Genomic DNA, 57,671 nt, shown 5'->3' with positions numbered 1-57,671 from the left:
GAAACGGAACGTTTTCGCTACCTACATCTTCGAATTTCCGGAATAAGTTCAAAGCAATTTCTCTCTTGCTTCAAAGGTGAAATTGCTATGTGTCCATCTTTGTTGTCGAGCTTAATTTTAGCTGGGTATATGACAATCTGATTATTATCGCTTTCGATCTCAATTACTTGTCCTGAGAATTCAATGTTGAAGTCTTCCGGACTCCCTATTTCCGTGAGTCCATTGAAAATAAATAGTTTAAGCTGTTGGAAGCTTGCCAATCTTCTTGTAAACTCGACTTCTAATTGATTTCCAGAATTCGCTGTACTAAACTGAATTGCCTGGACTTTGGTTGTGTCGAAACACTTCAATGTGGAGTCTACAATTGCCTGAATCTTTAATTCGTCAAATGGCACATCTTGCGAGTGCGCCAAAAAGTTGATACACAAAAGGAGCGATGTGAGTAGCATTTTCATTTTATTCAGTTTTCAATCGGTTGTTTCATCGGCTAATAGATTCAGCCCGAATCCAGGTAGACACACCATTGTGTTGGTTCGACAAGATTAAACTATCATTCTTAAATTCAATTTTCATGCTATCTTTTTCGACCGAAACTCCATCCAAGATCACTTCTTTTCTCGTTATATAAATTGAGTCATTTTCTATGCGATATCTCATTATTCCGTTTTCGCGTTTAGTAAATCCATTTTCCGAGATAATCACTATTCCTTTGGTTTTGAACTCTAGAAAATGATTCAAGTCCGTTTTCTCACCATTCTCGAAATAACTCACTGCTTTCCATTTCCCTATTATTTTGTCTTCTGCTTTTTGGCAAGCCATAAGACTAAGAGTTGCTATGAGTATTAGAAACAGTCTCATTCTAATGTGATTATTGAAACGGTTTGGCTATGCGGATTATCACGGAGGCTTTACATAGGAGACGATGATGCCAAACGTTTTTTATTTTTTTCTTATGTCAATCCCAAACACGATTGCCAATAATGCAGCACATTCATGAGCAAGTCCATTTAAGTCAAACTCATGTCCGAGGTGAAGAATCTTACTTTCATTGTGAACGTATGACCTACAATACTTGATCTCTTTTACTCCGTCAGGTTTATTAAAAGAATTACGAATTGATGCCGCATAGTCAATGAACCAACCTATTCCTTCTTCTTCTGTCAAGATATCTGCAAGTCTTTCGTCAATGTGGGTTAGTGAGTTTCTTACTTCTCTGTCAGTCAATATTTCTGGTTTGAAATTCTGATCATCACATAGCTTCTTGACGTATTCAAATCTTTCAAGTCTTAGTTGAAATGCCGTTTGAGATTCAAGTCGAGATTTGTGACGGTTTCCATTAAATAAAATCTGAGACGCTATACCCGCTTGGGCACAAAGATCTTGAAGTACTGGAGCAATGTTTTGATCGGTAAATACTTTATTTCCTTCTTTAGGTCCACAAATCTGAAATAAAAATTTTATTCGTGCTAAAGTGGCTTGCAATGCTGACGAGCCTTGAGTCAAAATAACATTCTGCACAGTGCTAATGTCTCGGTCAAATATTACCGGTCGTAAACTATAAATTGAAGCAGGTTCGTTCATTTTTTAATGTTTGGCAACGGCTCGGCTAAGAAACGTAGGGATTTCGGAGCGATTACTTGTCCACCGAAACCGAAGTTTGCTAAAGGAACGAACCTTTCTGAAAGCCTTATCTGCTCTATGTTTTCTTAGCCATTGTTGTAGCTAGTTTTTTGTTTTTCAAAATCCTGTTATTTGTCCTGTGGCTATTAACATTGTCATGCATAAAGAGACAGATAATATCGGTCCAATTATCATCACTGCAGTCAGTCTTACCATGCTTAAATTGTCCGTTTTCAAAATATTTTCTTTCAACTTTTTAATAGTCAATATCGGTACAATAAGCCACATAGAACTGCTAAAAAGAAGAATATTTCCAATTGTCGAAATTTCGGTGTAAGTATCAGCAGTAACATATCCAAGTACAACTAAAGTCAATGTTATAACTGCGGCAGCTATCAGACTAATTTTATTTTCGCTTTTCCTGCCAATCAACCATACTGAAACAAACAGCAACGGGGGTAAAACAAATAATAGGATATCGGTCATTTTTTCAAATTAGCTACAACTGTCGATAAAGTCACATGTCACTTTATCCAAATGTATCGACAATCTTTTAAGTCCTTTTAATTCAGCAAGAAAACCTACCCGATAGCGCAGGTCGCAGTTTGAGAGTATTGCAAATTTCCTGGCAGCATCTGGTTAATGTTGTTTCTTCTGTGACCAATTTAAGGCTTTTGGAACTTTCTGAAAAATGGAGTGGGAGAGAAGGGCTTTTTAAGGAACCTCAATCCTATGATTGTTATAAAACAGTGTGTTGGTGGTTTCATCCAATCGGTAAACCTCCACGCCTTTGTCTTTGATCAGAAGTTCGTCTACATGCAAAGTGGCTTTGGAGTTCTCCTTTCCTTTGGTGACAATGTAAACGCGGCTTTGCGGGTTTTGCACACTAAAAGTGCCTTCCACCAACGACCAGTTGCCGTTGATCACTTCGGCATTCACGGGGAAAAATGTGGTGCTATGCCACTCGTCTTGCTGCTCATCGTACTCTTCGATGATCAGTCGAAACCACAGGTTGAGCGCATCTGGAACTCCGTTGTACATCCACACGCTCAGGTCGTAGTCGCGGCCTTTTTCAAACGTGTTTGGCGGAAACTCGGCCAGGGTGTTTTTGCCTTTTTTTACAGAGACAAAACTGCCGGTGCCCCGAAATGCGGTGTCCGATTTCGATTTCTCAAAACTGTCGTAGTACAATAACGAGCTGGAGTCGGAAACCAAAAATGAGTTTTGACGGCTTAGGTCCGGCAGCTCCTCGCGAAATGCTTCAAGGCGTTTTTGACGGTCGTCACTGAACAGCTTCTCGTATTCGATTTCAAGCAGTTCGAAATCGCCTCCTTCGTAAATCGATTTGCCTTTTTCGAGGATAATTTCTTCGTACTTCGAAAACTCTGAACCTGTTTTTAGAATCAAAAACGGGCGTGTGCTCTCAAAGTCATCCGCAATTTTTTTCTCGTAGTAATTCGGTGTCACGAGCTGAACGATTCTCTTGCTCTCCTCGATGGAAGTGCGCGTGAGATTAGCGCAGACGTTGGGAATGCCGGTGTGGTAAGACAACAGCATGGACTTGGTGACAGCTGCATCCTGCCTGGGGCGGGCGTAGCTTTCAGATCCCTGGTAGTAGAAGGGCATTGCAATGATCGCCTGATATTTTTTTGGATCAATCGTGCTAACAGCCTTTTGAAAATCATCTGGAAGTTGATCCTCGTCAAACAAGTTGGCACTGCTGGTGATGTCTTCCGAAACGGGCTTGTGGTAGTGATAACCTTCCATCAGGTAGGTCGCCACGAAAACAAGAATCGCCACCGCGGCCATGGCTTTTTTGTCTCTTCGCCACCAGCTCAAAATGATCTTTTGAAAAACTGTTGCCGCGAAAACGGTGAAGACAAAGTAGAACGGCCAGACAAATCGGCCTGTAGCTCGAAACTGCTTGAAAATCGGGAACGTTTCTACAAGGCTGGGAATTTGCCTGAATGGGATGGCGAGCGCAAAAAGCAAAACTACAAACGCGGCAATCAGCGAGATGTTGAGCGGCTTTTTGTCAAAAAACCTGCTGAGCAGTCGCCTGGCTTTTTTACTGAAGATGCTGACTAGAGAAGCAAGGACCAGAAATACGAAAAAGAGCGAATTAAAAATCCCGAGGTAGCCTCGAGCTTCCCACTCCAATTTGATGGCACCACCTGAGAGTTTGTCGAACAGCGGCCAAAGTGGTTCTTCGGGCGGTATCAGCACGTCATCGAGTTCGGCATTGTAGAGGAAAAACCCAGATGGATTGTCGGTCCTGCCGGTGTGTGTGTCAGTCAGCATCACGTGCAGATAAAACAAAATGACCGGCAGGGCAATCGCCAAAACCAGGAGAGCGAATTGCCGAATTTCTCCGCTCTTTCTTCGTTCCAGCAAAAACTGAACGACTGCAAACGAAATCAGAAATGCCGAGACGATAATTCCGAGGTAGGCGTGAATCAGCATCCAGAAGAGGTTATTGGCAAGGAGCAGAAGGTACCAGTGCCAGTTGGGTTTTTGTCGACATTTCAAAATCAGCAGCCACGACAAGGGAATCGCCACGCTGTAGGAAAGCGCAAAGTGTCCGCCAAGCCGAAAGAGCTGAGGAGCGAGAATCGCAATGCAAAAGCTGAAGACAACGCTCAGCCACCTGTTCGATTTGAGGTTCACCAAAACCAGGTAAATCACAGGGAAGGTGAGGAGGATGGAGAGGATCAACAGCAGGTTGAGAATCCCGACCGAATGACTTTCGAAAAACGGGCTGACGGACGACAACGACTTCACTGCGTTGGCCACAATTGGGTGGCAATCGGTGTAGAGGTAATTTTCTCCGTAGGGAAAGTTCATGCCCTCAAACTCAGTGTAAGAGCTGTCGTGCCGAATGTGGTAGGCGTAGGTGAAGTAATTTTTGATGCCATCGCCCGTGGTGCTAAAAATGTAGTCGTTGGGACTTTTGAGAACTTCGTCATAAAACGAAAAAACATACACGATGCCCAGCAGCAGAATGGTAAGAAAAGGCAGGTAGGTTTTGTTTGTTGACTTCACTAGAATGACGAGTTTCAGTTATCGGATTATTGAACTAGTTCCCAAATCAATTTGAGATCGGTTTTGGGTTTATTCACGAATTTTTCAAAATCATTTTGTTCCCCTCTCCTTTTGTCTCGACTCCGCTCGACAACCGTCAATCGCGCGTTGGCCGATTCTCGAGCGCGGTTCTTGAGCCGGGTCGATAGAGAGTCGAGAGATGTGTAAAGAAATAGTTGAAAATTAGCGTTCAATTTACAATCAGGATTAAATCAATAATCGATTTCACTTAATTTTTTAGAAGCTGCAATTTACAAGAGTAAGGATTTGATAGCGATTGATTATTCTTTCAACCCTGCTAAACTTTTGAACTGCTCTGATCAAAGTCAGACACATTGTTTCTCAAAATATCCAAAATTCGAGAGTAGATGATATTGGAAAGGTTCCAGTTGTAGCCTTTGATACTGGTAGGTCCGGAAAACTGAATGACCACTGCATCTATGTCTGGATGGTATCTGGCGATGCTCTGATAACCGGGAACCAATCCGGTGTGCCCGAATTTATAAATGGAGGAGTAAATCTCTTCCTCATTATTGTTGAACAGTTTCCCTTCGTTGAGGGCTCTGATAAACTTCGCCAGGTCTTCGGCAGTGCTAATCATGCCGACATTGTCGTACTTCAGGTCGTGAGGATAGCCTTCATGATAACCGCTCATGACAAGGTTGGTGTCGACATCATCTAAGTACTGGTAGGTGTTTTTCAGCTCCAGTGGATCGAGAATTTCAACTTTCACGAATTCAAAATAGTTGTAGCCCAAAGCCCTGTCCATGAGTTCGCGGAGCAACAAGTAGTTCGTGTTGCTGTACTCGTAGTTTTCACCAGGTTTGAAGTTTGCTGGAAGACCCAAAACCAGATTCAGTTTCCCCTGATAAGTTTCTTCAGGCGAGGCCCAATAATTTTCAGTGTCGGTATAATTCGGAATTCCGCTTCTGTGCTCAACCAGCATTTTTATGGTGATGCGATCTGCATACTCGATTTCCCCTTCGAGTTCAGGGAAATGTCGTGAAAGTTTGTCGTCAATAGAGATCGTACCACGAGCGGCCAGTTTTGCAATTGTCACGGCCACGTAAAGTTTACTGATGCTTGCTATTTTGAACAGAGCATCTGGCTTCGCAGGTATTTTATTCTCTCTATCGTGCCAGCCAGCGGCATACTGCTCGGTGCCATTTCCAGCTCGATCCACGTAAACGATCATTCCAGAAAACCCCAGCTCGATTCCCTGATTAAGTTGTTCCTGAACCGTATCGGGTAGTGGCAAAATCCACGCTTTCACTAAAAGCCAGGGGACGAAAAACAGGGAGACTACAGCTCCTAGCAATAAGGCTATTCTGATAATGGACCTGGTTGTTTTTTTCATCTTCATCAAAAAAATTGGGTCATCTAAAAGTACATTATCGGAACCGATACCCTACATTAAGTTGAAAGGCAAGGTTCAATCCGAGTTCATCGAAAAAATCGTTTGTGGCAAAGCTAGGGTAGGGGATTTCAGATTTTTTGCTGTACGTGAAGATTCCGAGACTGATATTGGTTCCGAGGTAAATGTCATTAAATGCATTGATTTGAAAGCCATAACCTCAGTTTAGGAAAAGATAGTGGTAAGCAATGAAATAGTAGGTTGGAAGTTTTTCATATCGTAAGTATTAATGCAGCACTTTTCTAATTCATGATCTCCTTCTCAATAAATCTATTCTGCGCCTCATTTTGAACGTGTTTAGAATTTTCAAATAATCTACTTTCCTTCAGTGACGGGAATATTTTAGTTGCTCGTTTAATCATTTTTTTGCCAGGGAAAAGAATGTCCTTTTTGGCTGCGAAAAGAGTTATCGGAGTTGAAATCTTTTCTGCCTTTTTCGAATCAATAACCGGCACTGGTGTGAAATCCATTTGAAACTCAGGAATCACTTTTTGAAGGAATGCCAATGCAAACTCATCCCTTTCGGTGAAAAGGTTGGATAAAAACTTTTCTACTTGTTGCGTCTTTCTCGATTTCATAAATCTTTTCATTGGAATAAAGACTTTGAACAATGCTTTTAAGGGGTTGCCATTCACAATGTAGGCTGGGGCTGACAAGTACACCTCCTTTATTTTGCTTTCATCATATTCCAGCGTTTTTAAAATTACCAGTCCACCGAAGGAAAAACCCGCCATGGTTACCGACTCAAGATTGAGCTTGTCAATTATTTCATTCATCCATTTTCCATAGGAATCGTCTTTCATGCTGGGTCTCGTTTCTGCGCTTTTATTGGGCTGCGCAATAACGTCTACAGCGTAAACCCTGAACTTCCGACTCAGATTAGGGTAGGTTTCCAGTGCTACGGGTGCGCAGCCATTGGAGCCGTGCACAATGATAATCGGTGGATTCAATGGATTTCCTGTAGCTATGATGTTTGTTTTGCCAAAGCTTGTCTCAACTTTCAGATATTCAAAGTCTATATTGAGTTCATCTAGTTTTTGGTTGTAGAGACATAAGATTTCGTTTTTGCCCTGTTGCGATTTGAATAGTGATTTCATGATAATTTGATTGAAGTGAAGGCTAAGAATGAGAAACGGTTATAATGACATTACCTCGCTTATGACCTAGCTCCACATAATTATGAGCTTCAGCCATTCTCTCCAGTGGAAACACTTTATCGATAACAGGTTTTAGTTTGCCACTTTCTACTAGTTCTCTGAGTTTTAAAAATGCTCTTTTGGGAGTTTTTGGAACCCCGTTGTCGATGGATAGATACTTGCCACCATCAGCAAGTGCACCTTTGCTCTTTTCCTTTAGGGTGGATGTCTTACTTTTCCCAACCGCGTCTATCACATATTTATATGTGCCCAATTTATCTTCTGCATTTGCAGCGGTATAGTCAATAACCTTGTCTGAGCCTAAAGAGCGGACCAGTTCAATGTTTCTCCCGCTGCAAATGCTGGTTACTTGAGCTCCAGCATTTTTGGCAAGTTGCAAAGCTGCGGTTCCAATGCTTCCAGATGCTCCATAAATAAGCACTTCATCTCCTTTTTTCATTTCAGTCTGATTTATCAGGTGAGAGGCTAATAACCCTCCATAAGGAATAGCAGCAGCTTCTTCAAAACTCACGTTCTTAGGCTTGGCAGAGATGTTCCAATCCTGCGGCAAGCAGATAAACTCTGCATATGATCCAAAGCGATGTTTCATAGATGAAACAGAACCGTAAGCAAAAACTTCATCTCCAAGATTAAATGAAGTAACCTTTGCACCTTTACCTAAAACCACACCCGATGACACCATTCCCAAAATTGGATTTCTTGGTTTGCCAAAACCAAAGATGAGTTGAAGTATTAATTTGGGAATTGGAGGCTCGTTTAGCTTCCGAATAAGTACATCACTTGTTGTAACTGAAGTGGCTTTTATTTTTATCAGCACCTCATTGGCTTTGGGTGATGGCTTTTCAAAACTATCCATCACAAGGTTTTCAGGACCTCCATATTTTAAGCATCTTATCGCTTTCATATTATATTTTTTAGTTTTCTGAAGGCTCCAGAAAATAGGGTTATCTCTGTCAAAAACAGGATCTTGAAGAGAGGGTGCCTTCTGTGCGAGCTTTGACAGATCATTCAACTTTAATAGCCTGACAGACCAGGAACTGTACGTCCTGACTTGTCAGGCTATTTTTTAAAAATTCACTCCTACGTAAATATTTGGCTCAAAAAGAAAGTAATCTCTCCACTTATTGTCCAACTGCTCGAATCCATCAGGAGCATTGTTGTCAAACATCCAGTGCTGACAGTGGACCTGAGGTTCTATGAAAATTCGTTTTTTCTTGCCAAATGCAATATGGTAGCCCAAATGATAGGAATTATAGACCTTAAAACCATTACCGATTTTATTTCCATCCAGATCCAAATAGGTTTGAAACTGCGGTAAAACTTCAACAGTTCCAAATAGACCTTTCCATAGCATACGTTGATACGTTATACCTACTCCTGTTTCTCGAACGTGTCCTGGGTAGAATTCACTTTCTGTTTCTAAAACATCCAAAAGACCGTCCCACCATGTGATTCCCATTGGTTGAAACAATCGCCATGTGGCAAATTTCACACCTATGATATTTTTATTATCCAGATTGCGTTTTACATGGAGTTCAATCATTTGTGTGTTTTGTCTATCATTCCAAGAATCCCCGATAGGATCTGTGACAATAAAATAAGGTAAACTCACCCTCCACTTATGGGCTACTTCAGGATCTTTATCATCCGATGAGCTAGTTTGGGCAAAAGCACTTAGGGTGCAAAAAATTAGAAGAGTTGTAATTAAATTTTTCATGATAATTAATTTTTACTTTTAAAATTCAGATTTTTAAAAAGCAGCTCTCCTTTTGTTATTTGTTTTGGTTAAGGAGATAGGAAGTATCAACTGATGATATTTTCCCTGCCATATCGTTTTGACAATGCAAAGATGAAGTGGAAAAGAAGTTGAATCGTCCTGAAATGAAATTCCGAACTTAAAAGTGAGATTTGGAACTTTTTGAGCAGGCCTAAATTTGATTAGACTTCAGCCAGGCTTTAGGTGTCATCCCTTCGTTTTTCTTAAAGAAAGAGTTGAATACTGTTTTAGAATTAAAACCGCTGTCGTAGGCTAGCGCTAAAAGAGTAAGGTGGCTATTGGCAGGATTTAAAGCATTTTCTTTGAAGTTCTCCAAACGAAAACTATTGACATATTCATTGAAGTTTTGGTCAATTCGTTCATTGATCAGCCAGGAAAGCTTGTTGCTACTAATATTCACGTTTCCTGCGACCTCGCGTAGAGATAAAGATGGATTTTGAAACCATCTATCTTCTTTCATTCCTTTGCCAACCATCTCTAAAACCATCTCTATTTCAGTATCTGACATCATGGCTTTAGGAGGAGCAATTCGTATTTGCTTTTCGGGAATGCGAGGTATTAATTCTTCCCGGAAAGCAACTTGTACTAAATCCTGGAACCTCTGATATTGGTGTAAAGGTTTAAGCAGCGGAATATTCATAAAGTTTATGATCTGACCGGTTCGCATCCTGATGTTTTCCTCCAAAAAATCCAACGCCATTTCGTGTTTTTCTAGATGGACCAACAAAAAAAGTTGCCAGGGAAAAAGCGCTGCCCCTATTTCTTCTTTTATCATCAAGCCCACCTTACTGATATCAATATCGACCTTGTCTTTCGGGTTGACCAACTTGTACAATATTCTACATTCTTCTGGTCTTTCTGCCAAAGGAGTTTTATCCAAGAAATCATTTAGCTTTTCGTAATCTCGTGTAAGAATTAAACAAAGTTGTTTTAACGCGATGGAATGTGTAAAATCTGGATTGATGCCCAATGAAGTCTCTATGCATTCGAGAGCTTTCGGGTAATCCTCGTTTAAATAATGAATGTTAGCTTTGGTAAAATAATGGTTGTGGGATAGGGGGTTTATTTTCAGTATGTTATTAGTGTGCCAGAGCGCTTTTTCAAAATACCCTACTGCTGTATACAATTCGATTAATCCTTCTTCTGCTTCAGTGTAAGATGGATTAAGAGCTAATGCTTTTTGAAAATATTTCTGCCCATTGATGAAATCCCAGTGTCCCCAAAAGGACAATGTAGCTTTACAAAAATCACCTACATAGGATCTCTTATCAAGATTAAAACCTTTATTGAGTTTCTCTGCTGACAGCTGCAACAAATCTTTATTATTACCCCACGATCCGGCCATGGCATAACAGTAGGCCAAACCAAAATAAGGCAATGCAAATGAGGGATCAATCGATACACATTGTTCATAGAGTCCTATGGCATTTTCGATTCCTGGTCCATCCCACATTAAATGCTGATAGCGACCTTTAAGATAAAGGTTGTATGCCTCCAGATTTTGAGTGGGCTTTTCAATTAAATGTTTCTGGATATTGAGGTGGCCAAAATTTTCCCGAATCTGGTCAGCAATGCGTAAACTTATTTCGTCTTGAACTGCGAATATGTCTTCCAACTCCCGATCGAAATTCTTTGACCAGAAGTGTGTGCCATCATCAGTACTGATTAGCTGTACTGTGATGCGAACTCTGTTCTCAGCTTTCCGGACGCTTCCTTCCAAAACAGTGCTTACCCCCAGTTGATCACCGATGGTTCGCACGTCTATGTTTTTGTTCTTAAAGGCAAAAGAGGACGTTCGGGCAATTACTTTCAAGCCTTTCACTGTGGTCAGGGCGTTGATTATTTCTTCCGTAATTCCATCGCTAAAGTATTCGTTATCAGGGTCAGAACTCATATTGACAAAAGGGAGAACTACAATGGACTTATTGGATGATGATATGGACACCTGGTTGCTCATCTTCTGAGATACTTTAACTGGCTTTTGCTTGCTGATACTGGTTTTTCAATGATTATCTCTTAGTTGGCTACAACGCCTCCTGGCCAGGGTAGGTCCGCCAGTCCAAAGTTTTATTTGACTACAATATCTTCAATAATAGCGTTCAGTCCGCAATTGCTCTATCAATTGTTTTTGCCAGTTATGGCAACAGACCCGAAAAACAGCAAGCCCAGGCCGGCAAGAATCAATGCGATCCCAAAAATTCGATTTGTCCTGCTACTCTGCGACATTATCTTCCAGTTCCAGTAAAAGGTGTTTGCAGGCATTGTCTGTACATCTGCTAATTTGGAGTTTACCGCCTGTTATTTTTTCTCTGATCTTGTGCATTGTTACTGCTTTTCCGCCAATCACAATGCAGGTCATTTCATTTACATGCTTCTCTGTGTAGTCTGCTAAACGCGCTGAAGCAGGTTCCGTCATGCTCAATAGCAGTTTTATTCTTTTGTCTTCCTGTTCGATGCTATCGGGCTTTTGCGAAAGAGTCAGAGGAACAAAGTCCGAAGTGTCGACTTCTATGAATCGCGGTTGGTCTGTTGTGTTTTCATCCAGAAAGTCGTGACTGTAACGAATCACCTTACCTTCAGTGGCATGAGCTGAGGCCGAATCTTGCCAGGTGTTCAAAATCAGATAGAATCCATCGGCTATTTTCTCCTTTTCCGAAGACGTGTTTTGAAAGCTGACAGATTGCACTTCCTTTTTTTCAGTTTCTTCACTCGTAGATTGATGATTGTTCTCACATCCAAATAAAATGGTAGTGAAGCAGAACAAGAGAGCGATTAGATATCTCATTTTGACTTGTTTCGATTTGTGTTTTGAAAGAAGCTCACAAATTAGCAAAAACCTGATTCCATTTCTTACAGAATGTTTGGCAGCAGACAGAGCCAGCAATTTATCGGATGGAACTTATGGCTTTACTGCTGAAAAAGTTCTCGCCTTCCAGTAGTCATCCGGTTCTGGAATTCCCTTCACATTGAAGTCGTGGAGCCAGTAGCCGCTCAGACTGTCACCTTCGACCGAAAGATACAAATCCAGAAACATGGGCGTGACGGCAATCAGGTGAATAGTGTCGCTGGGCGTATTCGCCAAGATCACCGGAAAAGACTTTTTCTTTCTGCTGCGCTTGAAAGTGAGTTGGCCGGTTAAGATGCCATCCTCGTCAGTCCTCAGGCTCAATTTTCCGCGACTTCTGCGATCTCTCAAAGAAGTGGTTTTAATTTTCCACTCGCCAGCAATCTCCTGCTGTGCCTGATTTTGTTTATCGGTTTTGTCCTTTTCGTGAAGAAAGATTTCCGGGATGTTTTGAGCTTCTCTTTCATTGAAAAAAATGTGATCGCCCGTGTTGCTCAAAAAGGCAAATACTAGTTTTTCATCGGGGTAGATCACAAGGTGTCCTCTGGCTGAACTCATGCTGCCTCCGTGATAAACGATCGGAGTGCCGAGTCGGCTTTCGCCCGTTTCCCAACCCAGTCCGTAGTGGGTTTCCGAGCCGTCTGCCAGTTGTTGAGATTCAAACAACTGATCGACTGTCTCTTCGCTGAGGTAGTCCTTAGTGAGCAAAGCATTTCCCAGCTTCACCAAATCTTCAGCTGTGGAGAGGTAGCCTCCACCGGCATACATGAAACTTCGATTGTCTTCCGGAGCTAAAACGCGTCCCTGTTTTTTGTCGTGGATGTAGAATTTGGTAACGTTTTCAGGTTGATTGTTCGGATAATCGAATGCCGTGTTTTCCATTCCGAGCTCGCTCCACGTCTTTTCCATGATTTCGAAGAAACTGTTGCCAGAAGCTTTTTCCATTACCGCGCTCAAAAGCACCCAGCCGAAGCTAGAGTAGAGGTAGTCGGTGCCAGGTTCAAAAAGCAGTTCGTCATCCTGAAAGCGTTCCAGGGAAGCGGATACAGTGGGGTAGTGAGTTGAATTAATTGTTGGGTCGTCTGCCGTGTAGTGCCTGATTCCCGAGGTGGAAGCTGCAAGCTGTCTCACCGTGATGGGAAATTCTTTCTCTGGAAAGTCGGGGAGGTAGTGGCGGACGTTTTTGTCGAGGTCGATTTCGTCACGCTCGACCATTTTTGCCAGCGCCACCGAAGTGAGCGACTTGGAAATGCTGGCGATGCGAAATTTGGTGGTAGGAGTAGCCGGTGTTTCGCGCTCGAGATCGCTTTGTCCAAAAGCTTCGGACCACACCAGCGAACCGTTTATCGAGACTGCAACCTGCACGCCAGGCGTTTGTGTTTGCTTTTTGTGCTGTTCGATTAAAAACCTGGCTTTGCTAATGGCTTCGGTGTAATCCTGAGCGAAATTGATTTGAAAGCTAAAAGCTGCAAGAACGACTAAAACTGCTTTTTTCATGGGACCCAAGACCGATTTTTGGTTAAAAGTTTTGCGAGGCTAAACTAACTCAACCGGCCAACTCTGGCAAGGCGAGTCTTTTTGATGTTGTTGAATTGGAGTAGGGAGATGGGGCATATTAAATGGATGTCGTGTTTGGATCGATTTAGCGCTTCCACCTTATTTTTACAGCAGAAATTTTTTCGAGTTCAAGCCTTTCGTTTTTCAATTCCTCAAAATCATTTTTCAAATAAAAACCCAGAGGAGATTTATAAAATTCGCCATTCTGCTTTCTGTCGTTGTTGTGATCTATTACCCAGCCATTTAACTCGTCTTCTTTTTCTTTAGCACGATTTAGAAGCTTGGTCCCGAGTCCTTTTCCCTGAAGAGTGGAGTCCAGAATAATTGCAAACCATTTTTCTCCATTGCGAATGAAATCAAAGTACCAACCACGCACTATTCCGTTATTGTCTTCCAGTAAGACATGTGATTGATTGGTCAAGTTTTTCAGGTAATCATCAAACTCATCGACAGATTTGTAAGCCAGTTTTTCGGGGTACTCGTTATTCCAAAGCCTGAAGACTTCCTTTTTCTCGATTTCTGATAAGTATTTTAATGCTTTGAATTTCATTGGGGACTAATCGCTTCAGCAATGCTTTTTCCGTCTCTTTACATGAAATTTCGAAGAGTTTGATTGATGGTTTTACAAGGCAGCGATTGTTGTATGCCGCTTCTAATCATTTAATAATTCAATGACTTCTTCAAGTATTTCATTTATCAGACCTCGCTTGTCTCTTTCAAGCACATAAACAGCAATGGACGTTTTTAATTCAGGGAAATACAAAACTCGTGTGCCCCAAAAACCTCCGTGCCCAAAAGCATTCAACCCATCATAACTGTAAGAACTCAGACCGAAATAATAACGGCTTGGTTCAGAATCTCTCGTTGGGATTTCGGTATAAATTAAATTTAGAACTGCAGTGTCTTTGATTATTTCATTGTTGAATAGCCCGTAAGCAAATGATGCTAAATCGTGAGTAGTGCTGGCAATCCCTCCTCCTCCATATAGATCAACTGAAATATCCAACTCATTCGAATCCCAGTTGTATTCACTCCAATATTGATGAACTAATGCTTTAGTGCCTTTTGGCTTCCCTTCGAGAGTCGGAAACCAGGTGTTGTCAATACCCAATGATTCATAGCGAAGAAGCTCTCTCATTGCAGTATAGAAAGGTTGTTCGGTTATGTTTTCAATTATTTCTGTTAACAAGAGATAATTGGCGTCAGAGTAACTAAAAACTGTTTCGGGTTTCCCGAGCGGTGGACCAACTTTTATGGTCAGTGCCAATTGCTCATCACGAGTCCATCGATGCTTCTTGTTGACATTGATAGAATCAATATAGGCCTGATTGGCATAGTCTTCAATCCCGCTTGTATGAGACAACAAGTGCTTCACCATAATGGAATCCAGATTATAACCACCCTCAATGAATAAACTTCTCGTTTTAGGTGTTAGCAGATTTTTGATAGGTTGGTCGATTGATAATTTTCCATTTTCAACCAATCTTAAAATCGTAGCTGAAACATATGTTTTTGTATTACTGGCGATTAGTGCAGGTTGGTCTGGTTCTAAATTAGTTTTATCTGTCGTATTGGTATATCCAATTGCTCCGCTCCACGAGATATTTCGTTCGGGAGATTTTACACTGATCATGATTCTAACGGAGCTTTGGTTTGAAGCATAAATTGAATCAATTATTGCTTGAATATTCGATTCTACAGATTGAGCACTCACTGAATTATTGAGAAGTAGAATACCTATCAATAAAATTTTGAAAACCTTCTTCATGTGGTTGTTTCTTTAAGTAGCATAAAACATTTTGTCTATCCTGCGTGCCCCTGGAATGATGGGAAGAATACCTTGTTAGTGGCAGTTTTATTTATCTATTCCAAATTCAAGTTGTTGCTTGTATTCATCTTCATCAAAATAGCCTTTTGATTCTTGAATCAATCCCTGGTTTATAACCCACTCTTCAAAACCACTAATTTTAACTTTATTACCCGTTCCATTGGGTGCGTCATTTGTTCCAGTCAGTGTCCAATAGAATCGAGTTTTGTCCGATTTGGTTATTAGACTGTCCAAGGACACCACCATGTCCGGAAAAGCATCCATAAAACCTTTCACAACATTTGTTATCGCTTCAGTACCCACTGCTGGTTCCCCATCATTCACCTGAAGAAATCCATCCTCAGCGAAAAAAGAAGATACAAAACTGGGTCTTTGGCTACACCATACCTGAGCGTAGCTTCTGGCAAAAACTTCCAAATCAAATTTTTTCAACTCTTCTGGTAAGCGCGTGTTTGTGAACGAGATGTTAATGAATTTCCATTCACCATCTTCCTTGATTAGTGTGAAATTGTCGATGTTATTTGTCCTTGGAACACCGAAAGTATGTAGGGTCGCATCAGCCCAAACAAAAGCGATTTGTCCTTTATTTATAAGGATTTTGTATTCATTCACAGGTTCGTAAAAAGGCTTCCTTTCTCGGTGTTTTTGTGATTCAAAATATTCACCAATTGTGATAACGGAATTTTCCGAGACTCCATCTCGAACTACCGCACTTCCCATGTTGGCCTTGTCTGAAATGATGGAATCCAAAGTTTGAAAATCAGAATTACCCACAGCAAACAAGAGCTTTTCTACAAGGGTGATTAGCTCTAGTTCCTCAGTATTCCAGGCCTTTTCCTTTTGAGCATCTAAATTCTTTTCAATTTTAGTTGAACTGGATTGACAGCTAAAAAAGAAGCAAGCAACAATTACAAGAGGAAATATTGCAATACGCATTGTCTTATTCATAATGGGATTTTTTTGTTGTTGACAACGATCTTTTCTAACTACAGTACTTTACAGTGGTGTTTTAAAGTCAGGAAGTTAAACTATTTAGAGAAGCAGAACCGAAACAAACTGGAATTGTGGTTATAGTTCATGCTGAAAAGCCGAAATAAGGTCAGATTGCCAGGGCTTTCATTTTAGCCCCTGTGTTTGAGATTGTTCTGAGCTATCGTAAAGTTTGAATAAAAGCTAGAGATATGAACTTCAGAGATGTAAATGCTCAGGAGATTCCAAGTAGCCTCGCGAAGTTGACCACAACCCAACAGCCCAACACCAACTACAATGACATAAAAGAGTATAGAAAAATATTATTTATTACTTTTAGAGCAAGCTGAGGGCTTTACATAGGAGGAGGTGTTGTGCTTTCGTTATTTTTTAACTCTTCATTAATTTGTTGAATAATTATGGATGTCTCAGTTTTTATCCTTTTTAAATTGGCCATAGCACTTTCTTCATTCATTTTTTTGTAGAACATAGCTATCTCTATTGACCAAATTATCATTTCCAAATTTTCTTCAACTCCCAGCTTGTCACGTAGTAATGGCTGATTTTTAATTCTGTTTTGAAAATGAGGTTGAGAACCATAAATTCCTGCATTTTCAATTCTATCAAAATAGTTGGTGTTCCATTGTTTATTATTTTCGACAAGATAGTCTTGGTTTCTTTTAAGTTCAATTAGTTTTTTTTGTAAGGCTGATGGAATTAATTTGATTTCACCTGTATTTTCCAATGACTCTATTGTGCTGTTCTCGAAGCGTAAAGTAGTGGTTATAAAATCCAATTTATTTTGGTTATCCAAAACATCATTCATCGTAAGATTTGGTGTCTTATATGTATCTATATAATCATTGTAAAGCGTTATGCCATAAATCAACTCTTTCATTTTATTATCAATGAGAATTGAATCTGTTTTTAGATCCTCGAGTAGGTTCAAATAGTTAGTTGTTTTAATAGATTCAACCTTTCTGTTTTCATTCCAATTATTTATTTGAAGTGCTATTAGAATTCCAATAACTACAAGTACAATTTCACCAACTGCATATTTGAGATATTTTCCAATTTTGCCTTCTGAAAGTGAATTTTGCCGAATCTTTCTAAAGAATTTTATCATTGTTCAATGGTTGGTCATAATGAAGCACAAGGTCCCGTGTATGTGGCGTGGCGGGCTTTTGACCGACATGAACACATATACATTGTTAGTAGTTTGGCTTCTTTTTTTATTTAATTATTTCATTTTTCGTTATCCAAAGTTCGTGTCCAATTGTATCGCTTCGACTTCGGTATCTAAACAATGCTTTTTCGTCTCGATATTTCGATTTTTTGAGAATTCCGAATTCGTAATATTCTTCATCTCCTCTTGGAACTCTTACATCAGAAAAAAAAATTGTGTCGTTTTTGATTTCGTAATTTCCTCTTGCTTCACTTACTCCAAAACATACACTTCTTTCTGTAAACTTATTATTTGATTTCAACTTGAAGGTTGTCATACAATTTGCAGCTCCTTCTCTTTGGGCTATGAATAAATCTTCACCTTCTAATCTGTCAAAATTTATTATTCCGTTCGGCTTCAAAAAAATTAATCCTAAACTAATCGTCATTATTCCAATTAGCCAATTTCGGTTTCGATTTGAAAATTTTTCTTTAAACCCTTTACCGATTTGAATTAGACACTTTATGGTTAAGACTAAAAATACAATTGCCAAAAAAATGAAAATTGGGAAAGCCAAAATTCCCATTTTCCCTTCCCAAAAGTGATTTAAGTTTACTATTAGGAAAAAGACGATTGTTGTTATTATCAGACCTTTATTCTTCAATAGTTTTATTTTTTCTTGCTGACCGTTAACGGCCCTGGCTAAGAAACGTGCGGGATTTGGAATACGTTTCTGTCCACCGAGAACCAAGTTTTATTTTGTGTACTAAATTTCATTTTACCTTTTCAGCCCGCATGTTTTCTTAGCCTTTGTTGGCAAGCGTTTTTATTTTTCATTGTGTTTGAAATAGGCACCCCACATGGCTAATAGTCCACCGATACTCGCAATGAGAACACCTTTGATCCTTCCACCATCAAAATAGACATATACAATGAAGCCAAGTACAATAACGGATGAAATAACAAGAACTGGTAATGCCCACTTTTTCTCATAAAAGGATGTCAGCTTCTTTGGTTTTCCAGTTGTTTCTAATGTCTCCAGTTTGGTTTTATTTTCCTTAAGACTTGCTCGATCTTTACTTTTATCGGTAATATCTTTTTTTCCATCGTGATCTGAATTGACATCGCCTAAAATCCTTTTTTCCGTAACTCGGTATTTTTCTTTACTTCTTATGCTATCAGAATAGTATGTGTTGTTGTACTCAGTCGGGAGTTTTTTGATAAACAGATCGAAGTCTTTACAGAAGAGTTCCAACTGTTCATTTGAACAGAATATATCATTTGAATATACAGTGATGTCAAATCCATTTCTCAAGTTAAGTTTCAATTGAGTGTCTCTTCCTAATTGGTATTTGTAAGATTCAATTTCTGAGACTATGACAGTGGTTTCATTATTACCCTTTTTAATGATGATGTAATCTTCATTTAAGATTATTTTCCCATCAATTTTTAAGAGTCTTTTTAATGAAAAATAGAAGATTAAGAGCCAAATTCCAATAATTACAAACAGAATGTAATCTCGATCATCAATAAATTTTAGTTCAGCAACAAATATGATTCCAGTGATCGATAACGCAATGAAAGCAAACAACATTACCCATAGATGCCAACGGTAGTATGTGTCGAATATGTATTCTTTCATTGTTCTTCAAATGCTTGCCAACAATTGCTAAAGAGACATGTCTCTTTATGCAACAATGTGTGTTGCTTGTTTAATTCTTTGTTATTCAGCAGGTAGGTCTGCTTATGAGTGAGGTTTTCGATATGATTTTTTGCAAATCTCCATTTTTCACAAGGCTTAATCTTTATCTGCTTCGACCAATTTAGGGCTTTTCGAACTTTCTTAAAAATAGGAGAGAAGAGGTTGGTGGTAACCTTGAAAGCAGGCAAACAAAAAAAAGGACAACAGCCAATAGCCGTGTCCCTTTGATTTTTATAAAAATTGGTTGGTTTAGCTGATGGCCTGTTTGTAGCGGCCGTAGAAATACATCGGCAGGAAGCCGAAGTTGAGTAGGCCGATGCCAAACACGAGCATAATCGAAGCTCCGGGCCAGTGTTGCAGTTTGAACAAAAGTCCGGTGGTGATGAGGGACACAGCGATGTATCCCAGGATGAACATGGTCTTTTTCATGATGATCTCCTTTTTTTGGTTTATGAATAAAATGGTTTCTCTTTGGGTGCGTTGCAGTCCGTCATCGCCAAATGCCGCAAGGGCTTGTTGGTAGGCTTCCTCAAAACTCATTTCCTTCTCTCGCTCAATGGCACAACAGATGTGATCTACCAGGCTGTCGGCCAACTCGTTCATGGTGACTCCTTTTTTGTGGATGTCGCTGTATATCCGCTCTATTTGGTTTTCGGTCAATTCCATCACATTGCGGTTTTGGTTTTCAAAATGCTTCCCACCGTTGCCAGGAAGTCGGTCAGCTCGCTAACTTTCTGAGCTGCTGTGGAGTTGCCGGAGCTCGTGAGCGAGTAATACTTCCGCACGCGCTTGCCGATGTACTCCTTTTCGGTGGTCAAAATGCCATCGGCCTCCAGCTTGTGCAAGGTGGGGTAGAGGGCGCCTTCCGTGATTTCGATCTTTCCTTGTGAAAGTTCCTTCACTCGCTGCGTAATTTCGTAGCCGTACATCCTGTCGTTGTCTTCCAACAATTTAAGAATGATCGGCTTCAGCGTTCCTTTTATGAGTTCTTTTGAATACATATGACGAATATACATAAATAACTTATGTATTTAAAGAATTATTGTTGAAGGCGAATTTTTTTTTCGCAAAAGAAGCCGCCCCGAATAAAGATAGCCTTCCTTTTTGTCTGTGAGCCCGGGTAGAGCTGCCTCATCGATAGGTAGACCTTATATTTTCCCGATGATCAATTTCTTGTGCTTTTTGAATTCGTCTACTCCGGTGTTTGGATTTAATTCAAGCAAATAATCGTAAATCGTTAATTCGTATTCTCTGCTTCTGGCATACACTTTATCGGTCGTGTAGTACGGGGAGCCTTCTTCTTCCTCTTTTGCCATTAGCTCATAGTAACGATTCAAGAAGCCTGCGGATCTGTTTTGAAGATAATTGACATAAGAAGTTGAATCGCTGTATCTCTTCATCAGATCCAGTTTCTCTATTTCATAAAGGTAATCACGGGCCAATTCACCCCTGGAGTATGAGCTGTCCTCTAAAGCTGGCTCAGCTAACTGAAGGTACTTCAGTGCTTTGTGGTAGTTTTCTTTTTGTTCTACTTTTTCATTTGTGTAGTAGTATGCAGCTATCGAGGTGTAGATTCGTGTCTTCAGCTCTTCATCTGGGGAGCAGTCCAGCGCAGCGAGAAAGTCTTTGAGCCCTTTTTCAGCCCGGCCTGTGAAGTAATAAAATTGGCCTCGTTTGTAGAGAAAGTCAGATTTATTTGGGGTATCGACAAACACACTTAAGCCATTTGGAATTAAACCCAGCGAGTTGATATCCGAGTTGATAAGATCGGTCAAATCAGCGATTAACTGGTTTTGATTATTCAGGAGAAAACTACCTAACTTACTGGCTGGGTTATATTTCTTTCTCTTCTCAAATTGACACATGTGGCAAGGTTGGTAGTTTTCCAGCAAGGTATCTGCTACGTACTGATAAAACTGATTTGAATGGGTTAAATAATCTTTCAGGTTACTGGTCGGTTTGGTTTGTACCTCAAAGTATGGCGTAAATAGTATGTCCAGCCGCACCCATCTGTAAAAAAGATTGTCTGGATACGTGATCACAGAATCTTGGGCTTCATTGAAATAACGCAACCTGTGCTCCAAATCCGGATCGCCAGGTTGGGCGAAAGTGTATGCTGGCATTAAGCAAAGAGGAAGAGCAAGAGCAGCAAGAACAGCAAGTGTACTTTTCATTGTGTGAATTTGCTATGGTTGTACACCTTGGATCGGTCTTCGTTCAACGGCACTCGCTATGGTGCATTCTTTAGTGCGCGATAGCTTTCGTTGGCAATTCGTTATTTTTCTTTCTCACATTCAGGAACATGTCCTGAAAAGTCAGCATGAATGACTTCGAACCAGCACAGTCCTTGATTTCTTTCAACTAGAATAGTCCATCTCAATCCCTTTTTACAATCTTCAAGCAAATAATAGTCTTTTTGTCCAGTTAGTTTCTCATTTTCCCAATTCTCGTCCATATCTATAATTAGGAGAGTCCTGGCATCTTCCGGAAGGATACTTGATAAGCTGTAATTCAAAATAAATGAGTCAAGTGTCTGATCGGGCATATTGTACTTCAGTAGCTTTCCATATTCTACTCCAGCAGAGAATTCCATGAGCCTTGAATCTGGTGGGATTTGTATTCCAGTCTCATCTTCCATCCAGGAAGCTACCGCATTTTGATAGTCCAATTGCTGTGTCTGTATTTTATCGAGGACGATATGTCCTAAGAAGCTCACCAAGGGTAGAATTGATAGGACTATTGAAGTCGAAATTAGTAATGTTCTTTTGATTAATGTGTTCCAACAGTTTAGCTAAACCGCGTTTTATTGCAAATTCGGTTTTGCTAGCAACATCAATTTATTATTCTTTCATACATGCTCGATTGCTTGAAGAGCTTTTCGAATTCGTGTTCCCTGGCTTTTATTGTAACGTGCACATTGATATTGAACGTTTTTACTTGTTCGGTAAGGTTGTATACCTCCTCATCTAATGAGTCAAACACATCGCTTAGTACTTTTCCTTGATAATTTATAAACACCCAGTCCCCGTTGGAAAGCTGAACTTTATGAATACCGTTCGATCTCAGCTTATATCCATAGTAAAAGAAACATGAGTCACATTTGAAGAGCTCATTTTTACCAAAATCATAAAGTGTTGTCGTCATTGTAGTAGAATCTATGAACGAGAAATTGCCATATAAGCTTGAGAGTATGTTTTTGTAAGAGAACCATGAGGACTTGGCATCTCCATTTTTATCTACCAGACGTTGTTGATTACCTGGATAACCAGCTGAATTCTCCCTACTTCTGTACTGTGTCAAAATAAATTGATCATCTACCTGGGTGTCGAACAAACCTCTGTAATGATAGTTGACTGTTTCAGAAGAATCGTTTAGTGGAAATGACGCGAATGGTTGAAAATCTGGGGTGTAGATTCGTTGAACTGCATTCGGTTTGTCGTATATGGAAATGAGATTATTATGTGGATAATGACTAATATTACCTTCTACATAAGACAGTGGCGCATCACTCTCAAATGCTTCATGCATGACTTTTCCCGTAGAATCTATTAAATGAATCATGCTATGGTTCGGGTTTATTCCATTTGTAGACTTGCCAAACGTTCGATATCCAGCTATGCCGTGGTTATTGAAATTGCTTACATCAAAAATCTTTTCCCTGTTTGTGTGTAATTGAAAAGAAGTGTTCCCAATGGTATCGATAAAGTAATAATCATCTAATTCTCTTACCAATGACAGATTATAGTTGAAGGGACAATCAGGAACACGAACAAATCCGCCTCTGACAGGAATGAATACATCTGAGGCTCTGAATTTTGGTTCAATAGCTATGTTTCCCTTTCCATCCAAGTATCCATATTGACCATATGAAATACCGATATCTGCATGCAATCCCATATAAGGATATAGAAAGAAAGTTCGTCTATTATTATTTAATGTTCCAAATTCAAGTAAAAATGCAACATTTTCAAATTGAAGTAGAGTATCAAAATTTGTATTGATCACAGCGAAATCACCACTGTAAATGTCCGTGGTTCGATTCGAATTTTCAAGATCCATACGAGGGTAACGGGCTAATACCTTTCGGTTCGACCTGACTATCGCAAATCCATTCCTAAACTCTGGTTGTCTCTTCTCAAAACTTGTCATTTTAGTACCCTGTTTTGAGAAGTAGGCTTCCTGATTTAAGCTGTCCTTAACCAATATTAATCCATCTGAACAGTTCGCTGGAGGATAATCGTATTCAAATGGGATTACAATTTCATTTCTAAAATTGACAGCACCATACTTACCTTCTTTACGACAAATATTAATGCCTTCAGACCATTCTCTTTTGAATTCATTGTCATATTTAGGTGTTACGATCCATTCACCATCAACATTCATCCATCCAGACTTTCCATCTATAGATGCTCTGAAAACCTGATATTTTGTCTCAGGGAGGTTCGGCTTGTAATCCACAAAAATGGTATCAACTGGGGATGAAATTCGTTCCGCTTTAATGTTTGGGTCAGATGTATTTTTGACCGATGCACACGCATTCAGTAACCAGGTGCTCAATAGAATCAGAAATATGTTAAGGCGAATTTTCATATTGGTACTTATTGTTGCTAAAGGCCACGGCTATGAGGAATAGGGTACTTCGGAGCATCGAACTTGAGTGCCAGGACAAAGATTGCTAAAGCCTGAAACTTGCAGAAACCACGGTTCACCCTATTCTTTATAGCCATTGTTGATAACTGTTTTATTTAATGAAACTCAATGCATACTTGAGTAATCGACTCGTCCTTAAAGCCCAAGAGAATCGGGTTCTTGATTTCTTTAGGGTTGTTCATGCACATTCCAGCCATGATGCATTTAATTTTGAAGCTTTCCAGTTGATTAATGATGCTTTCTGTTGTTTCTTTATTTATTGTTGTTTCACCTATTTTTAGAACTCCTTCAAAAGTTGTGTTCGGAAAGTTTTTATCCCCGTCCCAATTAAAGTTCATCGCCAATGTCAGTAGTTTACCATTCACTGTATGAAACACAAGACCCAATTCTGGGTATCGATAATTAATTTTCCCTGTTGAATACTCTTTATAAATTTCTGGCTGGCCAAGCATTTCCACTATCTCTTGATAAGTAGTTTCATTATTTACTGATACTCCGTTCAATTCAACTGAGTAGTCTTCACTGTAAAAAATTTTAATGTTTTCCTGTCCAAAACATATGATTGTTATAAGGCTAAATAGTAAGATTCCAAATAATTGTCTCATTTTTCTTTCTTTTATAGAGTTGCTAACGTATTTAATAAACGTCAGTGCGGCTTTTTCCGCAGTTAGTTAGAATTACGGAACATGTTCTTGTCGACCCTGAACATGAAACGAAGGACGAGTAAAGCCGCATTGCGTTTATTTTGTGTTGTACTGCGTTTTTTTATTTTTTGATGTAGTTGTCGATAATCATCAGTTTTTCAGCTTTTTCCTTGTCTTGTTTACTTCTCGGCAAGTTAATGTAGTATGGAAGAGCTTTTCTTTCATTTGATAGTCTTACGAGGTTTTCATTCAAAAGACGGTCGATGGTATCAAGGACGGTCAGGTCTAAATTTTCAGGAATTGTCTGGCTTTTGCCGTATTTCCCTGCCATTTCGTAAACAAATTCTGTTATTGTCTGCTGTCCTGTCGCACCGAGATAGACTAATTGAGGCCACGGATCCATGGTAATCATCCTTGGAGCGTTATTGTCAATAACATGGATTGTGTCTCGATCTATCCAATCCCATTGTAAAAGTCGCATGAAGAATTTGTCTTTTAATTCTGAATTTTCAAGCTCGTTGAAAGGTGGTAATTCTTTTGATTTTCTTTTAAATATGTCAAACATCGGTTTGGTTTTCTTTAATGCAGTACAACTGTTGCTAAAGTGACATGTCTCTTTATGCAGCAATGTCTGTTGTTTGTTTAATTCATTGTTATTCAGCAGGTAGGTCTGCATATGAGTGAGGTTTTCGATATGATTTTTTGCAAATCTCCAATTTTCACATGGCTTAGTCTTTATCTACTTCGACCAATTTAGAGCTTTTCGAACTTTCTGAAAAGTGGGAGGAAGGTGGCCGGTGTTTCGGTCCAATTAGCCGGCAAAACAAAAAAAAAGGGACAACAGCCATTTGGCCGCGTCCCTTTTCAGTTTTTCAATTTGAACTCCGGTGAGAGTTCTGTTTATCTTTTACTGCATAGTGTCAAATCTGTCCAGCGTCATCACTTTTGTCCAGGCTTTTACGAAGTCGTTTACAAACTTCTCTTTGTTATCGTCCTGGGCATAAACTTCGGCAAGTGCTCTCAGCTCGGAGTTGGATCCGAAAATCAAGTCGGCCCTGGTGGCGGTCCACTTGATCTCGCCAGTTTCACGATCTCGACCTTCAAACATCAGTTTCGAGTCGTCTGTGGCTTTCCACTCTGTGCTCATGTCGAGCAGGTTGACGTAGTAGTCGTTGGTCAAAACTCCGGGACGGTTGGTGAAAATTCCGGTGTTGGAATCATCGTAATTTGTGTTGAGTGCGCGCATTCCGCCAACGAGAACGGTCATCTCGGGAGCGGTGAGCGTCAACAATTGCGCTTTGTCCACGAGTAGTTCCTCGGTCGTGAAAGTGTACTGCGTTTTTTGATAGTTTCTAAAACCATCGGCCATCGGCTCGAGCACTGCCATCGATTCCACATCGGTTTGCTCCTGTGTGGCGTCAGCTCTTCCGGGAGTGAACGGAACTACAACCGTGTAGCCCGCTTTCTGTGCGGCTTTTTCCACTGCGGCATTTCCTCCAAGCACGATCAGGTCGGCCATAGAAACTTGTTTCGACTTGTTTTTGGAATTAAATTCTTTTTGAATTTCCGCCAGCTTGTTCAACACCTTGTCGAGCTGCTCCGGGTTGTTCACTTCCCAGTTGCGCTGCGGCTCAAGGCGAATGCGAGCTCCATTGGCTCCACCTTTGAAATCTGATCCGCGGAAAGTCGAGGCCGAAGCCCAGGCTGTTTCAACAAGCTCCGAAGTGGTCAATCCCGAATTCAGAATTTTCTTCTTCAGCATGTCGATGTCACTTTGTCCGATCAACTCATAATCCACCTCCGGAATTGGATCCTGCCAGATCAAATCTTCTTCCGGTACTTCCGGCCCGAGGTAGAGTTCCTTTGGTCCCATGTCGCGGTGAGTGAGTTTGAACCACGCTTTGGCAAACGCCTCATTGAACTCTTCGGGGTTTTCGTGGAATCTCCTCGAGATTTTTTCATACTCAGGATCGAAACGCAACGAGAGGTCGGTAGTCAACATCGTTGGTCGGTGCATTTTTGTTGAGTCGTGCGCATCGGGGAAAATGGGATCGGCATCCACGGCAACCCACTGGTGAGCGCCTGCCGGGCTTTTTGTCAATTCCCACTCGTGGGCAAAAAGAGCTTTAAAGAAACCCTGACTCCATTCGGTTGGGGTTTTTGTCCAAATCACTTCGAGTCCAGATGTGATGGCATCGCCACCCTTACCAGATTTGTAAGAGCTTTTCCAGCCGAGGCCCTGCTCTTCAATTGGAGCAGCTTCGGGTTCCGGGCCAACGTTGGAGGCATCGCCAGCACCGTGAGTTTTTCCGAGTGTGTGACCACCGGCAATCAAAGCTACTGTTTCTTCATCGTTCATTCCCATCCTGCCAAAAGTCTCGCGAATGTCGTGAGCTGCGGCAACGGGGTCGGGGTTTCCGTTTGGACCTTCGGGGTTCACGTAGATCAATCCCATTTGCACAGCGGCCAAAGGGCGTTCGAGCTCGCGATCGCCAGAATAGCGCTTGTCATCGAGCCATTTGGTTTCCGGTCCCCAGTAGACGTTGCTGGCTGGTTCCCAAACATCTTCACGGCCACCACCATATCCGTAGGTTTCAAATCCCATCGATTCCAGGGCAACATTTCCGGTGAGGATCATGAGATCTGCCCACGAGATTTTGTTTCCGTACTTCTGTTTGATTGGCCACAGCAGTCTGCGTGCCTTGTCGAGGTTGGCATTGTCTGGCCAGCTGTTGATGGGGGCAAAACGCTGTTGTCCATCGCGCGATCCACCGCGGCCATCTCCGGTGCGGTAGGTTCCGGCACTGTGCCAGGCCATGCGGATAAAGAACGGGCCGTAGTGTCCCCAGTCGGCCGGCCACCAATCTTGCGAGTCGGTCATCAAGTCGCGCAGGTCTTGCTTCAGCGCCTCGTAGTCGAGACTGTTAAAAGCTTCCACGTAGTTGAAGTCTTCGCCCATCGGGTTCGACATTTGAGAATGCTGGCGCAGCACACTCAGGTCGAGTCTGTTTGGCCACCACTCGTTGTTGGTGTTGCCGTCAGGGTTAATGTCTTTTTCACCTTCACCTTCGGCCATCGCACCATGGGCAGTTTCACGGGCTTTTTGTTCGCCTTCGTTTAGCTGTTGCGTTTCATCTGCAGTGGTTTCAGTTTTATTTTTCTTTCCCATTTTGTCGAATCCAAAAGGGCAGCCTCCCGAAGATTCTTTTTGAGCTTGTCCCTGCACGGCAAAGGCCAGCAGAAGACCTGAGAGTAGTAGTATTCTTTTCATGATTTCAGAATTTTGAGTGAAACAACTTCAATTGAATTTCAAAGTTACTCCAATTGACCAATAAGTGAAATCAATATATTTTATTGAAATATTGACAGAGTCTATGTTGGTGGTTGGAATAGTTGGATGTTAGACTTTTTTGCGAATGCAAGATTTGCATCGAAACGACAAATCAAAAAGTAGATTTAATTGAGAATAAACAATCCTCCCCCGGCCTACGGCCACCCCCTCCAAAGGGGGACAGGGATCGAGCCACCTCATGCTATTTGTTAGCGTTTGTTGAGCAGCAAAAAACCTGGAAGATTGTTCTCTTTGAAATTGGTCAACGCCATATCCCCCTTTGGAGGGGGTGTCGAGGAACGAGACGGGGGAGGACTAGTAAATTTTACTTTAGATAGTTACCTTCCTCGCTTTTCGTCAGCGTGCCGCAGACCGCGTGTCGCCATAGCTTTAGGCGCCTACGCTAAAGCTTCTGCGACAGCGTGCGGTGGCGCAAGCTTTGGCGCAGAAGGTTGTCACCTTAATTACCTAATAACCGAACTTCCCCAATCATCCCTCCAGTTTGGCGTTCCGAACATCTTTAAGCAATTTTGGTTGAATTGTTTTACAGCTTAATAAATTGTCAACCTTAAATGCGGCTTAGTCCATTGTCAGTTTTGCTGACGACATGCAAAGACTTTTCATTCGCAGCGCCACCTTCTTTCAGGTTTTGCTTGCTCACCGCGTTGACTGCCATTTTTTTTCTCGCAGGATGCTCTCCCAAAGTTAAGGAGAGTGCACTTCCATTAGAATCTCCGGAAAAGTTTACAACAACTGGAAACGTCCAGATACAGGATCGCTGGTGGCGTAGCTTTGAAGATGAACAGCTCAATGAGTTTGTCTCGTCAGCACTGGATTCCAATTTCAATCTGCTTGCTGCATGGGAGCGCCTCGAAGCTTCTGAGGCCGTGGTGAGAAGAGAGCGATCAGTTTTGTTTCCCGAAGTGGAAGCCAACGTTCAAAGTGCTATCAGTCGGCCGGAGCCGGATTTTGTGGGTGGTGAAAATATTCAACTCGGACTTCGTGCTTTTTATGAGGTGGACATCTGGGGTCGATTGCGATCAGCTGTCGATGCCGAGCGCTTTCGGTCAGAAGCAACAATGCTCGATTACCGTGCACTCGCGGTTTCTATCTCTGCAGAAATCACTACAGTTTGGTACCGACTGGAGTCGGCCAGGCTCGAACTTGATCTTCTAAAAAGACAAGTTGAAAACAACGAGAAAATTCTCCGACTACTGCGCAATCGTTACGGTAGCGGACAAATTCGCGGGGTAGACATTCTGAGACAACAACAACTAGTGGAGTCTACTCGCCAGCAACAGTATCAACTCGAGTCGAGAGTGGCAGTGCTCGAAAACCAACTGGCTCTTCTACTGGGAAGACCACCGCAACTAGAACTGGACTATCAGGCCGATTCACTTCCCGAATTACCTGATTTGCCTAATACTGGCATTCCGGCCGATCTGATAGAAAGACGCCCCGATGTACAAGCTTCTTTTAGTCTTTTAAAAGCTGCCGACAGAGAAGTAGCTTCCGCCATCAGCAGTCAATACCCGCGACTGACAATCAATTCAAACATGTCAGTGCGGGCCAACGACTTTAGCGGGCTGGTGGAAGGATGGGCCTATTCGCTTGCCGGAAATTTGCTAGCCCCGATTTTTTATGGAGGTCGCTTAAAAGCCGAAGTGGACAGGACGGAGTCGGTAAAAGAGCAGCGCCTCTACGAGTACGGTCAAACAGTTTTGGTGGCTTTTCGCGAAGTAGAAGATGCTTTGGTTCAGGAGAACAAACAGAAAAAATCGATAGAGGTCCTTGAAGAACAGGTAAAGCTGGCCAGTCAAACGAGTGAGCAATTGCGCATGCAGTATTTTAATGGAATGAGCAATTACCTCGATGTGCTGACAGCTGAGAATGAAAAGCAGAACCTCCAACGGCAGCTCATTACTGCACAGCAAAATTTGATTGAATTCAGAATTGGACTCTATCGCGCTTTGGCTGGCGGAGTGGATTTGCCGCGGGAAGAGGAGGAAACGGAATAAGAAAATCACGATCCATGAGTAAATCAAAAACAATCATCATTTCGCTCATTATTCTGTTGGCAGGAGCTGCGGTAACAGTGCTCATTTTTATGACGGAGCCGACTGCATCGAAAAGTGGTGCTACCAAAGAAACTGCCATGCTCGTGGAGGTTGAGATCGTAAACAAAGGAGATTTCCAGCCAACTTTTAAGGCTACCGGAGTTGTGCAGCCTTCGGAATCGATCATGCTCAGTCCGCGGGTGAGTGGACAGGTTATCCGGCAGTCGAAAAATTTTATTCCCGGATCAGTGGTTCGTAAAGGTGAGTTGATCTTGCAGATCGATCCGGCTGATTACGAGAACCAACTGCAGCTCAGGAGAAGCGAATTGCTCCAGGCTGAAGCAGATCTCAATATCGAAAAAGGAAGACAGGATATTGCCCGACAGGATTATGAACTGGTTGGCGACACGCTTTCGGGAATGAATAAGGGACTTGTGCTTCGTAAGCCGCAATTGAGTTCTGCCGAAGCAATCTACAAGGCAGCCGAAGCCTCAGTAAAACAGGCGCAATTAAATCTGGAGCGAACTTCCATCGAGGCACCTTTTGACGGACAGGTTTTGAGTAGAAATGTAAATGTCGGTTCTCAGGTTTCTCCAGGTGTCAACATCGGAAGGTTGGTTGCCATTGACGAGTACTGGATTATTGTTAACGTGCCGGTCTCGAAAGTCCGATGGCTCACTTTTACTGAAGAAGAGGACGAAGGCTCCGAAGTCCAGATACGGGACAGAAAGTCCTGGATGGAAGGCGAAGGTCGAAAGGGCCATCTGAAAAAATTTATTGGTGCGCTGGAAGATCAAACTCGCATGGCACGACTCATCGTTTCTGTTCCCGACCCGCTGGGAGTGGACACGACAGGTGGGGAAGTACCGCAACTCATTATCAACTCCTTTGTGGAAGTGGATATTCGAGCCGAAGAGTTGAATGACGTGGTCAAACTCAATAGAGACTTTCTCAGAAAAGACAATACCGTTTGGGTGATGGAAGACGGTAGGTTGAGTATCCGTCAACCGGAAATTTTAGTTCAGGATGACAAATTTGTCTACATCACAGAAGGACTCAACAACCGCGACAGCGTTGTGACATCAAGTCTGGCGACAGTTGCCGAAGGAGCAAAACTGCGCGTTGAAACGGACTCCACCACAACTACTGAATCGACAAACGGCCACGGCAGATGAGCGAGGAAGAAAACAAAGAAATAGAGCAAAGCAAGGGCTGGATCGCCTACATGGCGAAGAACCCAATCATTGCCAACCTGCTGATGATTCTACTCATCGGTGGCGGAATCTGGACGATGTACAGCGTGCAGAAAGAAGTCTATCCTCAGTTTCAACTCGACATTGTAGAGGTGGCTGTAGTTTATCCCGGAGCGGCACCAGCAGAGGTCGAGCAGGGAATTTTACTACCTGTTGAAGAAGCCGTTCGAGGCATTCAGGGAATTAAAGAAGTTGTCTCCACGGCAGAAGAAGGTTCTGGGCAGGTGAGCATTGAGCTCGTTGCAGGAACCGATCGGATAAACGCCTACCAGGAAATTGATCAGGCCGTTGCCAGAATTCGCACTTTCCCCGATGAAATTGAGCAGCCGGAAGTTCGACTACAATCCAGGCAACGATCAGTCATGGAAGTTGGACTCTACGGCAATGAAGACATCTGGACCCTGAGATCCATTGCAGAACGATTGAGAGATGACCTGCTCAATAATGAAGCGATTACCCAGGTTGAAATTGGCAATGTTCCGGAATTCGTGACTCACGTAGAAATTCCGCGCTACAAGCTTCGCGAGTACGGTTTAACCCTGGCCGACATTTCCAACATCATCAGAAACTCCAGCGAAGATGTTCCGGCAGGAGCAGTGGAAACCAATGCCGGTGAGATTTTGCTTCGCATGAAGGAGCGCAAACAATGGGCTGATGAGTATAGTCAAATTCGAGTGCTCACTGCACCGACAGGAGCTGTTGTTACACTTGGCGACCTTGCGGAAATTACAGACGGATTCGAAGAAACCGGTTTTCACGGTCAATTCAACCAACAGTCTTCTGTCGAGCTCACCATCTACAGGATTGGCGATCAGTCGCCACTTGAAATTGCCGAAGTGGTGCGCGAAACCATGAACACACAGGAAGCTTCGTTTCCACCAGGAGTGAAGTGGCGAATTGACAGCAACACTGCCGAAGACTACGAAGAACGACTCGCCTTGCTTTCAGAAAATGGAATTTTGGCTGTGATTATAGTCTTGCTGATTCTCACTCTTTTCCTGGAAGCCCGGCTGGCATTTTGGGTCATGCTCGGAATGGCGATTTCATTCATCGGAGGAATTCTCTTTTTGCCTTTAGCTGACATCAGCATCAATATGATTTCGATGTTCGGATTTCTGGTCGTCCTTGGGATTGTAGTCGATGATGCGGTGGTTGTAGGTGAAAATATTTACGAATACCGGCAACAGGGAATGGGCGCTTTAGAAGCAGCTATCAAAGGAACCAAAGACATTTCTACTCCAGTTGTGTTCAGTATTCTGACCAACATCATTGCCTTTGTGCCGCTGCTCTTTATTCCCGGTACAACTGGTAAGTTCTGGTGGCCGTTGCCGGCTGTTGTAATCATTGTGTTAGCCGTTTCTCTTTTCGAAGCACTCTACATTTTACCCGCCCACCTCGGCCACAGTAAAAAGCGCAAAAAGGAAAAGAAGGAGCGACTTTGGGAAAAATGGCAGAAGGCATTTGCCAAAAAGTTTGAACAATTTGTAGAAAAGTATTACACGCCTTTTCTCGACTACTGTTTAAGGTTTCGCTACATCGTTTTGAGCATTGCAATTGTGTTGCTCGTGGTGGTTGGAGGATACGGCTACAGCGACCACATGGGAATCATCCTGATGCCCGAAGTTGCCGCTGATGAAATTGAGGCAGGAGTGAGGCTACCCGAAAGCACTACTTCTCAGCAGGCGGCAAAAGTTGCCAATCAAATCACAGCATCTACACAAGCCATGTTCGATGAACACAATTTGTACGAGGTGGCCGATGGTGTAAAAACCAATGTGAGAAATCAGAACTTTATCGATGTAGAAATCGTGATGAAAGCCCCTGATGAGCGTGACATGTCGGCTCAGGAAGTGATCGAACTCTGGCGCGATAACATCGGGGACATCGAAGGTGTGGATCAAATCACCTTTGAGGCTGAGCGAGGACCTGGCGGCTATCAGCAAGATATCAGCGTTGACCTGGCTCACTCTGACATCGATGTGCTTGAGGAAGTGAGCAGCGTTTTTCTGGAACGAGTAAAACAATACGACAATACGCGGGATGTCAATGACAACTACAACAAGGGAAAAACGCAGTACGACTTTAAACTTTTGCCCGAGGGCCGACTGCTCGGATTCACGCCAACTGAAGTAGGGAATCAGGTGAGAAATGCATTTTTTGGTGCCCTCGCCATGCGTCAATTGAGAGGAAACAACGAGGTGGAAGTTCGTGTGAAGCTTCCGCTTTCGGAGAGGAGGGACATGAATAATTTGGAGGATCTGGTAATTCGAGCTCCCGACAGCACAATGGTTCCGCTATTGGATGTTGTTGAAGTGACACAGCGCGAGGCTTTCACTTCGATCAATCGCAGAAATGGAAGGCGAGTGGTAACTGTCGGTATGGATGCCGAACCGGCCAGCGCTGTAACTCAGATCATCGAATCGCTCGATCAGGAAGAGTTGCCAAAGTTGAGAGCCGATTACCCAGGACTGAGTTGGAGTTTTGAAGGGGCACAGTCGGACATGCGAGAAAGTACCGAATCGCTTTACGGAGGATTCATCCTGGCGATGATGGTGATTTACGCTTTGCTGGCCATTGCCTTTGGAAATTACACTCAGCCACTGATTGTGATGTCGGCCATTCCTTTTGGTATTGTCGGTGCTGTGATCGGTCATATTTTGCTAGGCTATGACTTGTCGCTGGTGAGTTTGATGGGAGTGATCGCCCTGTCGGGAGTAGTGGTGAACGACTCGCTGATCATGATCGACTTTGCGAACAAAAAGCGAAAAGATCAATCTGTTTTTGAAGCTATCCACGAAGCTGGAGTAAGAAGGTTCAGACCAATTATCATCACAACACTAACGACCTTCGGTGGTTTGGCGCCCATAATTTTAGAGACTTCCAATCAGGCGAACAACCTTATTCCGATGGCGATCTCTCTCGGCTTCGGAATCGTGTTTGCCACATCCATTATCCTGTTGATCGTTCCCTGTACTTATCTGATACTGGAAGATGTCGTAAAGGCAATTGAAAGACAGAAGGAGAAGTTGATGTCGAAGACGTAGGATAGTTTGATACTTGCAGCTATGAGATTTAACCACATAGGCACAGTAGAAAGCTCAGGTTTCATTTCTATGTTTCTACTGTAAAGTTGATTGCCTTACAGACGTAATTGAAAATTAGTAAAGGCACATAGGCTTAATGGCCATCGCTCGACTGGCTATGTGACTACTGTGGTTTCCGTTCCGCTTTGAGTGGAAAAGCTTTCAACCAGAGTAAGTTCCTCGTTAAACCTTCGCGCACCATGCTGCTTTGCGAGATGTCGGGTTCATTTTGAGAAAGCTTCTCGTTGAGAATTATTTCCCTGAATTACTTCAGTTGACTCATTTACCAGTTCACTTTAGAGTTAAGATCCGAATGGCTTCATCCTCCAGGATGTAGGTGGGTAAATTTCCTAAGTCCACAATGGCAATTCTTCGATCTTGTTTTTTAAGCTTTTCGATCTGAGCTTTAGATGGAACAAAATCGTAAGCCACGTGGTCAGTATAGAACATCACCGGTATGTGGCCATTTATGGTAATTGACGAATTGAAGATAACGTACTTCTCTTCCCCGAGCTTTTTGTCCAGTGATTCGATAAACTCCATTTCTCGAAGTTCCTGACTGCGATTTCGGTTGTTATCTGGTTCTTTGGAAGTATGAGCCATTTCAATTTTTGATAAGTTCAGCAGTGAATAACCAACCACTAAAACAACAACTACGCGCAAAGCTGAGAGAGTTATTTGCCAAGTCCATTTTAATCTACTCTCCAGAATAGAGAAAGAAAAATCAATAAGAAAACCCAGACCGAGAAAAAGGAAAGGAGCGACAATTATGGGGAAAGAAACCATTTTGGTTGCCGCCACCGTGTAGAATGCATAAACAAAAATGACTGCTGTAGAAATGAAAAAACGATGACTTCTGTCGTGTATTTTCAAAATCATCACAGTAAGCCCAATTAAAAAAATGAACGGCAAAAGCGCAGCCGATCCATAAACCATCTGGAAGCCATCGGTGAAATAGAACCAGGTAGACTCTGTGTGTTTTTCAATCGCTTCGAAAAAGTGCCTTGAGTTTAGCTTCAACTCGTATGCAGCCACTTTTGGAAAGACGAGGTGAGTATAAAGTTGCCATGGTAAAAACACTATCAGACTGATCGCCCCGGAAGTCAAAGCGGGCAAGAAAGATCGCAGCTTTTGCTTTACAGTTTCTTTCGAAAAAGCAATCACGAGCGTCCAAATCACAAAGACTAATAATCCCATCAACCATTTCACTAAAACAGCACAGCCGCCAAACAAGCCGATGAGCAAGAGCCAGTATTTTTTCTTCGATTGACTGTACTCAAACCAGGCCCAAAAGGAGGCTGTGATATAAAAGAGAAATGCCACATCGTTGTGATCCGTGGGGTAGGTTCCAGCTATCAACTCCAACGGGAAGTAAGCCACTGCAAAGAAAAGCGCCCCATAAAATCCTGTTTCGCGATTTACGGCAATTTTACCAATGCGATTAATGAACAGTGGGATGATTGCGTGCATGATCGCACTAGGTAATCTTATTGCAATTTCATTTGCTCCAAAAATCTTGATGCTCGCGGCCATTTGCCAGAGAAACAGCGGTTGCTTGTGCAGCCAAACAGCATTTTCGGTCCAGTTGCGGTAATCGTAGTTCAGGACGGGGTCCGAGTAAAGTGTGGGTTTTAGAAGGTTGTTGGATAGATTCTTTGCCACCAGAGCGTGGTACTGCTCATCCCAAATATTTAGAAAAGGATCGAGGCTCGCCATGAATAAGCCCAGTGTCAATGAGCCCAAGAAGAGGAGAGCAAGGCCGAGCTTCGTTTTATTCCTGAAGACGCCTGTTGAGAAAATGAGCAATGCACCTCCAATAATCAACAGTAGAGATTGCTGGCTTGTGAAATGGAGGAGTTGCATTTAGATTAACGCTTCGAGACTTTCTGATTGGTCTAAAATTCAAATTCTATAAAATTAGAAATTCCATCGAGCATTGAGCAAATCCAATTATCTGGTCTTTACCATTCATCTAAAAAGAAAGACCAAACAGTGTAAAGATTTTTACTTTTTCCAAAAGCATTTTTTTTGTGGAATCATTTTTCTGATGGCTCCACTGGACCTTTGCTTGCCAGCCATTCTTGCTTTTGAACTCTGTAGCAGACACAATTCTGAAGATGCGGGGAATCATCCAAATTGGGATGGTTGAATTCACCGATTTTAGACATTCCAATTTTTTGCATCACTCTTTCCGACCTTAGATTCTCTTTTGGACAGGTTGAAATGACTTCATTGAGGTTGAGTTGGGTGAAGCCGTATTCGAGACATCGCAAGGCGCCTTCGGTGGCATAACCCTTTCCCCAGGCGGATTTTTTCAATCGCCAGCCGATGTCTACGGATGGGGTAAAGGGCGATTCGTATTGCTGAAATGCAAGGCCGATGAAGCCTATAAACTCACCAGTATCTAAAATCTCAGTGGCGAAATAGCAGTGTCCATAATTCTTATAGTGGTCCTGAAGTCTTTTGATGAAATCGGCTGTTTCACTTTTCTCGAGCGGTCTGGGAAAATGCTCCATTACCTCAGGGTCCGCATTGAGAGCGGCAAATTCCTCTAGGTCCTGTCTCGACCAGCTACGAAACCCCAGGCGTGAGGAGGTGAAAATATAATCTTCTTTCAAGGATTAATGTCTTTAATCTTCAATCGCAGCAACGGTGTTGTTCTGACCATCTTTCCAAATGACATCAATCTTCCTGAGGTTGGAGATGTTCTCTAGAGGATTTGCAAGGAGCACTAGAAAACTGGCGGGGCTGCCGGGTTTTACTTCACCGATTGGCAGGTCGAAAGCCTTCGCTGCATTGCCTGTGGCAGCTCGAAGAATTTCTTCGTTCGACATGCCGGACATCTTATATAAATCGAGCTCCAAAAAGTAATCCTCTCCAAAATTCATTTGTCCTTCCTGAGAGTCTGTACCTGCAACAAGTAGAATTCCGTGCTCGTGGTACTGATTTATGATTTCGGCTCTTTCTTCTGCATCAAGTATATTTTCTGAAACCCAGTTTACCACGAAAGGAGGGAAGCCTTCCATTGGCTTGAGGGAGATGCCACCAGTTGTGACAATGAATGCTCCACTTTCCTGAAGTGTCTGGTAATAGCTCTCAGGCACAGGGTAGTCGCTTTTAAAATCAAGCATATGAGCAAATCCATCTGGTTTATATTTTGCGATTTCAACCATTTCTTCGATAGTCGTTGCGTGCACCAAAACCTTGTACCCTTTACTATGAGAGTAGTCGATGATTTCACCAACTTGTTCGTAGCTCAAGGTCGGTTGTGACGGCTCGTCCATCCAACCGCGAGTAGTATGGATAATTTTGATGTAGTCGACATTCTGAGCGATTCGATGATCCACCCAGTCTTCTATTGAAAGTGAATCGGTGATGGTTTCCATTCCTGGGCTGAACTGCGTGGGATGACCTCCAGGAACTGTGGCGGCATGACCAGATCCATAAATTTTGGAGAAGCCAGCAGAGTCCGCAGTCAACTTTTTCCATTCCTGCTCACGAGCCTCCAGGCCGGTGTGCATATTCAAAAGTGTTAGGATGCCATATTGAAAGCCTTCCTGAAGCTGCTCAACTTTGGATGCATGAACGTGGGCGTTTACCAATCCGGGAACGATGAATTTTCCGGTGCCGTCAATGGCGGAGTCTCCAACCAATTCTTCTGTTGAAATTGCCGCAATAGTGTCGGCATTGATGGCAATGTTAACGACACCTCGATCTTCATGACCATCAAAAAGTCTCACGTTTTTGATCACCAGTTCGTACTTTTCAGGACTGGAACAACTGACTAAAGCCAGGAATAAAACTGCCAGAGATAGATATGCTTTCATTGGTTAAAGATTGGAGCTGCGAGGAATCTGCAAACGAATTGCAGAACCTGAGCATGTATTTTTGGTTAAGGATTATAGTCGCTAAAAAAGTAAGAAGCCAGCGATCTTTTTTGGCCCTGGCTTTACAGGAGCATCCAGTAAAAAAGCAACAAATGCTTCACACCGTCCAAATATATCAAATTGGCATAATGGTTTGAGCACCAGGGGTGTGAATTTTGACTATCGCTGAGAAGACTGTGGAGATTCTACTTCAGCAGTTACCTAATCTCCACTTAGGGTGTAAGAGATGGAAAAAGCAATTTTGAGACAGTTTAGCTCAGCTTTCTTGCGTTTTTCTCGGCTTGTACAAAATGATGATTTGAACTAAAATGGCAACAATGATCAGAAAAATAATCTCGCCCTGAGTGAACAGATCGATAGTATTCATGGCCTTGTTGCTAATCGCCATCTGTTTTCTGCCTTCGTGGAGTTGAATTTTTGACAAATCACTGAGATGACTGGTGATCTCATCAATGCTCCTTCTCATTTTCTCTGCTTCGAAAGCTTCAGAAGCCGTGAACTGTTCTTCTAACTTTTTGAGGTTTTGGAGTTCTTCTTTAAGATCATTGAATGTTTCACGTTCTTCCTCTGTCAGCTTGGTTTGCTCGTATCGTTCTATGTGATTTTCAATTTGTCGATTGACCACTCCATTTTGCGTGGAAAAGAAAGCGGAGTCTTTGGTAGCCACGGCAATTTCCTTCTTTTGAACTGCCGTTGACATCTCAAAAATTAGATCATTGGCAACAATTCGATCTTCGTAAATCGTGGTCACCGAATTCCTCAGCTTGCTGAAATTGTCCTGATCGATCAGATTAGTGAGTAGAACAATCAGTAAGATCAATAAGATACTGGCAACCCATCGAATTTTATTTGCTATAGACATAAATCCCCCTTTAAATTTCTTTTTGAATAAGACCGCAAACAAGATAGGTCTTAATTGCTAAATGAGTAAAATCATGTGAGTAGAATAGGCATTTTATAAACATGATATTCTTGCGAATGTCGGGCTTGTTGCTGCCTATTCTCTATGTCTCCTGCTTAAAGTTGATTATCCATATAATTTTGTCTTGTCAGTGAATCTGAATGGTTCCATGGTGTAATCTCCTGGTTTTATTTTGGTGTAATACCCTATTTTTTTACGTGATGTCACTCTCCAAAGCAACTGTGGTTTTGCAATTCCTTTGTCGGAAACATATCACCATGAAAGTCAGAATACTATTTCTAGCAATTTTATCATTTAATCACCTCTTCGGTCAATCGGAGAGATTTCCACATATCACTAAAGATTTGGTGGGAGATCAAAACTATTACCACGATTACGGGTTTGATTTGACCATTAGTGGATATACCGGCATGGTTTATCAAGGTCATTTCATAAAGAAAAATGTGATCTATTCTTCTCTCACAGCCGGATTGGGGTTTTTCAATAACTTCAAATCTTCAGAAGTTGAAGGCGAAAAGATCAACTGGTGGACTCCCGCTGGCTCCCTGGAGTTTGGGTATCCGCTGAAGCTTTTTGTTCGCAAAAACAGTGATAAGTTCATTGCAGATCAATTCGTTACTTCCGGTGACAATGATACTTATTTCAGAACTACGCAGTTCTACCGAATTGATCAACCTGAGCATGTTTACCTCATTCCACTGGCAGGTGTTAACTACTGTCCTGCTCCTTACAAGATTCAGCCAATTCGTGCGAATAGTGATCTTGAGGAGGATGTGCTCTACAATCAGTCAGTGGTGACTGTAAATGTGGGCTTCAAACTGATGAGGATAATCAATAATGAAGTGTCGATTCGCGACAAAAAGTCGAATAAAGAACTCACCGGAAGGTCTTTTAAATATGCGGATCTCTATGTGGGGTTGAATTTTCCAGTGAAAGACAGCTATCAAACGACACCATCTTACAGCAATATTGTGAAAGCCGATGGGCCCACTTTTGAGGCCTACATCGGATTGCCCACCGGCTATTCCAATGCATCGGGAATGTTTAAAATTGGATACAAGAGTATCCCGTATGTAAGAAAGGGTATGTTGCGACCAATTGATGGAGACAACGAAATTAATACAAGTGGATTCGGTCAGTTTTACTGTAGTTTTAGATTCTATATCTGATTGAAAGAGAGAGGTGCATGCTGTTTCGCTTAGAATTATTTCGTAATATTTTGAGCAAATTTTAACCAATGAAGCATCTACTCTCAATTCTGCTGCTGCTTGTGATTTCTTTAGTAAGCGAGGCACATAACAATCAACCCATTAGTGTGAAAGCTCTTGAGGAGTTGGTCCGTACCCATCCTGATTCTGTGATTACCCAGATTGCGATTTTGGAACAGGAATTAGACTCAGAGGAGATGTTGCCCTACCAATTGGTGAAAGCCAAGGCCTACATTCTTTCGGGCAAGCTCAAGGATGCCGGTGAGGTGGTAGATCAGCTCATTGAAGCCGAGCCGGGAGACTCCATCCTGCTGCAGGCCAACTACCTCAAAGCTGCAGTTTTATTTTATACCAACAACCCCAACGAGGGAATGGAACTTTACAAAAAGGTATACCACGAAGCAATGGAAAGAGCGGATACTAATATGATCGCTAAAGTGGCGGCCAATTTGAGTGCATCTTACATCAAGAAAGATCAATACGACAGTGCCTTGATATACTTAAAGACTTCATACGAAATTGACAAAGCCAATAATGACAGCGCATATATTGCATCGGACCACGTGTATTTCGGAGTTTGCTACAATGCCCTGCAGTTGTATGATCAGGCTATCGCAGAGTTTTTGAAAGCTCTCGCCTTTAAGCCGGACCCAACTACCGAAGCGAATGCTTACTACAACCTGGCGGTGAGTTATTCTAAAACGGGTCAACCCGATTCAACCTTTTTTTATGGCAAAAAAGCCGAGAATCTTTACAGGGAGTTTAACAATACTTCTGGAATCATAAGACTTTCCACAGTTCTGGGTACGGCTCATTTCGCAAAACGGAATTTCAAAAAGGCCATAGAGTATCACTTGAAGTCGATGGAATTGGCAAAAGAACAAAACGATGAACGGTCGCTTTCCATTGCTCAAAATAACTTAGCTATGTGTTACACCTATTTGAATGACAGCGAGAAAGCGGTGTATTATGCAAGGAAGGCTTTTGAATCTAACATGAAATTAGGTTTGATTGACTTTGCCGCAAATGCAGCTGAGAATTTGGGAATCGGCTACGCTATGAACAGCCAGGGAGATTCGGCACAAAAATATATCGAGGTTTCAGACAGTCTGCGCCAAATGCTGATAAAATCCGAATACATCGAAAAACTAGGACAGTTTCAATCGCAATTGCAATTGGCTGAGAAGGAAGCAACGATAGCTAAAAATCAAATTAAAATGCAACAACAGGAGTTGGACCTGCAGAGCTACCGGAGTAATTTATATCTCAGTATTTTCTTGCTGGTAATTCTGCTTATTCTCGGCTTTGGACTCTTTGTCTATGTTAAAAATCGACAGAAGCAACAACTCCAAAAGATAGTGATCGAAGAAAAAGAATTGAGCTTGAAACGTGAGATTCAAGCTACGGAAAAGGAAAAGAGCAGGTTGAGTAAAGAACTTCATGACGGAATTGGACAGGAGCTGAGTGCCCTAAAAATGAATCTGGGCGTAATCATTAACTCTTTGAACGATCAGGAGCTTAAGGACCAGCTTGGTAATGTGAACGAGCAACTGGGTCATTCTGCCCGAGGAGTGAGAACCATCTCTCACCAAATGATGCCGAGGGCTCTGGAAGAAAATGGACTGACCGAAGCGATTGATGATCTTTTGCAAGTGAGTTTTCTCAAATCGAACATTGAATATGAATTCAATACTGGCCAATCGAATTTAAACTTGTCTGATGAGCTGCAAATTGCACTCTACAGAATCGTACAGGAGTCGCTAAATAATATTATCAAATACAGCAAGGCAAATAAAGTCTATGTGCAATTGTATCAAGTAGATGATGATATTATACTCAATATTGAAGATGATGGGATAGGCTTTGAGCAGAAGCAGAACGTGGGACATGGGCTTCAGAATATGAAAAGTCGCATTCAAGTTTTTGATGGTGCTCTCATGGTGGACTCTACGCCTGGTGAAGGTACTCGTATAACGGCCAGAGTAAAAGCCGAAACTAGCGAACTCAAAAAAACTGCATGATAAAAAAATCTATAACAGCTGAGCAATGAAAAAAATCCTACTAGCTGATGATCATCAAATCGTACTTGATGGGTTGCATTCAATCATTGATAAAATAGAGGGCTATCAAGTAGTGGCGCTTGCCACCAACGGCAGCGAGGCTGTGAAGAAGGCCGAAATTCTCAATCTGGACATCATTATCCTGGATCTGGATATGCCGGGGATGGATGGCATTAAAGCAACACAAAAAATAAGAGAGACCAATGAGAACGTTAAGATCATCATTCTCTCCATGCACAATGAAAAGTCCCTAACTAAAAAGGCTATCGACAGTGGAGCGAACGGTTATATTCTAAAAAGTGCTGATGTGGTAGAATTTGAGCACGCTCTAAATACTGTCCAGAAAGGCAAAAACTACTACAGCGCGGATGTGACGAATAGTTTACTCAATTCCGACTCGGATAAAGCACATTCAAAATATATGCTGACTGAGTCTGTTTCGCTTCAACTTGCGAGACTATCGAAGAGAGAAATGGAAGTTTTGAGATTGATTGTTAAAGGAATGGGCAACAAGGAAGTAGGTGAGAAGCTATTCATTTCTCATCGCACAGTCGACTCACATCGAACGAATTTGATGAAAAAACTGGAAGTACACAACCTGGCCAGTTTGGTGAAAGTCGCTCTTCAGGCGGGAATTATCTAACTGGTATATATCTCTAAAAAAATGGCTAATAAGTTGACCCCCGAAAAGACGTGGGGAATAAATGAATTAAAACTTCCTACAGAAATTAGGGAAACTTACTCCATGCCCATGAATTTCTCATTGTAAAGGTCTGCAACCTTGTTCCAGGTATCGAATGTTTCCTGGTATTGATCCATGCTGTGCTGTTAATTGACAGTTATTTTTTTAACTCCCACTTCCAGATCAAACCGTCATCAGAGTCGTTTATTTCGTCTACTATTTTGAAGCCGCATTTTCGCAGTACTTTAGTAGATGGATTGTCCTCACCGAGAGTGTGGGCAATGACGGATTTCACCCGACTGTCGCTAAAAGCTTTTTGAACCAGCCCATTGGTGAGTTCGGTAGCAAGTCCGCGATTGCGATAATCTGGAGCAATCTCATAACCTACTTCCACAGTTCCTTCTTCTGTAGGTTTTCCTTTGTAACCGCCACTTCCAATCAGCTTGTTTTCTTCTACGAGTATAGGGAAATGAGTCCACCAACCGATTTCGTCTTCGCTTTGTACAAGTTTGTCGTGAGCGTATTGTAAGGCTCCCACGCCAAATTGTGTCCAGTTTTCAGGCACATCCACATTTAGCTGCTCGGCTAGTTTATCATTCCCATCGATTGCAGATTGCAGAATCTCGGTATTGCAGGGGATAATCTTTAGGTTTTTTGTTTTTAGCATGGTTCTCTGAATAAACTCAAGATTTGTTACCTAAACTGTTTTGGCATTTGCTCTTTGGCCGCGTGTTTCACAACCTCTTTAATTCGTTTTATGCGGGTTTCTTTACGCTTGGCTACCACAACCCAGTGAAGCAGCATTTTTTTCTTCGATTTGCTGAGATTCATGAAAAAGCTCCTGGCGTCACCGTCCTGATCCAGTGCCCTTTTCAAGTCATCAGGGATGATCAATTGCTCAATTTCATCCATCATGCTCCAGCTCCCATTTTCCTTTGCTTCGGCAATGGTCTTTAGTCCTGCTTCAGCCATCAGCCCTTTAGAAGTGAGGGCTTCAACCTTGTCCTTATTGATTTTCGACCAACCGCTGTTGGGCTTACGCTTGCTGAAGTATTGCTTGTAGCGCTCGCTGTCAATTGGCCTTTTTGTGCTGTCGATCCAGCCAAAACAAAGAGCTTCATCCACGGCTTCACTCCAGGTGAGGTTGTGGTTATCTGATTTCACTTTGTAAAAAATGACCCAAACTGATTGGCAGCTAATGTGGTTGTTTTCTAACCAATTGCGCCATTCTTTTCTGTTTTGTGGAGAATAGGTTGAGGTTTCTGTGTGAGACATTTCACAAATCTATTTGAAAATACTGATAGGTGGAATTTTTTGACCAATTGCTATCTCAACTCTGCTGGTAATTGAATAGTAACGATTTCCACCTCACCAGTACCTGGAAGAACCCTCGCCCACAGCGCTGTGTAATCATCAAGTTTTACCATGTCCGAACCGTGATAAACAGGAAGACGATTGTGGTAAAGAAAATACCCACGGTTTCGTTGGGCAGATTTATTTGAGAAAAAGTCGGTTGAAATATCAGCTACTTCACTCATCGCATTCCCGTTTTGATCTACAATCACCAATTGATCTTGCGGCTGGCCTTCTTCAGGATTTTCCGGGAACACATTCCAGTTTATCAAAAAATAATCGCCCAGAGGAATAGACTTCACATTGGTTTCGAGTAAATCTGGAGTGTTGGTCAGGTTTCGGTCATTGAAATAAACATCCTTGGTGTGATAATTTGCATCGTAAATGCCGCCCACAGGCTTTGGGAAAATCTCCTTGCCATTGCGGTCACTGGCTTTTGCATAAGTGGCATACCATTGTTCGGCATCGACATGAAGGTTTCCAGCCATCAAGCCATCTACATAATTGGCACCGGCTTCACTTTTACAATCGATCATTCTATTGAATCTCCTGGCGTCCAGATTATCATAATAAGGGTCGTAGTAAGTGCTTTCGAACTTTTGATCGTAATTCAGATCATTCATAGATGTAGCCATTCCAATAAGCGGGAAACCGTCATTAACCGTCATTTTCAAAGCATGATCATTCCTGATTACCAGATCTTTAGTGAAACTATGGCTTGCACCCCACCAGTTACCGTATTTCAAGCTTTGTTCAATTGTTTGCGAACCTGTTGAACTATTGCCTGAACTACCTGCAGACATGCTATACCCAGAGCTACCTGAAGAGTTTGCCTGCGATTGAGCACTGTATTCAATACTGCCACTTGCATCCAGGGTAATCAGAGCATCAGCCTGGTGGATGCCATTTCCGCTACAAGCGCTATTCGGGTTATAAATAGTGTTTCCAAACCCAGACTCCCAGCGCTTTTGAACGGAGATTAAAGCTACAAATCGATCTCCAATTTGGGCCAGTTTATGACTGTCATACCCATCCCAAATAGCCATATCGCCAACGTTCTCAATCTTTGCTTTTTCGACTAATTGAGTTTTAAATAGCTGATTGCCATTCTTATCAAAGTGAATCAAAAACATCAATTGCCCGTCTGCCACATCTTCTATAAACAGACCAGCAAAGCCCTGTCGAGTAGCAATCAAATCCCTAAGCCGGCCATTTTCCATCATTTTGCTCAGGCTGGCAGGATTGGATAAATCACCTCCGGGAAAGAGTTCGATAAAAGTGTCCTTTCCTGAAACTGCTGCAACGTAAAGATCACCATCCCCATCTATGGCTGCAAAAGTCTCTGATTTTTCATCGAAAACCACTGGTTGACTTAGAGTGGCGGTCTGGGTGTCAATTTCTCTCTCCATTTTGAGCTTCTTGCCAGATGGCCCGTAGGAATCGAGAATTTCAACCTTTGATAGCACGTATTTCAAAATTGCTGGAGTCGTTTGTTTGAAATTATCCGAAGTGCGGGACATTACAGTCACCAGAAAAATTGAATCCTGGTTAATCTCACCAAAGGCCGTGACTGACATGTAATCGCGGGGCCTCACATACTCAATATATTTCCCATTGCGAGCAGCAAGTTCGGAGTGCAAATCAGCAGGTAACGGCTGTGTCTCGCATGCTCCGCAGTTTCTGGATAGTGTCCGCGGTAGATAATCTTCGTTGTATTCTTTTTTACTCATCACTCCAATCTCGCAAAGGGCATTGGTGGGCGAATCTCCCAGACCTGAGTGAAAAGTTATCATGGATGAATACCGAAAATTCAGATCGTAATTGGATTGACGTGGAATTTCAAATTTCACATACGGCAGGTATACCGTTTGCCACAGAAGCTTATCGGGTTGGTAAGCAATGTCCGGTAAATTCTCCTCATTGGATTCTGGTCCCTGCTCAAATTGATCCATCACTGAATTTTTGGTGCTATCTACTTTTCGGAGCAAGTCTTCCAGCGTCTGTGAGTGAGTAGTGAAACTGAAAACTAAAAGTCCTGCTAAAACGAAAAGTGTTCTGAAGGCAATGGCATTGTAGGTAATCATAGTGACGAATTATCAATTAAGAGTGATGGTCCGAAAAGTTACAAAAACGAAAAAAATTAGCCTGAATCAGTGAAACGGATCTTTTGAGCTTCAAAGAGTAGTCGAGTAGCTTTGGATAGCTCGGTGCTTCAACCCTTCAGTCATCCTTTAGTTAATGTTGTCCAACTAGTTATAGCCGACTTTCTATAGCAGCCTTGAAGTCCTCAAAATTCTGATAGTTTTCAGGTGAGTCGTCAATTTGATCATAAACGAAAGCACGACCAGACCTGGGGTAGATGACGATAGTTTCTCCGAATCGCAGATCAAAGAGCTTCATGTTCACCATCAAAGTGGAGTAACCATCTGGACTGGCGGAAAACACCCAGTCGAACTTGTTGTCTTTGGTAATAAAAAATCCCTGGGCGGTGAGGTAGGGGTAGTTGCGCGATTCCACGAGTGTGTTTTGTTCTGAGTCTTTGTCATCAGTCATCACGAGTAGAGTCAACCTGTCCAACGGCTCTTCGTCTTCAACCTTCTTAAACTCTCCAATTCTAACGCCTTTGAAAATGTGTTCACCGGTTTCGATTAAAACAGGCCTGCTGGAAACCGCATAGTCATAATCAGCCACTGGAAAAGGAGACTTGTTTAGCGGAAAGCTTTGAAATACTTCTGCGTACTCACGATAAGTTGCAATGTCCTGTTCGAAGAGTTGGGTGTCCCAGCTCGCGCTGTCCATGTTGCTTTTAGCCCGTTGACTCAATGAGTCGAGGTCCCACCAAGCTTTATTTCTAGTTTGTGGCGCTTCGGTTTCGCCATCCTGGCAAGAGTAGAAAGTCAGAGCCAGCAGAATGATCAAAGAAGTTTTGTACATGTATTTTATAGATGAGGTGGGATCTGTTCAAGTAAGTTTCACTTCCGTAATATACTCTCCATTTTCTTTCCCCTGGCGAGCTCATCTACCAGCTTGTCCATCTGGCGGATTTTCTGCATCAGGTCGTCCTCTATTTCTTCCACACGATGGCCGCAAATCACACCGGTAATTTTTGAAGCATTCGGATTCATTTGCGGAGCTTCGGCAAAGAAAGTCTCGAAGTCTGCTTTGTTGTCGATTTGCTCCTGTAGCGACTTTTCATCGTAGCCGGTCAGCCAGCAGATCACGGTGTCCACATCTTCTTTGGTGCGACCTTTTTTCTCAGCCTTGGTCACGTAGTGAGGATAAACGCTGGCAAAGGCCATTTTGAAGATCTTGTGGTTTTTCATGGGGACGATTAGATTTCTCCAAAAGTAAAAAATCAAAGAATCTGAAAAGAGAGCTTCTTCAAGGTTGGTAAATAATTACTCCCGGTAGAATCTTTTCATTACCCAAACATGAGGTAAGGTGATAGAAGATCCGGCAAGTAGAATGAGAAACAAGTAAGTGGTGTCCAGCAACTCAAACCTCTTGAGCGCGAAGAGAAAGAAAATTCCGAAAAGAGAGAGTAGAGTAAAAGGCAGGAGCATCATTAAGAACTTTTGGAGATTCTTCCAACTGAATGAAGAGTAGAACTCTTTGTACTCCTCAAGGATAACTGGAACAGCGTGCAGGAGCACAAAGAAAATTCCAAATCCGAGTAAAAAGTGATAGAGATATGAAATGCCCACTAGCATCAAAAGGATGAGCGTTTCAATGCCGATCGACCCTATTCCTATGGATTTTTTAGTTAGAGACATCGACAGCGAAAAGAGTAGGAGCAGGCCATTGATTAAGAGAAAGGTCTGTAGAGTGCTCTCATCAAAAATAAAAGCGACCTGATTGTAAGCTGAGAAATCCATGAAATAGGATTGGATTTCTTCTCTCCTAAAAAGGAAAAAGAAACTCAATACCAGATTCCCCCAGCTGAAATAGATAAGCGGGTTCCAAACATTGTTTCCTTTGAGATGATGCTTGAATTGTGCCTGTCCAAAATGGTAAGCTGAAATAAATAAAAAGAGCAGAAGGGCAACGGCTGGCAAGATGAGCCAAAGGCCAATGTTGAGGGTTATGAGTCCAAGATAAAAAAGATAAAACCGGCTGGAAGACCAGCCGGTTCTACGTTTCATTAGAATATTGTCGATTGCTCCATGAGGCACTCCCAGGATAAATATCAGAGTGATGGTCAACCTGTCGAGCAGTTCTGCAGGCAGAGTGTTTAGCCAGGGAAACAACACGAGGCTGAGAAAAAAGACACTGATAAAATAAAAGAGCGGCTTTCTCATGGTAGCTGGATTCAGGCAGTTGCTCCTGAGGTTGACTTATCGCCAACGGCTACGGAGTAGACCACGAGTCCAAATCCAATTTTATTGATGGCGTCTGCGATGTTGTAAAAAAGATCGACACTGCTTGGATCCCAACCAAGAGCAACATTGAGCCATCCACCGGGCATACACATGTAACCGATCGGGTAAATCGCCCATCCCACGAGCACGAACCATGCGAGGATACGAACACCGTTAATTACTTTTGGGTTATTGGTGTTTTTGGCCAACTTAGCTACTTCACCGAACCACGCTGTGTAGAGGATGTAGAGATAGCCTAGAGTTGAAAGAAATCCGTAAAGCACCGAGTGTGTCGTGTCGCCACCTTCGGGGTTGAAAGCTTCTCCGATGTAGCCCATTACGAGCATCCAAACAGAGGCGATAATCAACTTCCAGAGCAGGCCGATTTTTGCGCCCGCTGCTTTGGTTAGCAAATAAAACTCCACACACATCAGTGGAACGGTCAGCGTCCAGTCGATGTAGCGAAGGGCTGTGGGGTTTTCACCACTCGCGAGATAGTAATCGCGCATGTAGTAGTAATGCACTGCTGCAATTCCGGTGATGAGTCCAGAAATTAGTAGAGAAAGTTTCCATTTGTCGGCAACACGTCCTCTTTCGAAAAAGAAGAATACTGAAGCTGCAAGCATGGCCATGTAACCAGTAAAGAAGGTAAATCCTACGGGATCGTCCTTTGGAATTGTAAGAACTTCGGTGAGTATCATAGCTTTTGAATTTAATTGGTTTATGCTTGAGAAACTCCAGTTTCATAATAATGTTTAATGAAATGAAATAAAAGTTAAACAAAAAGATAGATGCTCAGAAATATTTGTTGCTCGGATTTTGACCAAAGGAAGTTTAAGGGTCTATATATCAATTTAATACGACCTCTTTTTGGAGATTGTCGTTCATCGACATTAGGCGCGGAATGAGGAGTGGAGAAAAAGAATACCGGAGCGATGCGTACATGGCAAAAGATGGCAAAGATCCAGTACCAGCGGTTTTGCTTTACTTTTAAAAATAGTCGGTCGAAAGTGGTTAGGTTTTTCACTTGAAAAGCTATGAGTCAACTAAATTAGTGCTTTCAGCTTATTGCAATTTCCAAACATTGCAAATCCTATCATTGATTGCTACCACTGATCCAAAGAAAACCGAACTTAGCGTTCAATAAATTTCTTGTAGTGCTCGTATCTGAGGAAGATGTCTCTCACGTAGTTGTAAGGCTCCGTTCCTCTCACAAAGCCATACCTGACCACGTCATCGAGGTAGTACTTTTTGTTCTTTAATTTTAGAATGTACTCCTCGACATTTTCGTCCCACACGTTGGGGTCTTTTCCATTTTTCTCCGCAAGGCGCTGAGCATCAAAAACGTGACCCGCTCCGCAGTTGAATGCAGCTAAGGTGAATTTTATCTTTTGAATGGAGTCTTCCACAGCTTCAAATCTGTCGAGCATTTTATCGAGATATCTGACACCACCGGCAATGTTTTGCTGCGGGTTGAATGGGTTGCTCACACCGACTTCCCTTGCCGTTGCTGGCATCAGCTGGATAAGACCGCCCGCACCAGCCCATGATTCGGCACGAGGATCAAACCGCGATTCCTGATAAACCTGCGAACAGAGGAAGCGCCAATCCCAGCCGATCTTTTCAGCATTCAATTTTATGATGCTGTCGTACTTGCTGATCTTGTTGCTGTTCTTGCTGTAAAAGTCGCTTTCGATCCGGCCTCTAAAAGATTTGGTGTTCTTGAAATACTTGTTGTAAATCACGTAATAGGCGTCCGACTTTTTCTCTTTCTGTATCCACTGATTGATGGCTTTTAGAAGATTGGGAGAGTTTTTTCTGACTGCCCAGGCAATGCGCTGGGAAAAAGAAATTCGGGTATCCACGTCAAGAATAGGGTAGTAGGTCTGGTTGATGGCCGCAATGTTGTAATCGGCAATCGTTCGTTCTATTTCTCCATCCACCACCATCCTGATGATTTCATCTGTGGGTATCCTACCTTCAATATGTTCAATGGGAATGTCAGCGCCAATCTCGTTTTGAAGGTTTTCGAGTCTTTCGGCATAAGAGGTGTTTTCCCGAACCCACACCGTGTCGTCTATCAGTTCAAGGGTGTTTGAGATAATCTGTTTATCAATTTTGTATTGAGGCAATTTGCGCCAGTTTTCGGGTTTGCGCTGTACAAGCGCCTGATGCGTTACGTAGTGGTGCTCGGTGAAATTCACCAGCTCTTTTCTGGGCTCGGTGATGGTTAGGCCATAAGCTACAAGATCACCGTCACCATTATTCAGCATGTCGAATAGTTGGTCGATGTCTTCGGCAACTGTGATTTTCAACTCAAGATCCAGCTCCTCAGCCAGACGAGACAATAGTTCGTACTCAAATCCCTTGGGGGTACCGCGATATAGAAAATAGCTTGTGGAGCTATAGATCGTAATGGCATGAAGCACGCCATCTTCTTTGATGGCATCTAAATCTTTGGAGGGCAGGTTTTTGATTGGGTCAGTGTTCTCGCCAGTTTCGGAGCTTTCGTTTGTTTCAGAACAACCAATAAAAACTAAGAGAAGAGCGAGGTAGAGTGTTTTGAGTAAAGGCTTCATGATCTGTAAAGTATTAACAAATCAACTCCAAAACAAGGGAATGGTTCAAGTTGGTGATACTGTGACCTGTGAGAAATAGGGTGAGTTAACAAATTCTTGAGTGAAATCACTGCTTGCTCTTTTAGGTTTTAGCCGGCATTTTCATAGGCCAGTTTAATCTAAATCTGCATTCATTAAGCTCAGGAGTTCCAGGTTTAGTTTTTGGGTGTTCTCGATCAATTCATTTTGAACTGAAAGAATCATTTTAATTCCAAAAAGATCAGACATCAATTTCTGATCTGTTGCAATATTCAATTCTGTCAAGGCAGGCATTTTGGAGGAAACTCCCATACGGGTAGCTACAAATTCTTTGGTGAAAAACTTGGGGAAATGCTCATCAACAACTCTTCTGTTTATTACTACAATACGATTCTGTACTCCATCCAAATAGGGATAGCTGTAATATTCCGACAAGGCATTTCGAAGCTCATTATTTGCGATGAGGTCAATGCTTTCCGCAGACAACATGTTATTAAATGCAATTCGAACGGGGGCGAACACTTCGTAGTAGGTGAAATCGTCTGCGTTCTTACTGAAAATTCGATATCGCTCCTCATTTGATAGCGTGTCGATAAAAATCTGCAGCATTTCATCAACGATTTTTATCTTGTTAAGATTAAAGTCCAGGACCTTTTTAAGATTTGCAGAATCCTGCTGTAGATTATTTCGAATCTCTTTTAAATATGCCTGCTCTTTCTTTTGAGTTTGCCGCTCAATATTCCAGTTGTTAATCTGTAGTGCAATCAAAATTCCGATAACCACGAGAACTATTTCACCAATTGCATAGGTGAGATATTTACCGAACTTATTACCAGTCAGCAGTTTTCGTCTAATTTTTCTGAAGAATTTCATCTTTGATTAGCGTTTCTGATAATTAAGCACAACGCACCAATATGACCTGTGCCTGTACACTGTATTGATATCCACTAAAGTATCGCTTTTGCGTGTCTGTTTCAAATATTTCAATTGAATGGCCAATCCCCAAACCCCTTCAGAGTAAGAGGGTTAAAGCGAATTACAGATCCTCAAGCCTTGGAACTTCCAACTCTTCTACATCCCAGCCGGCCAATTTTGCTCCAGCCTGATAGGCGGATTCTAAAAACTCTAACAAGTCTTTTCTCGGGTTGTTGGAATTGTATAAGTCTGAATACTTCAAAATCGCCATCGGGCTGCCACCGGCATCGTTCCAAAATGCAGAAGAAGGTTTCAAGGGTTCATCACCCATTCCATCTGGGGCGGGGTAGGTATAGGAGTAAAATGCAGGTTCCTGCATGTTTTCATCACCGGCCCAGAATCCGAAGCTGATGCACTCGTGGGAGTAGGCGTCTTTGTCGGAGAGTCTTGCATCTGCCGGTCGGGGAGGCGCCTTTTCTCCGTTGAATCTGGTTACAGCCAAATCAAGAGAATGCCAGTAGAGGTGTACCGGGCAGGTTTTTCCATAAAATCTTCCACTGAATTCTTTGAAAACGCCACTCACCCAAAGCATAGCTCGCCAAAAGGTTTTAGTGTAGTCGGGGTCGTAGTGCTGAATGTCGGTGATCTCCTCGAATCTCTGGTCGATTCCCTGATCGAAAGGTTTGTCGTAAAGCGAAACCGAGATTCCCAGTTGTTCAAAACCATCCATCAGGTGATCGTAAAACTGTGCCACTGACATTCCATTCTTCAGTTCAAAAGTTCTCTTTTCACCTTGGCTGGTGTAGGTTTCCAGCAGGTTTTGTTGAACATTCAACGTGATGGTAACTGTATCAAAGCCATCGTTGTACGGCATCGGTCCGGTTGTGATTCCCAGCGTGTCGATGTACTCGGTGATATACCACCAGTGATTTTTTCGGGGCATGAGTTCCAACCGGATTTTGCCGATGATCTGCAAAAACAGGTGGAGTGTCATTTTCTTTTGTTCGTTGCCGCTATAAACGAGGGAAGGAAGTTGAGGGTGGTGCTTCATGACTTTTTTTATTGGTTAAGAGCACCCTAAGTTATGATTTGTCTGACAAATTTTAACGAGAGTTAAAAGTTCAGTCTACCTGCTCAGTAATTAATCTCGGAATTAGTCGACCAGCTCACCGATTCGGTTGATCCTTACCCATTCACCCTGGCGTTCATTTGATACTTCGGAATTAACTGATCTCACTTTTTCATTTGAATTTGGGAAATCCGTGCGCACTTCTGCGACACCATTTTTGAAATCCGTGGCATTGGCATACTTCAGTGGAATTACTTCATTTCCTTCCTTATCGATGAAGCCGAAGTAATAAGTACCGTCAATTTTTTTGGAAACCCGAGCCAGGCCTTCAGTAAACCAAAATGCATGGTTGTAAATGAATGGAACAATAACTTTTCCGGTGGTGTCGATGAATCCACGTTTATAGTCTGATTCCAAAAATAAGCGGGCGCTTATCAACCCTTCTGTAAACTCACCAAAGCTCTGATACTTGCACTTGATAACTTCCTCACCATTCGAATTGACAAACCCTTCAAGGTTATTTTTGTTGCGCACTTTGGCTAAACCATAGTCGTTGAATGGCCAGATGATTTTGTATTTGCAGGGAACAACAATCTCACCCTTATAGTCCATCAAACCGCGCAGTTGATTTCGAGTGATTACCACAAAACCGTCTTGCTCGGCTGGAGTTAGCGCATACTTTTTAGTAGAAAGCTGTATCTCCAGGTTCTTATTTCTCAGCTCTGAGAGTTCACCTTTTTTTGTGACGAAAATGGAGCCATTGAAGTTTGAAAGAATCTCGTCATACTCTGTGTCGAGCACTTTGTTGCCAAGGCTGTCGATGAGTCCAAAACCTCCTTCACCATCATTTGAGGAACCAATTCGATAATACGGATAGGACTTTGTTCTTAGGTGAGAGAAGCCAAACGAGGCACCAATTCGGGCATAGAGGTGATTGTGAGGAATCATAACCTTCAGGGATTTTTTCACGCTGAGAATCTTCACTTTTCCGGTAATTTCGCCAAACTGCTTTACCCTGATTCCCGCCTTGTTGCGGAAGATGTAGACGTTGGGTGGGGGAGGTCCCAAAACCATATCCCAGTGCATTGCACGCGGCTGTTGCTGCTCAAGTTGGTTTACGCGGTTGTGATAGGCCGTGAGGTAATCGATTTCAATCATCTGAATTCCGTCATAAAAGTTGTAGTAGGTAATCACCGGATCCCAATTCTCTATTTCAGCGTCAGAGAAAGATTGCCCGAAAGACAGTAGTGACAATAAGGATATTACGGCCAGGACGAAAGATCTTTTCATCCGATTTTTGAAAACTCCAGTTTTCCCGGACTGGTTTTGATTCAAATAGCTTGTGGTCTGAGACATTGAATGTGGTATTGTTTCTCTACTGTAAACCTCAAAGTACAATAGGTTCAATGTTTATGATCATTTCTTTGAAAACGACTTTGGACCACGCTGTCCAGATAAATCTTCGACTCAATACACTCAAACTCCAATGCATTTGGCAGGTCACCAAAAAGTGATTTTCCATCGCCCAGCAGAATAGGAATAGTGGTGATGATCATCTCATCGATTAGGTCTTCTTTCAGAAAGCTCTGGATGGTTTTTCCACCGTCAATGTAGAGGTGGTAGAATCCTTTTTCATGAATGAATTCTAAGACCTCTTTCAAACTGCCATTCACGATTTCAGCATTTCCCTGAGCTTTTTCCGGAACCTCTTTCAAGCTCGAGCTCAAAACAAAAACCGGCTTTTCATAAGGCCAATCCATGTCGAAGTCGCAAACTGTTTCGAAAGTCGTTCGGCCCATCACAATAGCACCAATGCTTGCCATGAAATCGCCATATCCCATATCGTCATTCTCCGGGTTTGGAATGGAGTGCAGCCAATCGATTCTCCCATTTCGGTCGGCAATGTAGCCATCGAGGCTCGTAGCGATGAAGACTTTGTTTGAAATGGTCAATTGTTTGCGAGATTCGTGAATTGCTTTTGATAAAAATGTAACTAGTTGGCGTCCTCTTTGCGAATCATCTTTTGCATAAAAACATTACTCGGGATTGTCACTTTTCGACCCTCCTTCGTTTTGATAGTGATAAAGAAAATGCCAATATCGCTCAACTTTCCCTCTACCGGGAAGTCTTTGTCCATGATTGTCAAATAATCTCCAATCTTAACAGGATGATTGAAAAAGATAATCAGCGTAGAAGTAATATTTGATATGAGCGACCACTGAGCAAAAAATGCAACTCCCAGGATTGTGAGCACAGTTGAGAGAAACAGTACGAGCTTTGACTGATCGATACCCCAGATGGCCATGAGAAATACCGTGAGAATAATCAGCAACAAGGCATCCACAATTTTATTTGTGATACTCACTCGTCCTCTCTGATAATTAAAACGAACGCCTACCTTTTTAACTATCCTTTTCGAAATGACTTTAGTAATAACGAAGAGGAAGATGACTATGGCAGTTTCGAATATTTTGATTTTATACGGTTCCATGCAGACTGCTTCTTATTACTGTTTTGCTTGTGAGAGGCTTGAACTTTATTGGTTTCAAAATTCCCACAATCTGAACTTTACAAAAACTTCATTCATTAAGAAAGTATAAAACCAATCTTTTGTTATCGTTGATCATTTCTACTTCCATTTCAACGAGTTGTATTAAGTTGAAATAACGATCGTCACCTACCCGAATAATGTTATCTCCAGGAAATGAGAAATCATTAGTTCCTCCAGAACAGATACTACCAATGTCGCAAGGTAGGATCAAATCTATATTTTCTGCTTCTATAACCTGCTTCAAATCCTCAGCAAGAGAATTAGATTGAGGAATCATCTCTGACTCGTCTTCTTTTGCACATCCGGTGAAAAATACCGCTAAAGCTAAAACGTAAATGACTTTTTTCATGATTGTTGTTTTCTTTATTCCGTAATCTTTTCCTGATTGGCCTTTACCAGGTCTTTTATCGAACCATTGTTAATGAGAACATCAGCCAACGGGTTAGCTATGCGTAGTGCGGGATTTTGGAGTGATTACCTGTCAGCCTACTGCAAAGTTTCTTAGGAGCAAAAATGCTCGATTTTAGCTGCTCAGCTCGCATTACTTTTAAACATTGCTGGTATTAGTTTTCTATTTGTCAATAGCATACAGTTTGTTCATTTGCGAGTTTATTACACTTTCAGGAGTCATCTTCATCATTAGTTTCATAAATGGTTGTCCAAAGGTACTATGTGCCATTTTTCCAAATTGCCAGGATGTATTAACCACATAATCTACTTTTTTCCTCCTTTTTTGCTGAAACTCTTCAAAGGCACCCTGTACGTTAAGTGGCGATTTGGACAAATATTTACTGATGTAAAAAGCATCCTCAATACCCTGACAAGCTCCTTGTCCCATGTTGGGAGTAGTGGCATGCGCGGCATCACCTATAAGACACACCTTAGACTGGAACCAATTGGGAAGTCTCTTTAAGTCCTGAAGTATTGCCTGGTGAATATTCGTTGGTTCAGTATTGGCGATAAGTTCATTTATAATGGGGGAGAAACTCTGAAAAAGTTTTGCGATATATATTTTTCGATCTATTCCATCTATTTCTTTCAGATGTTCAACATTTGCGACCGCAAACCAATAGACTTCTTCTTTCGCGATTTGAGAAAAACCAAATCTGATTTGTTTGCCCCATGCTTCTCGTCCAAGGCTTTTTAAAGAATTGGGCAAGTTCATTTTAGATACACCTCTCCAGCAAACTTGACCTGAATTGCGTAATGGTGAATTAGGGAAAAGGGCTTTTCTAACTGATGAATCAATACCGTCAGCTCCCAATAATACATCGACTGAGTCTTCTCCATCTTCAAATTTCAGATTTATTGAATTCGAACTAAAGCTGTGGTGTATGTATTTTTTATTGAGATGAACTTCATTTGTTTTCAGCACTTCGTTATAAAGAATTTTTTGCAGCCTGGCTCGATGAATAGCAATTGTCTTGTTTCCATCCTCATCCTGTACAACCTCACTTTTGATTTTTTTAATAGGAATTAGCTGATTATTGGTAATTTCCATCTTATTAATCTCAATTCCCTGTTTCTGTATCTCCGCTTTTAAACCAAGCCAGTCTAAAACCTTAATTGCATTCGGTTGAAGCCAAATACCAGCCCCAATTTCATTGAGCTCAACAGCTTGCTCGTAAACAACTGGTGTGATTCCTGATTTTCGCAGTGCCAACGCTGTTGTAAGTCCTGTAATCCCTCCACCGATAATTCCTGTTTTCATACGTTCTAGAATTAATGCCAATGGTTTGGCTAAAGCTAGTGCGGTTTTCCGCAAGTTCCAAAAGAATCGAGATCGTCATCTTCCACCGAGTCTGTGTTTGCCGAAGACGAAATGGCCGCATTAGCTTTAGCATCCATGTAAAAGCAGCGTCCTTGGCTAACTTTAAGTTCAAAAAAGCTAAAGATATGAAAGTCAAGGACACTGCAGATAAGGAGCTGTTTG

Annotated in this window: 52 protein-coding genes; 6 read left to right on the top strand and 46 right to left on the bottom strand. The window is 42.1% G+C overall.

All coding sequences use genetic code 11. The annotated features are described in order from the left end of the window. Positions 1 to 17: 17 nt before the first annotated feature. From ABHV44_RS13740 to katG, 26 genes are all read right to left on the bottom strand, one after another. A complete protein-coding gene (locus ABHV44_RS13740; RefSeq protein ID WP_459075280.1) occupies positions 18 to 455 on the bottom strand; it encodes a hypothetical protein in 438 nt (145 codons plus the stop codon). Between the two features lie 25 nt (positions 456 to 480). Next, on the bottom strand, positions 481 to 858 hold the full coding sequence (locus ABHV44_RS13735) for a hypothetical protein (RefSeq protein ID WP_459075279.1): 378 nt from the start codon (positions 856 to 858) through the stop codon (positions 481 to 483). Positions 859 to 939: 81 nt separating this feature from the next. After that, positions 940 to 1,581, bottom strand: coding sequence for a hypothetical protein (locus ABHV44_RS13730; protein ID WP_459075278.1), 642 nt, complete (start codon positions 1,579 to 1,581; stop codon positions 940 to 942). Between the two features lie 156 nt (positions 1,582 to 1,737). Further along, a complete protein-coding gene (locus tag ABHV44_RS13725; RefSeq protein ID WP_459075277.1) occupies positions 1,738 to 2,106 on the bottom strand; it encodes a hypothetical protein in 369 nt (122 codons plus the stop codon). 228 nt (positions 2,107 to 2,334) lie between these two features. After that, complete coding sequence (locus ABHV44_RS13720) at positions 2,335 to 4,662, bottom strand: hypothetical protein (RefSeq protein WP_459075276.1); 2,328 nt, start codon at positions 4,660 to 4,662, stop codon at positions 2,335 to 2,337. A gap of 337 nt (positions 4,663 to 4,999) precedes the next feature. Next, the gene (locus tag ABHV44_RS13715; RefSeq protein ID WP_459075275.1) at positions 5,000 to 6,058 is read right to left on the bottom strand and encodes a serine hydrolase domain-containing protein; all 1,059 of its coding nucleotides are present in this window, start codon (positions 6,056 to 6,058) and stop codon (positions 5,000 to 5,002) included. Positions 6,059 to 6,357: 299 nt separating this feature from the next. Beyond that, entirely contained in the window at positions 6,358 to 7,212 is an 855-nt protein-coding gene (locus ABHV44_RS13710) for an alpha/beta fold hydrolase (RefSeq protein WP_459075274.1), read from the bottom strand. Between the two features lie 22 nt (positions 7,213 to 7,234). Then, positions 7,235 to 8,176, bottom strand: coding sequence for an NAD(P)-dependent alcohol dehydrogenase (locus ABHV44_RS13705; protein WP_459075273.1), 942 nt, complete (start codon positions 8,174 to 8,176; stop codon positions 7,235 to 7,237). A 162-nt stretch (positions 8,177 to 8,338) separates the two neighbouring features. Beyond that, positions 8,339 to 8,989 (bottom strand): hypothetical protein, encoded by a 651-nt coding sequence (locus ABHV44_RS13700; protein ID WP_459075272.1) that lies wholly within the window; start codon positions 8,987 to 8,989, stop codon positions 8,339 to 8,341. A gap of 211 nt (positions 8,990 to 9,200) precedes the next feature. Then, positions 9,201 to 11,006 carry a helix-turn-helix domain-containing protein gene (locus ABHV44_RS13695; protein ID WP_459075271.1) on the bottom strand — a complete coding sequence of 602 codons (1,806 nt, stop codon included), beginning with the start codon at positions 11,004 to 11,006 and terminating at the stop codon, positions 9,201 to 9,203. A 255-nt stretch (positions 11,007 to 11,261) separates the two neighbouring features. Beyond that, entirely contained in the window at positions 11,262 to 11,834 is a 573-nt protein-coding gene (locus ABHV44_RS13690) for a hypothetical protein (protein WP_459075270.1), read from the bottom strand. A gap of 114 nt (positions 11,835 to 11,948) precedes the next feature. Continuing rightward, the gene (locus ABHV44_RS13685; protein ID WP_459075269.1) at positions 11,949 to 13,391 is read right to left on the bottom strand and encodes a serine hydrolase domain-containing protein; all 1,443 of its coding nucleotides are present in this window, start codon (positions 13,389 to 13,391) and stop codon (positions 11,949 to 11,951) included. A 145-nt stretch (positions 13,392 to 13,536) separates the two neighbouring features. Next, the gene (locus ABHV44_RS13680) at positions 13,537 to 14,001 is read right to left on the bottom strand and encodes a GNAT family N-acetyltransferase (RefSeq protein WP_459075268.1); all 465 of its coding nucleotides are present in this window, start codon (positions 13,999 to 14,001) and stop codon (positions 13,537 to 13,539) included. A gap of 102 nt (positions 14,002 to 14,103) precedes the next feature. Then, positions 14,104 to 15,219 carry a serine hydrolase domain-containing protein gene (locus tag ABHV44_RS13675; protein ID WP_459075267.1) on the bottom strand — a complete coding sequence of 372 codons (1,116 nt, stop codon included), beginning with the start codon at positions 15,217 to 15,219 and terminating at the stop codon, positions 14,104 to 14,106. A gap of 87 nt (positions 15,220 to 15,306) precedes the next feature. Further along, on the bottom strand, positions 15,307 to 16,227 hold the full coding sequence (locus tag ABHV44_RS13670; RefSeq protein ID WP_459075266.1) for an ester cyclase: 921 nt from the start codon (positions 16,225 to 16,227) through the stop codon (positions 15,307 to 15,309). 376 nt (positions 16,228 to 16,603) lie between these two features. After that, the gene (locus ABHV44_RS13665) at positions 16,604 to 17,374 is read right to left on the bottom strand and encodes a DUF6090 family protein (RefSeq protein WP_459075265.1); all 771 of its coding nucleotides are present in this window, start codon (positions 17,372 to 17,374) and stop codon (positions 16,604 to 16,606) included. A gap of 106 nt (positions 17,375 to 17,480) precedes the next feature. Next, complete coding sequence (locus ABHV44_RS13660; RefSeq protein WP_459075264.1) at positions 17,481 to 18,164, bottom strand: hypothetical protein; 684 nt, start codon at positions 18,162 to 18,164, stop codon at positions 17,481 to 17,483. A gap of 75 nt (positions 18,165 to 18,239) precedes the next feature. Further along, a complete protein-coding gene (locus tag ABHV44_RS13655; RefSeq protein ID WP_459075263.1) occupies positions 18,240 to 19,055 on the bottom strand; it encodes a hypothetical protein in 816 nt (271 codons plus the stop codon). 309 nt (positions 19,056 to 19,364) lie between these two features. Beyond that, positions 19,365 to 19,781: a GldL-related protein gene (locus ABHV44_RS13650; protein WP_459075262.1), complete on the bottom strand. Its 417-nt coding sequence runs from the start codon at positions 19,779 to 19,781 to the stop codon at positions 19,365 to 19,367. Further along, on the bottom strand, positions 19,781 to 20,116 hold the full coding sequence (locus ABHV44_RS13645; RefSeq protein WP_459075261.1) for a PadR family transcriptional regulator: 336 nt from the start codon (positions 20,114 to 20,116) through the stop codon (positions 19,781 to 19,783). Before ABHV44_RS13645 ends, ABHV44_RS13650 begins: the two co-directional genes overlap by 1 nt. 147 nt (positions 20,117 to 20,263) lie before the next feature. Next, positions 20,264 to 21,289, bottom strand: coding sequence for a hypothetical protein (locus ABHV44_RS13640; RefSeq protein ID WP_459075260.1), 1,026 nt, complete (start codon positions 21,287 to 21,289; stop codon positions 20,264 to 20,266). 101 nt (positions 21,290 to 21,390) lie between these two features. After that, positions 21,391 to 21,783 carry a hypothetical protein gene (locus ABHV44_RS13635; RefSeq protein ID WP_459075259.1) on the bottom strand — a complete coding sequence of 131 codons (393 nt, stop codon included), beginning with the start codon at positions 21,781 to 21,783 and terminating at the stop codon, positions 21,391 to 21,393. A 164-nt stretch (positions 21,784 to 21,947) separates the two neighbouring features. Next, positions 21,948 to 23,708, bottom strand: a complete 1,761-nt coding sequence (locus tag ABHV44_RS13630) for a WG repeat-containing protein (RefSeq protein WP_459075258.1) — start codon at positions 23,706 to 23,708, stop codon at positions 21,948 to 21,950. Positions 23,709 to 23,863: 155 nt separating this feature from the next. After that, a complete protein-coding gene (locus tag ABHV44_RS13625) occupies positions 23,864 to 24,373 on the bottom strand; it encodes a DUF7738 domain-containing protein (protein ID WP_459075257.1) in 510 nt (169 codons plus the stop codon). A 160-nt stretch (positions 24,374 to 24,533) separates the two neighbouring features. After that, entirely contained in the window at positions 24,534 to 25,088 is a 555-nt protein-coding gene (locus tag ABHV44_RS13620) for a hypothetical protein (RefSeq protein WP_459075256.1), read from the bottom strand. 231 nt (positions 25,089 to 25,319) lie between these two features. After that, positions 25,320 to 27,488: a catalase/peroxidase HPI gene (gene katG / locus ABHV44_RS13615; RefSeq protein ID WP_459075332.1), complete on the bottom strand. Its 2,169-nt coding sequence runs from the start codon at positions 27,486 to 27,488 to the stop codon at positions 25,320 to 25,322. A gap of 827 nt (positions 27,489 to 28,315) precedes the next feature. On the opposite strand from katG, the gene ABHV44_RS13610 reads away from it, so the two are divergent. The 3 genes from ABHV44_RS13610 to ABHV44_RS13600 are packed head-to-tail and all read left to right on the top strand — an operon-like array spanning position 28,316 to position 34,097. Further along, the gene (locus tag ABHV44_RS13610; protein WP_459075255.1) at positions 28,316 to 29,761 is read left to right on the top strand and encodes an efflux transporter outer membrane subunit; all 1,446 of its coding nucleotides are present in this window, start codon (positions 28,316 to 28,318) and stop codon (positions 29,759 to 29,761) included. A gap of 14 nt (positions 29,762 to 29,775) precedes the next feature. After that, positions 29,776 to 30,975, top strand: coding sequence for an efflux RND transporter periplasmic adaptor subunit (locus tag ABHV44_RS13605; protein ID WP_459075254.1), 1,200 nt, complete (start codon positions 29,776 to 29,778; stop codon positions 30,973 to 30,975). After that, the gene (locus ABHV44_RS13600) at positions 30,972 to 34,097 is read left to right on the top strand and encodes an efflux RND transporter permease subunit (RefSeq protein ID WP_459075253.1); all 3,126 of its coding nucleotides are present in this window, start codon (positions 30,972 to 30,974) and stop codon (positions 34,095 to 34,097) included. The genes ABHV44_RS13605 and ABHV44_RS13600 overlap by 4 nt, the downstream gene beginning before the upstream one ends. Before the next feature lie 330 nt (positions 34,098 to 34,427). On the opposite strand, the gene ABHV44_RS13595 is transcribed toward ABHV44_RS13600, so the two are convergent. From ABHV44_RS13595 to ABHV44_RS13580, 4 genes are all read right to left on the bottom strand, one after another. Next, positions 34,428 to 35,999, bottom strand: a complete 1,572-nt coding sequence (locus ABHV44_RS13595; RefSeq protein WP_459075252.1) for an ArnT family glycosyltransferase — start codon at positions 35,997 to 35,999, stop codon at positions 34,428 to 34,430. Between the two features lie 173 nt (positions 36,000 to 36,172). Continuing rightward, positions 36,173 to 36,754: a GNAT family N-acetyltransferase gene (locus tag ABHV44_RS13590; protein WP_459075251.1), complete on the bottom strand. Its 582-nt coding sequence runs from the start codon at positions 36,752 to 36,754 to the stop codon at positions 36,173 to 36,175. A 12-nt stretch (positions 36,755 to 36,766) separates the two neighbouring features. Then, a complete protein-coding gene (locus ABHV44_RS13585) occupies positions 36,767 to 37,963 on the bottom strand; it encodes an amidohydrolase family protein (RefSeq protein WP_459075250.1) in 1,197 nt (398 codons plus the stop codon). Positions 37,964 to 38,279: 316 nt separating this feature from the next. Further along, positions 38,280 to 38,885, bottom strand: a complete 606-nt coding sequence (locus tag ABHV44_RS13580; protein ID WP_459075249.1) for an MCP four helix bundle domain-containing protein — start codon at positions 38,883 to 38,885, stop codon at positions 38,280 to 38,282. 317 nt (positions 38,886 to 39,202) lie between these two features. On the opposite strand from ABHV44_RS13580, the gene ABHV44_RS13575 reads away from it, so the two are divergent. The 3 genes from ABHV44_RS13575 to ABHV44_RS13565 all read left to right on the top strand — a co-directional run bounded on the left by ABHV44_RS13575 (position 39,203) and on the right by ABHV44_RS13565 (position 42,856). Further along, positions 39,203 to 40,114, top strand: a complete 912-nt coding sequence (locus ABHV44_RS13575; RefSeq protein WP_459075248.1) for a hypothetical protein — start codon at positions 39,203 to 39,205, stop codon at positions 40,112 to 40,114. Between the two features lie 68 nt (positions 40,115 to 40,182). After that, positions 40,183 to 42,174: a tetratricopeptide repeat-containing sensor histidine kinase gene (locus ABHV44_RS13570; RefSeq protein ID WP_459075247.1), complete on the top strand. Its 1,992-nt coding sequence runs from the start codon at positions 40,183 to 40,185 to the stop codon at positions 42,172 to 42,174. Positions 42,175 to 42,199: 25 nt separating this feature from the next. After that, positions 42,200 to 42,856: a response regulator gene (locus ABHV44_RS13565; protein ID WP_459075246.1), complete on the top strand. Its 657-nt coding sequence runs from the start codon at positions 42,200 to 42,202 to the stop codon at positions 42,854 to 42,856. 196 nt (positions 42,857 to 43,052) lie between these two features. Here ABHV44_RS13565 and ABHV44_RS13560 read toward each other — a convergent pair whose 3' ends face one another. The 16 genes from ABHV44_RS13560 to ABHV44_RS13485 form a co-directional block, all read right to left on the bottom strand. Then, positions 43,053 to 43,562 carry a GNAT family N-acetyltransferase gene (locus ABHV44_RS13560; RefSeq protein ID WP_459075245.1) on the bottom strand — a complete coding sequence of 170 codons (510 nt, stop codon included), beginning with the start codon at positions 43,560 to 43,562 and terminating at the stop codon, positions 43,053 to 43,055. A 26-nt stretch (positions 43,563 to 43,588) separates the two neighbouring features. Further along, the gene (locus ABHV44_RS13555) at positions 43,589 to 44,170 is read right to left on the bottom strand and encodes a YdeI/OmpD-associated family protein (protein ID WP_459075244.1); all 582 of its coding nucleotides are present in this window, start codon (positions 44,168 to 44,170) and stop codon (positions 43,589 to 43,591) included. A 50-nt stretch (positions 44,171 to 44,220) separates the two neighbouring features. Further along, positions 44,221 to 46,332: a hypothetical protein gene (locus ABHV44_RS13550; RefSeq protein ID WP_459075243.1), complete on the bottom strand. Its 2,112-nt coding sequence runs from the start codon at positions 46,330 to 46,332 to the stop codon at positions 44,221 to 44,223. A gap of 169 nt (positions 46,333 to 46,501) precedes the next feature. Continuing rightward, positions 46,502 to 47,182, bottom strand: a complete 681-nt coding sequence (locus ABHV44_RS13545; RefSeq protein WP_459075242.1) for a hypothetical protein — start codon at positions 47,180 to 47,182, stop codon at positions 46,502 to 46,504. Between the two features lie 38 nt (positions 47,183 to 47,220). Beyond that, on the bottom strand, positions 47,221 to 47,571 hold the full coding sequence (locus tag ABHV44_RS13540; protein WP_459075241.1) for a DUF2200 domain-containing protein: 351 nt from the start codon (positions 47,569 to 47,571) through the stop codon (positions 47,221 to 47,223). Between the two features lie 75 nt (positions 47,572 to 47,646). After that, positions 47,647 to 48,546 (bottom strand): Brp/Blh family beta-carotene 15,15'-dioxygenase, encoded by a 900-nt coding sequence (locus tag ABHV44_RS13535; RefSeq protein ID WP_459075240.1) that lies wholly within the window; start codon positions 48,544 to 48,546, stop codon positions 47,647 to 47,649. Between the two features lie 11 nt (positions 48,547 to 48,557). Then, positions 48,558 to 49,307 carry a bacteriorhodopsin-like gene (locus ABHV44_RS13530; protein ID WP_459075239.1) on the bottom strand — a complete coding sequence of 250 codons (750 nt, stop codon included), beginning with the start codon at positions 49,305 to 49,307 and terminating at the stop codon, positions 48,558 to 48,560. A gap of 432 nt (positions 49,308 to 49,739) precedes the next feature. After that, the gene (locus tag ABHV44_RS13525; protein WP_459075238.1) at positions 49,740 to 51,185 is read right to left on the bottom strand and encodes an MltF family protein; all 1,446 of its coding nucleotides are present in this window, start codon (positions 51,183 to 51,185) and stop codon (positions 49,740 to 49,742) included. A 153-nt stretch (positions 51,186 to 51,338) separates the two neighbouring features. Beyond that, entirely contained in the window at positions 51,339 to 52,076 is a 738-nt protein-coding gene (locus tag ABHV44_RS13520; protein WP_459075237.1) for a DUF6090 family protein, read from the bottom strand. 163 nt (positions 52,077 to 52,239) lie between these two features. Beyond that, complete coding sequence (locus ABHV44_RS13515; protein ID WP_459075236.1) at positions 52,240 to 53,169, bottom strand: DUF5996 family protein; 930 nt, start codon at positions 53,167 to 53,169, stop codon at positions 52,240 to 52,242. Positions 53,170 to 53,271: 102 nt separating this feature from the next. Beyond that, a complete protein-coding gene (locus ABHV44_RS13510) occupies positions 53,272 to 54,477 on the bottom strand; it encodes a WG repeat-containing protein (RefSeq protein WP_459075235.1) in 1,206 nt (401 codons plus the stop codon). A gap of 113 nt (positions 54,478 to 54,590) precedes the next feature. Then, positions 54,591 to 55,139, bottom strand: a complete 549-nt coding sequence (locus ABHV44_RS13505) for a dihydrofolate reductase family protein (RefSeq protein WP_459075234.1) — start codon at positions 55,137 to 55,139, stop codon at positions 54,591 to 54,593. Between the two features lie 41 nt (positions 55,140 to 55,180). Further along, positions 55,181 to 55,678: a mechanosensitive ion channel domain-containing protein gene (locus ABHV44_RS13500; RefSeq protein WP_459075233.1), complete on the bottom strand. Its 498-nt coding sequence runs from the start codon at positions 55,676 to 55,678 to the stop codon at positions 55,181 to 55,183. Positions 55,679 to 55,766: 88 nt separating this feature from the next. Then, entirely contained in the window at positions 55,767 to 56,087 is a 321-nt protein-coding gene (locus ABHV44_RS13495) for a hypothetical protein (protein ID WP_459075232.1), read from the bottom strand. Positions 56,088 to 56,309: 222 nt separating this feature from the next. Next, positions 56,310 to 57,449 carry an FAD-dependent monooxygenase gene (locus ABHV44_RS13490; protein WP_459075231.1) on the bottom strand — a complete coding sequence of 380 codons (1,140 nt, stop codon included), beginning with the start codon at positions 57,447 to 57,449 and terminating at the stop codon, positions 56,310 to 56,312. A gap of 35 nt (positions 57,450 to 57,484) precedes the next feature. After that, on the bottom strand, positions 57,485 to 57,671 hold a 187-nt coding region (locus tag ABHV44_RS13485; RefSeq protein WP_459075230.1), incomplete at its 5' end, for a hypothetical protein.

Source organism: Halocola ammonii (genome assembly GCF_049334165.1).
In the GTDB taxonomy this organism is placed as follows: Bacteria; Bacteroidota; Bacteroidia; order Flavobacteriales_D; family Sanyastnellaceae; genus JBEGHD01.
Note: the sequence above shows the minus strand (reverse complement) of the source record. Positions and strands in the feature narration are given on the sequence as shown.

Excerpts from the sequence above, each read along its gene's own strand:
- ABHV44_RS13710 (WP_459075274.1), bottom strand. The coding sequence starts at position 7,212 with ATGAAATCACTATTCAAATCGCAACAGGGCAAAAACGAAATCTTATGT.
- ABHV44_RS13625 (WP_459075257.1), bottom strand. The coding sequence starts at position 24,373 with ATGAGACAATTATTTGGAATCTTACTATTTAGCCTTATAACAATCATA.
- ABHV44_RS13630 (WP_459075258.1), bottom strand. The coding sequence starts at position 23,708 with ATGAAAATTCGCCTTAACATATTTCTGATTCTATTGAGCACCTGGTTA.
- ABHV44_RS13620 (WP_459075256.1), bottom strand. The coding sequence starts at position 25,088 with ATGCAGACCTACCTGCTGAATAACAATGAATTAAACAAACAACAGACA.
- ABHV44_RS13730 (WP_459075278.1), bottom strand. The coding sequence starts at position 1,581 with ATGAACGAACCTGCTTCAATTTATAGTTTACGACCGGTAATATTTGAC.
- ABHV44_RS13525 (WP_459075238.1), bottom strand. The coding sequence starts at position 51,185 with ATGAAGCCTTTACTCAAAACACTCTACCTCGCTCTTCTCTTAGTTTTT.
- ABHV44_RS13610 (WP_459075255.1), top strand. The coding sequence starts at position 28,316 with ATGCGGCTTAGTCCATTGTCAGTTTTGCTGACGACATGCAAAGACTTT.
- ABHV44_RS13490 (WP_459075231.1), bottom strand. The coding sequence starts at position 57,449 with ATGAAAACAGGAATTATCGGTGGAGGGATTACAGGACTTACAACAGCG.
- ABHV44_RS13690 (WP_459075270.1), bottom strand. The coding sequence starts at position 11,834 with ATGAGATATCTAATCGCTCTCTTGTTCTGCTTCACTACCATTTTATTT.
- ABHV44_RS13560 (WP_459075245.1), bottom strand. The coding sequence starts at position 43,562 with ATGCTAAAAACAAAAAACCTAAAGATTATCCCCTGCAATACCGAGATT.
- ABHV44_RS13655 (WP_459075263.1), bottom strand. The coding sequence starts at position 19,055 with ATGAAAGAATACATATTCGACACATACTACCGTTGGCATCTATGGGTA.
- ABHV44_RS13705 (WP_459075273.1), bottom strand. The coding sequence starts at position 8,176 with ATGAAAGCGATAAGATGCTTAAAATATGGAGGTCCTGAAAACCTTGTG.
- ABHV44_RS13545 (WP_459075242.1), bottom strand. The coding sequence starts at position 47,182 with ATGTACAAAACTTCTTTGATCATTCTGCTGGCTCTGACTTTCTACTCT.
- ABHV44_RS13500 (WP_459075233.1), bottom strand. The coding sequence starts at position 55,678 with ATGGAACCGTATAAAATCAAAATATTCGAAACTGCCATAGTCATCTTC.
- ABHV44_RS13735 (WP_459075279.1), bottom strand. The coding sequence starts at position 858 with ATGAGACTGTTTCTAATACTCATAGCAACTCTTAGTCTTATGGCTTGC.
- katG (WP_459075332.1), bottom strand. The coding sequence starts at position 27,488 with ATGGCCGAAGGTGAAGGTGAAAAAGACATTAACCCTGACGGCAACACC.
- ABHV44_RS13725 (WP_459075277.1), bottom strand. The coding sequence starts at position 2,106 with ATGACCGATATCCTATTATTTGTTTTACCCCCGTTGCTGTTTGTTTCA.
- ABHV44_RS13700 (WP_459075272.1), bottom strand. The coding sequence starts at position 8,989 with ATGAAAAATTTAATTACAACTCTTCTAATTTTTTGCACCCTAAGTGCT.
- ABHV44_RS13595 (WP_459075252.1), bottom strand. The coding sequence starts at position 35,999 with ATGCAACTCCTCCATTTCACAAGCCAGCAATCTCTACTGTTGATTATT.
- ABHV44_RS13555 (WP_459075244.1), bottom strand. The coding sequence starts at position 44,170 with ATGTCTCACACAGAAACCTCAACCTATTCTCCACAAAACAGAAAAGAA.
- ABHV44_RS13530 (WP_459075239.1), bottom strand. The coding sequence starts at position 49,307 with ATGATACTCACCGAAGTTCTTACAATTCCAAAGGACGATCCCGTAGGA.
- ABHV44_RS13570 (WP_459075247.1), top strand. The coding sequence starts at position 40,183 with ATGAAGCATCTACTCTCAATTCTGCTGCTGCTTGTGATTTCTTTAGTA.
- ABHV44_RS13650 (WP_459075262.1), bottom strand. The coding sequence starts at position 19,781 with ATGGAATTGACCGAAAACCAAATAGAGCGGATATACAGCGACATCCAC.
- ABHV44_RS13605 (WP_459075254.1), top strand. The coding sequence starts at position 29,776 with ATGAGTAAATCAAAAACAATCATCATTTCGCTCATTATTCTGTTGGCA.
- ABHV44_RS13670 (WP_459075266.1), bottom strand. The coding sequence starts at position 16,227 with ATGAATAAGACAATGCGTATTGCAATATTTCCTCTTGTAATTGTTGCT.
- ABHV44_RS13550 (WP_459075243.1), bottom strand. The coding sequence starts at position 46,332 with ATGATTACCTACAATGCCATTGCCTTCAGAACACTTTTCGTTTTAGCA.
- ABHV44_RS13540 (WP_459075241.1), bottom strand. The coding sequence starts at position 47,571 with ATGAAAAACCACAAGATCTTCAAAATGGCCTTTGCCAGCGTTTATCCT.
- ABHV44_RS13510 (WP_459075235.1), bottom strand. The coding sequence starts at position 54,477 with ATGAAAAGATCTTTCGTCCTGGCCGTAATATCCTTATTGTCACTACTG.
- ABHV44_RS13520 (WP_459075237.1), bottom strand. The coding sequence starts at position 52,076 with ATGAAATTCTTCAGAAAAATTAGACGAAAACTGCTGACTGGTAATAAG.
- ABHV44_RS13680 (WP_459075268.1), bottom strand. The coding sequence starts at position 14,001 with ATGAAATTCAAAGCATTAAAATACTTATCAGAAATCGAGAAAAAGGAA.
- ABHV44_RS13515 (WP_459075236.1), bottom strand. The coding sequence starts at position 53,169 with ATGAAGCACCACCCTCAACTTCCTTCCCTCGTTTATAGCGGCAACGAA.
- ABHV44_RS13740 (WP_459075280.1), bottom strand. The coding sequence starts at position 455 with ATGAAAATGCTACTCACATCGCTCCTTTTGTGTATCAACTTTTTGGCG.
- ABHV44_RS13575 (WP_459075248.1), top strand. The coding sequence starts at position 39,203 with ATGAAAGTCAGAATACTATTTCTAGCAATTTTATCATTTAATCACCTC.
- ABHV44_RS13640 (WP_459075260.1), bottom strand. The coding sequence starts at position 21,289 with ATGAAAAGTACACTTGCTGTTCTTGCTGCTCTTGCTCTTCCTCTTTGC.
- ABHV44_RS13685 (WP_459075269.1), bottom strand. The coding sequence starts at position 13,391 with ATGAAAAAAGCAGTTTTAGTCGTTCTTGCAGCTTTTAGCTTTCAAATC.
- ABHV44_RS13565 (WP_459075246.1), top strand. The coding sequence starts at position 42,200 with ATGAAAAAAATCCTACTAGCTGATGATCATCAAATCGTACTTGATGGG.
- ABHV44_RS13665 (WP_459075265.1), bottom strand. The coding sequence starts at position 17,374 with ATGATAAAATTCTTTAGAAAGATTCGGCAAAATTCACTTTCAGAAGGC.
- ABHV44_RS13645 (WP_459075261.1), bottom strand. The coding sequence starts at position 20,116 with ATGTATTCAAAAGAACTCATAAAAGGAACGCTGAAGCCGATCATTCTT.
- ABHV44_RS13495 (WP_459075232.1), bottom strand. The coding sequence starts at position 56,087 with ATGAAAAAAGTCATTTACGTTTTAGCTTTAGCGGTATTTTTCACCGGA.
- ABHV44_RS13600 (WP_459075253.1), top strand. The coding sequence starts at position 30,972 with ATGAGCGAGGAAGAAAACAAAGAAATAGAGCAAAGCAAGGGCTGGATC.
- ABHV44_RS13580 (WP_459075249.1), bottom strand. The coding sequence starts at position 38,885 with ATGTCTATAGCAAATAAAATTCGATGGGTTGCCAGTATCTTATTGATC.
- ABHV44_RS13715 (WP_459075275.1), bottom strand. The coding sequence starts at position 6,058 with ATGAAAAAAACAACCAGGTCCATTATCAGAATAGCCTTATTGCTAGGA.
- ABHV44_RS13695 (WP_459075271.1), bottom strand. The coding sequence starts at position 11,006 with ATGAGCAACCAGGTGTCCATATCATCATCCAATAAGTCCATTGTAGTT.
- ABHV44_RS13585 (WP_459075250.1), bottom strand. The coding sequence starts at position 37,963 with ATGAAAGCATATCTATCTCTGGCAGTTTTATTCCTGGCTTTAGTCAGT.
- ABHV44_RS13675 (WP_459075267.1), bottom strand. The coding sequence starts at position 15,219 with ATGAAGAAGGTTTTCAAAATTTTATTGATAGGTATTCTACTTCTCAAT.
- ABHV44_RS13535 (WP_459075240.1), bottom strand. The coding sequence starts at position 48,546 with ATGAGAAAGCCGCTCTTTTATTTTATCAGTGTCTTTTTTCTCAGCCTC.